The following is a 50,969-nucleotide window of genomic DNA, read 5'->3' as shown; positions in this document are numbered from 1 at the left end:
GGATGAACTGGTGTTCGGCGCCGACATCAAGGAAAGCGATATCCAGGTGCTGCGTAGCGGCAACGACATGGTGTTCCGCCATATCAACGGCCAGGACAGCGTGACGGTGAAGGATTGGTTCGGCGATCAGCTGAACTGGATCGAACAGATCACCTTCGCTTCCGGCGTGAAGTGGACGGCTGAACAGCTGATGAAGCAGGGCGTGCCCTTGTTGGGCACCGAGCTGGGCGATACGCTGCGCGGCGGCGCGCTTGACGATTGGCTGGTCGGCAACGGCGGCCATGACGCGCTGTACGGCGGCGAGGGCAATGATCTGTTGGTCGGCGGCCGCGGCAACGACGTACTCGAGGGCGGCAACGGCAACGACACCTATCTGTTCGAGCGCGGCGATGGCCAGGATGGCATCACCGACACCGGCGGTCAGGACGTGCTGAAGTTCGGCCAGGGCGTCAATGCCGATCAGCTGTGGTTCAAGCGCCAGGGCGCCAGCCTGGAGGTCAGCGTGATAGGCACCGATGACAAGGTGTCGATCAATAACTGGTTCGGCAATGCCGCGAACCAGATCGAGACTCTCCAGTCCGGCGACGGCAAGGCGTTGGCGGCCAGTCAGGTGCAGGCGCTGGTCAACGCGATGGCGGCGTTCAATCCGCCGGCCGCGGGCCAGGTCAACCTGCCGGACAACTACCAGGCGGCCTTGCAGCCGGTGTTGGCGTCCAGCTGGAAGTAAATCGCTGAGTTGATCTCTGTAGACGGCCGGCCCTCAGGGGCCGGCTTTTTTCATGTCTTGAGAATGGGCAGGGGGGCGAAACGGCCGCCCAGCACATTGCGGGCGTCCTTGCCCCACCAGCTCTGGATGGCGGTGGCGTAGACCTGGCGGAAGTCGATGGCGCAGGGTAGATTGCCGTCGTCGACGCCGGCCAGCGGCGGGCTTTGGCCGTACAGGCCGCCGCGCACACGGCCGCCGGCGGCGAAATGGACGTTGGCGGTGCCGTGGTCGGTGCCGCGGTTGCCGTTTTCGCGCGGACGGCGGCCGAATTCGGCGTAGCTGAGCACCAGGGTGTCGTCCCAGCGCCCTTGCGCCTGCAAGCGCGCGCGCAGCAGGGCGATGCCGTCGGCCAGTTCGCCGAGCAGCCTGGCCTGGGTGGGAAGCTGGTTGCCGTGGGTGTCGAAGCCGGTCAGCGTGATGCGGGCCACGGCGATGGACACGCCGCGCGACAGGGTGTCGGCCAGGGTGGAAACGGCCTGGGCGAAAGCTCCGGCCGGCCGCGGCGCGGCCATAGGCGAATCCGCCGCGGCCACGGGCTTGGCCGGCTGGCCCAGCTCGGCGGCGGCCTGGCGGATGTCGCCCTCCACTTTGAGGATGTGGCCCAGCGCGCCGTTGGCGCCGGCGCGGCCCTGGTCCGCCGCCAGCTTGGCCTGGCGCGCGAAATCTTGCGGATTGCTCAGCACCACCGCGCGCGCGCCGCCGTCCAGCGGACCCAGCGCCTGGCTGGACAGCACCACGCCGTCGGCGGCGAAGCCGCGCGGCGTCGGCTGTTCGCGGAACAGCCGGCTCAACCAGCCCTCGCTCAGGTATTGCTGGCTATTGGACGCGGTTTCCCAGATTTCGATGGAACGGAAGTGGGACAGGTTGGGGTCGGGATAGCCAACGCCTTGCAACACCGCCAGTTCCTGTTGCTGCCACAGCGGGAGCAGGCCGGCCATGGCCGGGTGCAGGCCCAGGCGTTCGTCCAGCGGCAGCACTTGCTCGCGGGGAATGGCGATGCCGGGGCGCAGCCGGTAATAGTCGGCGCTGGCGTAGGGGACGATGGTGTTGAGGCCGTCGTTGCCGCCTTTGAGCTCGATCAGCACCAGCAGGCGCTGATAGCCGGCCGGCGCCAGCGCCCAGCTCAGATTGGGCAGCACGGACACCATCAGGCCGCCGGCCATGGCTTTGAGAAATTGGCGTCGCTGGAACATGGCGGGACCTCTCAATGGACTTGGTAAACCGGGTCCAGCAGCAGCGGGGCGATGGCTTGCGCGCCGCTGAGGGAGTCGGGCAGGGGATTGGCCGGCGGCAGCGCCAGCAAGAATTTGGCGGCGTCCTGAGCGCTGCGGATCTGATAGATGGCGCTCCATTCGTCAGGCTGCAGCTTGAGCGAGCGCAGACCGGCGGCCGCCAGCCGGTTGATGCGCGCCTCGCGGCCTTGCATTTCGTTCATGCCGCCGTCCGGCAGCGCAAAGGCGTTGCGCGCTGGCGCGGCGTCGCGGGCGATGCGGTCCAGAAACTGTTTGCGGCTCAGCAAGGTGGCGCTGTTGATCCAGGCTTCGCCGCCCGGCCAGCCTTTGACGTTGGGCGGCGCGAACACGTCCTGGCCCAGTTGGCGGTTGAGCCCGGCCAGCGCGCGCCAGTCCGGCGGGCTGAGGTCGAAGGTGACCAGCGTGCCTAGGGTCAGTTCCAGCGGCGACTTCACCAACTGGCCCTGGCTGTTCCAGAACTGGGGGCTCAGCAACATCGCGCGCAGCAGGGGCTTGATTTCGTAGCGGCTGTTGCGGAAGCCGGCGGCCAGCCGTTTGACGGCGGCAGGGTCCGGCTGGGGCGAAATGAAGGCCTTCCACAGCTTGGCGGTGATGAAGTCGGCGACGGCCGGCTGTTGCAGCAGCAGGTCCAGCACGGCGTCGCCGTCGAAATCGCCGCGCTGGCCGAAGATCAGCTTGTCGCCGTCGTCGTGCAAGCGCGGGCGCTTGACGAAGCGCTCGTCGCGATCCAGCCCCCAGCCGGTGAAGGCGCGGGCGGCTTCACGGATGTCCTGTTCGCTGTAATGGCCTTCGCCCAGGGTGAACAGCTCCATCACTTCGCGCGCGAAGTTCTCATTGGGCTGGCCCTTGCGGTTATTGGCGGTGTCCAGATAGCGCATCATCGCTGGATCGCGGGCGACGGCGTGCAGCATGTCGCCGAAATTGCCCAGCGCGTATTGGCGCAACAAGAGGTTTTGTCGATACATCAGTTGCGGCGAGCGCACCTTGTCCAGCGCGGAGACGAAGTGGTTGTGCCAGAACAAAGTCATTTTTTCGCTGAGCGGCGACGAGGTGTAGCGCATCTCGTTCAGCCACCAGCCGCTCAGTTCCACCGCGTGCTCGGCGCGCAGCTTTTGCAGCGCTTTCTTCTCGTCCTCGCTCAGATTGGGTTGTCCCGGCCGCTCGAAGGCTTCGTCGACCCAGGCCGGCGGCGGCGTGGCGGCGCTGGCGCGGGTATTGGCCAGCAACCGGTCCACCGCGGCTTCGCGGCTCAGCGGCGCGTAGACGGCGATTTGCGCCGGGTTGGCGCCGAAACCGGTCCGGGACAGCAAGTGGCGCGCGCCGGCGACGCCGATGCCGGCCTGGGCCAGCGCCGGCAGGCAGAGCGCGGCCAGCAAGAGGGCGGACGCGGCGCGGCGCCTGGCCTTGGCGATGTCAGGGATGGCGGACGCCGCTGTCATCAGCGATCGGCATAGGGTCGGCATGGGGTTCAAACATGGTCTCCCGGGGCGCCCGGCGTGGGCGCAGGCATGCATTCAGCTTAGAAGGCGCTTGTCGTCGGCGTGTTAAGCCGCCGGCCGACTCTGTTAAAGAGTGTTGGCTGTCAGCGCGCGGCCGCTGCGGTATACTGGCGCGCTGTCACCAGGGGTGTCCGCGGCGCGGGCTGAGAAAATACCCTGCAACCTGATCTGGGTCATGCCAGCGGAGGGAGCGTGATGCGCGGGCGCGGCCCGCATTCCGCTTGCTCCGGCCAATTGTCATTGTGTACGGAGATGTCCATGAAGTGTTTTCCCTCTTTGATCGCAGCCGCGCTGGCGGCCGCCAGCCTGAGCGCGTCGGCGGCGGAGTTGCGCGTGCTGTCGCACAGCTCGTTCACGGTGTCCAAACCCTTGCTGGCCGAGTTTGAAAAACAGAACGGCGCCAAGGTGTCCATCATCAAGGCCGGAGACGCCGGCGAGATGCTGAACAAGCTGATCCTGACCAAGGCCAATCCCATCGCCGATGTGGTGTTCGGCATCGACAACAGCCTGATCGGCAAGGCGCAGCAGGCCGGAGTGCTGGCGCCGGTGCCGGCGGCGCTGGCCCAGGGCGGCAAGGCCGTCCTGCCCGGCGCGGTGAGCATAGATTACGGCTACGTCACGCTCAATTACGACAAGGCCTGGTTCGCACAGCGCCAACTGGCGCTGCCCAAAACGCTGGAGGATTTGACCAAGCCGGCCTACAAGAACCTGCTGGTGGTGCAGAATCCGGCCACTTCCAGCCCGGGCCTCGCCTTCATGCTGTCCACCGTCGCCGCCATGGGCGAGGACAAGGCCTTCGCCTTCTGGGGCCGTTTGCGCGACAACGGGCTCAAGGTCAGCAAGGGTTGGAGCGAGTCCTATTACACCGATTTTTCCAAGAACGGCGGCAGCCGGCCGCTGGTGGTCAGCTACGTCACCAGCCCGGCGGCCGAGGTGTTCTACAGCAAACAGAAGCTGAACGACGCGCCCACCGGCAATCTGCCGCTGAAAGGCGGAGTGTTCCGTCAGGTGGAGGGCGCGGCCCTGGTCAAGGGCGGCAAGGAAGCGGCGCTGGGCGAGAAGTTCATCGCCTTCCTGCGCTCCGAGGCGGTGCAGAAAGACGTGACCACCACCATGTGGATGTATCCGGTGATGGACAAGGTGGCCCTGGATCCGGTCTACCGTTTCGCCGAACAGCCGGCCGCGCACGACACCCCGGACAGCAAGGCGATCGCCGAGCGCTCGCGTCAGTGGGTGGCGCGCTGGACCAGGATCGTTTTGAAAGGCGGCCAATGATCCCCGATATCGAATCGCCGCGGCTGTTGCTGCGGCATCTGGACCCGCGCGTATTGCGCAGTTGCCTGGCCGGCGAGCCGGAGACGGCGGCCGAATGGCTGGGCGCGCCGCTGGCGGCGGCCTGGCTGGACGAGCAGGCGCTGATGGCCTTGCGCCTGGACGATATCGCCCAGGACCCGGCCTATGCGCCGTGGTCGGTGCGGGCGCTGTTGCGACGCGAAGACATGGCGATGGTTGGCCACGCCAATTTCCACTCCTTGCCCGGCCATCCTTATCTGGGCGGCTACGGCGACGTGGAGCTGGGCTATACGATTTATCCGGATTACCGCCGCCAGGGTTACGCCCGCGAGGCGGTGCTGGCGATGGGCGCCTGGGCGGCCCTGGCCGGCGCGACGCGGTTGGTGCTGTCCATCGCGCCGGACAATCTGCCGTCGCAAGCGCTGGCCGCCGGACTAGGCTTCGTCAAGGCGGGGCAGAGCGCGGACGAGGACGGGGTGGAGGATGTGTTGACCGCCCGTTGGCCGCTGAAGGGAACGCAGTCTTGATGTTGAGCCGTCGGAGCCGCCTGTTGCTGGCGGCGCCTCCCTTGCTGTTTTTGCTGGCGATGTCCGCCTCGCCGCTGGCGCGGCTGCTGCAGGAGGGCGGCGGGCTGCCGTCCTTCGGTTTGCTGAGCGATTCCTATCTGCGCTGGCGCATGCTGTGGTCGCTGCTGCAGGGCGGGGCGACCTGCGTGCTGGCCTTGCTGCTAGGCGTGCCGGCGGCGTGGGCGCTGGCGCGCTTCCGCTTCGCCGGGCGCGGCCTGGCGCTGCGCCTGCTGATGCTGCCTTTCGTGATGCCCACCCTGGTCGCCGGCGTCGGCGTGTTGGCGCTGTTCGGCCCGCAGGGCTTGAGCGGGCTGAATCTGCAGGACTCGCCCTGGCTGTTGCTGTACGGCAATCTGTTCTTCAATCTGCCGCTGGTGATTCGTGCCGCCGCCGACGGCTTCGCCCAAGTGCCGGCCAGCCGGCTGGCCGCGGCCCGCAGCCTGGGCGCCGGCCGCTGGCGCGCGTTCTGGCGCGTGGAATGGCCGGCGGCGCTGCCCTGGCTGTTGCCCAATCTTTGCCTGGTCTTCCTGTATTGCTTCTCCGGTTTCGGCCTGGCCTTGCTGCTGGGCGGCCAGCGCTATGCGACGGTGGAAGTCGAAATCTACACGCTGGTGGCGTATGAGCTGAACCTGGCCGACGCCGGCGCGCTGGCGCTGCTGAGCCTGTTGGTGGCCGGCGGCGTCGCCGCGATCTACGCCTGGCTGGAGGCGCGGCTGGGCGTGCCGACGCCTTGCGAGCCGCTGCTCCCGGCGCCCGCGCGGACGTGGACGGAGCGGGCCTGGCTGACGGCGGCCCTCGCCATCTTGCTGGCCTTCGCCGGCTTGCCCTTGCTGGCGGTGCTGTGGAAAGCGCTGTCCGCGCTCGACGGCCTGACCGCGCTATGGGACGAGGAGCTGCGGCTGGCCTTGTTCAATTCGGCGCGCTTCACCTTGCTGACCGTGTTGCTGTCCGGCCTGCTGGGCCTGTGCCACGCGCTGGCCGCCGGGCGCTGGCTGTGGCTGCGGACCCTGGCGTTTCTGCCCTTTGTGGTGTCGCCGGTATGCGTGGCCTTTGGCCTGCTGCTGCTGTATCCGCGCTGGAGCGCAGATCTGAGCATGCTGCTGGCGGCCTATGTCTTGTTGGCCTATCCCTTCGTCGCCAAGGCCGCCGGCGCGGCGCTGGACGGCATGCCGGAACAGCTGGCGCAGGCGGCGCGCTCCTTGGGCGCCAGTCCCTGGCGGGCGTTCCGGCGGGTGATCTGGCCCCTGCTTCAGCCCGCCCTGCGGCGCGGCCTGGCCTTCGCCGCCGCCACCGCGGTGGGGGAGTTCGCGGTCACCTTGTTCCTGTCCCGGCCGGAATGGCTGACCCTGACCACCTTGATTTATCAGAAGCTAGGCCGGCCCGGCCAGGCCAACGCGGACGCGGCGATGTTGTTGTCGGGCCTGCTGATGGTGCTGGCGACGCTGGCCTTCGCCGTGATCGAAAGCGGCGCGGCGCGGCCGGGCGAACCGGAGAAAGGAGATGGGCGTGCTTGAGCTCAGAGCAATTGAAAAGCGTTTCGGCGCGCGGGTGGCGGCGGACGGCGTATCGCTGCAGGTGGCGGCCGGGGAGACCCTGGCCCTGCTGGGGCCGTCCGGCTGCGGCAAAAGCAGCTTGCTGAAAATCATCGCCGGCCTGCTGCCGCTGGACGGCGGCGCCGTTCGTTTCGACGGCGAGGACATCACCGGCCTGCCGCCGGAGCGGCGCGGCTTCGCGCTGATGTTCCAGGATTTCGCCCTGTTTCCGCATCTGGACGTGGCGGGCAATGTGATGTTCGGCCTGATCGAGCGCGGGCAGTCCCGAGCCCAGGCCGCCGGCGCGGCGGCGGCGATGCTGGAGCGGCTGGGGCTGGGCGGCTATCAGCGGCGCAAGGTCTGGACCTTGTCCGGCGGCGAGCAGCAGCGGGTGGCGCTGGCGCGCGCGCTGGTGACCCGGCCGCGGCTCTTGTTGCTGGACGAGCCGTTTTCCAGCCTGGACGCGCATTTGCGCGGCCAGCTGCAAGCGGAGTTCGCGCAGTTGCTGGCGGAGTCGGGGATACCGGCCATCCTGGTCACGCATGACCGGGAGGAGGCGTTCGCGATGGCGCACCGCGCCGCCGTGCTGCACCAGGGGCGCATCGTGCAATGCGCCGCGCCGCGACAATTGCTGGCCAGGCCGGCGAATGCGTGGCTGGCGCGCTTCATCGGCTATGAAAACGTGTTGGAGCACGCCGTGGTGCCGGGGCACGCGTTGCGGCTGGGGCCGCAGCAGCCGCTGGCGCGGATAGAATCGCTGACCTGGCTGGCGGACGGCGCCCGCGTTGAGGTGGCGGCGCAGGCGGGGCGGCTGTGTCTGAGCTTGTCCGCGCGCGAGGCGGCGAGCCTGGGCGCGGAGTTGCGGCTTGGCGGCGAGTTCGGCCTGGGGGTGGACGCCGCGGAACTGATTCCCTTGGCCAGCGAGTCTAGCGCAGGCTCTTGATGCGCTGCTCCAGCTCCTCGAATTCCGGCCGCTCGCTGGAAAACAGCACCTTGCGGCCGAACTCGATGGCGCTGGGCGGCGGATAGCCCTGCATGCCGGCCAGCAGCACGGTCTTGATGCATTGCAATTCCTTGCTGTCCTCGTCCAGCTTCTGTTCCAGCAGCGCGCCCAGCGGCGACACCATGCCGTAGGACAGCAAGATGCCGAGGAAGGTGCCCACCAGCGCCGAGCCTATCATGCCGCCCAGCACCGCCGGCGGCGCGCCGACCGAAGCCATGGTGTTGACCACGCCCAGCACGGCGGCGACGATGCCGAAGGCCGGCAAGGCGTCGCCCAGGCGCTGGATGGCGGCGATGGGCGCCATGCCTTCCTGATGGTGGGTGTCCAGCTCCACGTCCATCAGGTTTTCTATCTCGAAGGCGTTCAGATTGCCGCTGACCATGATGCGCAGGTAGTCGCGGATGAAGCCTAGCGCGTGGTGGTCGCCGGCGATGGCCGGATACTTGTTGAAGATCGGGCTCTGCTGCGGCGCGTCGACATCGGCCTCCAGGGCCATCATGCCTTCCTTGCGCGCCTTGACCTGCAATTCGTACAGCAGGCTGAGCAAATCCAGCGCGCGGGCCTTGTCGTGGCGCGAGCCCTTGAGCGCGGCGGGCAGCGCGCGCGCCACCGCTTTCAGGTTCTTGGTCTGGTTGGCGACGATGAAGGCGCCGAGCGCGCCGCCCAGGATCGCCATCATTTCGGTGGGCATCGCGGAGAGAATGGCGCCGATGGCGCCGCCGTGGAGCAGGAAGGCGCCGAAGATCATGCCGATTACGACGAGGTAGCCGATGATTACATTCATATGTGGTAGTCCCAAGCGAAGTCAGGCCGGCGCGATGCCGGCGCGCGGCCGCGGCGAGCGCGGCGCGTTTGCTAGATAAAGAAGGCGGAACGCTCAGATGCGAGGCGGCCGGCGCGGAGGCGCGTGCGGCAGCCGCAGGGGCAGGGCGTCTGTGTAGTCGGGCCAGTCCGGCTTCGCCGCGTTCGTCGTCATGACCGGGCTTGCGCTGGGCAAGGCCTGGCACTCTCCGCAACCGCTCGGACTGCCGGCGCAGTGCGCGTGGCCGCCGTTTGCCGCTGGCGTCGAGCCGGCGGCATAGGAGGAGCCGGCGCGGCTGAGCGCGCCGTCGGCGTGAGCGACGGCGCCGGCGAGCGGCAAGGCCTGGCAGAGGATGAACAGCAGCAGGGCCAGCCGGGAGATGAATTTGAACGCCGAAAGTCTCAATGCAGGTTTCCCATGAGTCGCAGCGCAATCTAAATCAGGATCGGGGGGCTGGCAAGCCTGGATTCATGGTTTGGCGCCAAGCCGCGGCGTTTTATATTAATTAAATAGCATTTATCATGCGATTATCGTAATTGGAACTATTTATTAGTCAAAAAGCTCTACCTTTGCAGCGTGCGCCGGGAAACGACCGCGGGCACGCCTGACGATAAGGTTGAATGGAAAATGATTAGCAGAAGACACATTTTGGGATGGACCGGGGCCTTGCCCCTGCTGGCACCGTTGGCGGCCAGCGCATTGAGCTCCGCTTGCGCCAGCGCGGCCGGAACGGCCAAAAGCTATCGGGTCGACGCCAGCCTGCTTTCCGAGAATCAGGATTCCAGGGTGCGCAACCTGGTCTTCCACTACACCGCCGTGCCCAATGGTCTGGCTTTGGAAATGCTGACGCAGGGTCAGCACGGCGCCAGCGCGCATTATCTGGTGCCGGACGCCGCGCTGCTGGGCATGTCCAACAAGGTGTACCAATTGGTGCCGGAGGAGCGCAGAGCCTGGCATGCCGGGCGCAGTTACTGGCAGGGGGACCGGTTGATCAACTCCAGCTCCATCGGCATCGAGATCGTCAACCTGGGGTATCCGTCGCCGGCAGAGGACGAACTGCCCTTGATGCAGCGGCAGTGGTTCGACTTCGACAAGGCGCAGGTTTCGGTTGTGGCGCAGTTGGCGGCGGACATCATCGCGCGGCATCAGATTCCGCCGCACAAAGTGGTGGGGCACTCCGACGTGTCGCCGGGGCGCAAGGTGGATCCCGGGCCCAAGTTCCCCTGGGAGCGTTTGTACCGCGACTACAATATCGGCGCCTGGCCGGAGCGCGAGGCGGTAGCGTTCTACCTGCGGCAGGCGCCTTATCGCGGCGACGTAAGGGGTTTGCAGAAACGCTTGCTGGATTACGGCTACGAAGCGCCGCAAACCGGCACGCTGGATAAGGAGAGCCAGGACGTGGTGGCGGCTTTCCAGATGCATTTCCGGCCCGCGCGCTACGACGGCGTGCCGGATGCCGAGACCTCCGCCATCCTGGACGCCTTGCTGGAAAAATACTTCGACCGGCCGCGGCCGGGACGGGCGCCCGGTTCGAAGCCGGCCGCGCCGACGAGAAAAGACAATGGGAAGGGCAGCGATACCTGGCCGCTGATGCCTTGACATCGCTCAGTCATTCGCCCCGGCGCTCGGGGCTGCGAAACCAAGGGACGGCTTGCCGTCCCTTTTTTGTCGCCGTCATTCCCTTGATCTGTTCCGCCCCCCCGCATTGGCCAACTTGAGTCGGCGGCGGACGCGCCCAGTTTGTGCCATAACGATAATCAGACGTCGTCATTTGATGTATTTAACTGTTTCCTGCTTAAACCGCCATTGATTAGTAAGAATGTGTTAATTCTAAAACAAAATAACTTGTAATAAAAACTATCAAATAGCCCTTTCAATTTAAATACCACTTGTACTAGAATGCAATTGAACCGGTTGAGCTTATAAAAAAAGCAGAAACCTAAAACTGATTGCTTACTAATTGCGGGATTTGGAAAGGAAGGTCGAAAATGAAACGTCTGCACGCACTTGGACTGGCAGCCCTGCTTTCCGCTCTTTCCACCGCAGCAATGGCCCAAGGCGGCCAAATCCATTTCTACGGCGCCATCGTTGAAGGCGGCTGCAGCGCCCAAACCCACGAAGTGGCCAGCGCCGACGCGGCCCGCGCGAAGCCGGCCCTTGAACTCAATCAATGCGCCAGCCCGGCCAAACTGACGCTGGACAGCGAAGCCGCCGCCCAGCAAGGCAAGATCGCCAGCCTGAACGTGCGCAAAGGCGAGAACCAGTTCAGCAGCCGCGATTTGCTGCGCAGCGCCACCGCTCGGGCCGGCGCGGTGAATCTGGTGGTCAACTACTTCTGATCGCAGTCCAAAACTGCTCAATAATTCAGCAAAAAACCCACACGGCATGATTCGTGTGGGTTTTCTTCATTTGAAGTGTTGTTTTATTGCAAATATCGCCCAATCCTTAACAAACCCCTGAAATAAAACAAATATTCAAGATTGATTCATCAAATCGTTTAAAGTCGACGAGGCGGGTTTTTGCGTACATTTTAAATAAAAAATTTAATATGAAACAAAAAAACCTACGCAATGAGTCGGCTTGCTACTATGCGTCTGCGTTCCAGTACTGCAGGTCAGCACTGGCGGATGGTCCGCGACGCGGCAAGCGAGGCTGCTGTGCGGTTTGAGAATGATTACCTTAGTCGGAGTCAAGAATGAAAAAATTTGTATTTGCTGGTTCCCTGATGGCTGTTGCCGCTTCCTCCATTTTCGCCGCCGCCGGCACCCTGGACGTTAAGGGCGAAATCGTTACCGCCGCTTGCGGTCTGGATTCCAAGAGCGTGAACCTGGAAGTGGGTCTGGGCAAAGTGCCGACCCACGTGTTCAAGAAAGTGGGCGACCGTTCGGCTCCGACCCCGTTCCAAATGACCCTGACCGACTGCACCACCACCACGCTGAAGACCGTGGCTGTGATGTTCTCCGGCACCGCTGGCACCAACAACGAACTGATGGCTCTGAAGAGCGGCGGCGCCAAGGGCGTGGGCGTTCGTCTGGTGAACACCAACAACGGCGACCAGATCAAGCTGAACCAGTACGGCACTGCTCTGAACCTGGTTGACGGCAACAACACCCTGAACTTCAGCGCCGCATACGAAGCCGACGGCAAAACCGGCGACGCAGTTGCCGTGACCCCGGGTCAAGCCGATGCCTTCGCCGTATTCGATCTGCAGTACAAGTAAGCCGCAGTTCGATTCAAAAACGGAACCACGCAAGGTTCCGGCCCCTGTTTCCTTGTGCCCTGACGGTCTCCTCGCCTAGGTGATGATCGGCCTGGTTTGTCCGCTGTCAGCAATGAGTAGTCTGCAAACCAGGGCATGAGGATAGTCATCTGCAAGCATTCCCCCAAGGCAAGAATATCTGCGCCTGACAAGCGGCGCGGCTTCGTCATTGCCTGACGGGACAGATTCAAGGCCGGCGCGTTTCGACGCGACGGCGTGTTTCAGGCAAGGCCGCCGCGGGCGGCGCGCACTTAATCGGGATATCGGCAGGCATGAACAAGCATCGCATTTACATTGTGGCAGTGGCGCTGACGCTCGGCCCTTGCATTGCGCATGCGGTGGAGTTCAACGACGCCTTTTTGCAGCTGGACCCGAGCAGCAGCGTGAGCCTGGAGCAGTTCGAGCAGGCCGGCTACATCGTGCCGGGCCGCTATATCGCCGACGTGTATTTGAACCAGCGCTTTTTGCAGCAGCTGGAACTGGATTTCCGTCCGGAAGGCGCGGATCAGACCGTGCGTCCTTGTCTGCCGCCGGAGTTGATCCGCCAGCTTGGCCTGCGTTCCGGCATTGTCTGGCCGCAGAACGAGCAATGCGTTGATTTGTCGGCGGTCAGCGCCGCCAAAGTGCGTTACAGCAAGAGCAACGCGCGCCTGGACATCTCGGTGCCGCAGGCGGAACTGGCGTATCGCGATGAAGACTACGCGCCGCCGGAAACCTGGAACGACGGCGTGCCGGCGGCGATGCTGGATTACCGCGTATTTTATCAGCGCACCGACAACGGTCTTGGCGCCAGCAGCAGCAAGACCACCAGCTACGGCGTGGCCGGCGCCAACGCCGGCCCCTGGCGTTTGCGCTCCAATTATCAATACGACGACAGCGCGACTAACCGCAGCCGTCTGAGCTGGAACAATACCCAGGTGTATCGCGATCTGCGCGGCATGCAGGCGCGCCTGACCCTGGGCGAAGTGTTCAAGACTTCCGAGATCTTCGACGCCTTCTCCATGCGCGGCGCCACGCTGAACAGCGACGACCGCATGATTCCGCAAAGCCTGCGCGGCTATGCGCCTCAGGTCAACGGCGTGGCCAAGACCAACGCCAAGGTGACCATCCGCAACCAAGGGCGGGTGCTCTATACCACCAATGTGCCGCCGGGCCCGTTTTCCATCCGCGATCTGAACAGCAGCACGCAAGGGCAGCTGGATGTGACCGTGGAGGAGGCCGACGGCAGCCAGCAAACCTTTACCGTCAACACCGCCTCGGTGCCCTTCCTGACGCGCAACGGCATGTGGCGTTACAAGGCCGCCATCGGCCAGGCGGATCAGAACGGCAGCGCGTCGCACCCGAGCGTGGCCAGCGCCGAGGCGTCTTACGGCCTGACGCAGACCTTGTCGCTGTACAGCGGCTTCATCGCATCCGCGGACTACCGTTCGCTGGCGATGGGCTTCGCCAAGGATCTCGGCAACTGGGGCGCTTTGTCCGCCGACGTGACCCAGGCCAACGCCCAGATGCGCGGCGGCCTGAACATGGCCGGCCGTTCTTACCGTTTCAACTACGCCAAGAAGTTCGAAAGCCTGGACGCGGATATCCGCCTGTTCGGCTACCGCTTCTCGGACCGCAACTTCCGTTCCTTCGGCCAATTCCTCAGCGATCTGGACGGCCAGAACTATATCAGCGACAAGCAGCGGGTGGGCATGACCGCCAGCAAGACTTTCGGCCAGACCAATGTGTTTCTGTCGGCTGAAAAATCCACTTATTGGAACGCCGCCGCCACCCAGCGCGTGGATCTGTCGCTGAGCCGCGACGTCAATATCGGCTCCTTGCGCAACGTCAGCCTCAATCTGTCGGTGCAGAACCTGCGCGACCAGACCGGCAGCAGCAACCGCGTTTACCTGGGCTTGAGCATGCCGCTTGAGAACAACCGCCGCATCGGCTACGACGTTCAGGGCAGCGCCGGCAACACCAATCACACCGTCCGTTACTCGGACAGCAGCAAGCCCAACCACAGCTACAACGTGGCGATGAGCGCGGACACCAACTCCGGCAAGCCCTTGGTGTCCGGCGATTATCATTACACCGGCCGCGTGATGCAGGCCGACGTGTCGGCCAGCAAGCAGCAGGGCGGTTACAGCAGCCTGTCCGCCGGGATGGGCAGCTCGCTGGTGCTGCACGCCGGCGGCCTGACCATGGGCAACAGCTACGGCGGCGAAACCCGCATGCTGGTGGACACCGACGGCGTGGCCGGCGTGCCGGTCTACGGCGTGTCGGCGCAGACCGACCGCAACGGCTACGCCATGCTCAGCAGCGTGGCGCCGTATTACAGCCAGGACGTGCGCCTGGACGACGACAATATGCCGGATTCGGTGGAAGCCAGTTCCGCGGTGCGCCGCGTGGTGTTGACCGAAGGCGCGGTGGGGCGCACCGAGTTCCCGGTCAAAGTGGGGCGCAAGGCCTTGCTGACGGTGCGGCTGCCGGATGGCAAAATGCCGCCTTTGGGCGCCACCGTGAGCGATGTGGCCGGCAAGCGCGACGTCGGCATGGTGGGCGACGGCGGCCTGACCTTCGTCACCGGCTTGAGCCCGGCGCCCAAGCTGGAAATTTCCTGGGGCAAGACGCGTTGCCGCGTGGACCCGCTGCCGGCCGATTACGATCTGAGCCAGGGCGGCCGCGACATGATGTGCACGCCTCTAGCAGAATAAAGAATAAGGAATCGATATGAACACTCTTCATCGCGCACTGGGGCTGGCGGGCGTGCTGGCCGCGCTGACCGCGCCGCTGGCGGCGCAGGCCAACATCCTGCTGGACCGCACCCGGATGATTTATCTGGAGCAGGACAAGAACGTCAGCATGGTGCTGAGCAACAAGAATCCGGAGCAGCCTTATCTGGTTCAATCCTGGCTCAGCGACGGCGAAGGCAAGCGTCTGGCCTCGCCCTTCCTGGTGTTGCCGCCGCTGCAGCGCATCGAGGCCGGCGAGAAGGGCGTGGTGCGCCTGAGCCGCATCCCCGACCCCAGCCTGCCGGCGGACCGGGAGTCGCTGTTTTATCTGAACGTGCAGGAAGTCCCGCCCAAGAGCGACAAGGACAATGTGCTGCAACTGGCGATCAAGTCGCGGATCAAGGTGTTCTACCGTCCCAAGGAAGCGCAATTGCCGCGCGGCGAAAACCCGGCCAACAAGCTGCAGCTGAGCTTCGACGCCGCCGCCGGCAAGCTGGTGTTCAAGAACCCCAGCCCGTACCACCTGACCCTGGTGGGCTTGGAATTGCCCGGCGACAAGAAGCCGCGCGATATGGACGGCCTGATGGTGCCGCCCAAGGGCGAGGCCAGCTTTGCGCTGAAGGCGCTGCCGGCCAGCCTGAAGCTGAGCAATATCAATGATTTCGGCGCTCAGGACACCTTTACCTTCGTTTGCGCGAATGGCAGCTGCCAGTACCGCGAAGACAAGAAATAATTGCGCAGGCGCACTGCGCAGGGAGAGCCCATGTTGAATCGTCGTTTGCCGCGTTTGCTGTTGATGGCCGCGCTGGCCATGCTGCCGGCCTTGAGTCACGCTTTGGCGTGCAAGGAAGGGGGGCGCAATGGCAGCGTGATGATTACCGAGGACATCGGCTCCACGGTGGCGGTGCCCATCACCTTGCCAAGCGGCGAGATCATCTGGCACTCCTCGGTGCGCACGGTCAATGTCTCTTGCTACAAGGACCATAATGGCTTGCGTGAGGCGGAGGAGGTGTTCTTCTATCCTAATCCGCGCAAGGACAGTTCTCCGCAAGGGGTGCAGTTTGGCGTGATGTATAACGGGCGGCCCAATTTCGACCCCAATCTGCGGATTGCGACGGGCCAGGTCATTCCGAAGTGCCCGTCCAATATCGCATTGAATCAGTGCCCGACAACGGATTTCTCCTTGAGCTTCCAGGTGGTGATCGCCACCAAGACGCCGTATCCCGGCAATGGGAGCGTCGGCAAGTCGCAGTTTGAGGTCTTGCAGTTCGACGGGGTCGGCGGGATCAACGACATCAAGGGCAGCAACTTGGTTTACAAGGTCACCGGCTTGGACAAGATCCGCTTTATCCAGTGCGCGGTGAAGGTCAGCCTGAATCCGGCAAGCAACGCTTTGGACTTCGGCAAAATCGCCAAAACCGTCAAGGGGCTCAACCCGGCGGTGCCGCGCAGGGACTTTGCCCTGAAGCTTGAGAAAACCTGCGACGACCCTGTCAAGGTCAACGGCTATTTCCGCGGCATCAACGGCAAGGCGGATACCTATACCGCCACCCTGGTGAAAAAGAAGGACAACTCGGATAGCGGGCTTGGCTTGCAACTGTTTTACGGCGACGGACGTCAGCTGCGGCTGGAGCAGTCGGAGTTCCTGGCGGAGTTTTTCAAGGGCGACCGTCAGAAAACCGTGCCGATGTTCGCCACCATCGTTCCCACCAATATGGGCAAGGTGGAAGAAGGCCCGTTCCAGGGCACGGTCAATATCGATCTGGATTATATCTGAGCGGCTTGAGCCCTCTGGTATGAGGGTGGCGAGACGGCGAACTGAATTGGCGTAAGAGCCTGTTCAAGGTATCGCTGAAGCGCAGCAGACTTTGAACAGGTTCTAAGGAGTGGAGCAATGAAATTCAAGGCTATGGTGCTGGCTTTGTCGCTGGCGGCGCCGTTGGCGCAGGCGGCGGACGGCACCTTGAACGTTTTCGGCGAGCTGGTGTTGAGCGCCTGCGGCCTGGATCCCAACTCGCAGAGCCTGGAAGTGGGCATGGGTCTGGTGTCCTCGCAGATGTTCCGCAAGATCGGCGACCGCTCCCGCCCGGTGGCGTTCGACATCCGGCTGACCGAGTGCTCCATCGACACCATGACCACGGTGGCGGTGCGCTTCAACGGAGAGGCCGACCGCGACAACGGCGAGCTGATGGCGATCAACGGCAGCGCCGCCGGCGTGGGCATCCGCCTGATGGGGCCGGGCGGCGGCGACATCGTGCTGGGCCAGTATTCGCCGCTGGTGGGTTTGACCAACGGCAGCAACACCCTGCGTTTCAACGCGATGTACGAATCTACCCGCGCGCCGGTGCCGCAGGGGCAGGAAGGCGGGATCAAGCCGGGTTCGGCCAACGGCCTGGCCCAGTTCGACTTGCGTTATATGTAAGCGAATGCAATGAAAACGGCCCTTCCGTCAGTTGACGGAAGGGCCGTTTTCGTTTGGAGGCGGCGGACTCAGCCGGCCAGCCAGCTGCCGGGATGCGCCTCCAGCCAGGTCTTGATGCTCTTGGCGTCGTTGACGCGGGCGGCGCTGCCGCCGGCGGCCAGCAGCACGATGATCAGAGGCTGCGAACCCACTGTGGCCTGCAACACCATGCAGCGGCCGGCCTCCTGGATGTAGCCGGTTTTTTGCAGGGAGATCTCCCAGTCGCCTTCGCGCACCAGCGCGTTGCTGTTCTTGTATTGCAGCACGCGGCGGCTGACCGATTGAATCTGATGTTTCTCCGTGGTGGTGAAGGCGCGGATCAGCGGATAGCCGTGCGCGGCGCGGACCATGCGGGCGAGGTCGGCGGCGGTGGAGGTGTTGCGCATGTCCAGGCCGGTGGCGTCGTAGAAGATGGTTTCGCTCATGCCCAGGCTGCGCGCCTTGCGGTTCATTCGCTCCACGAAGGTGGCGCTGCCGCCGGGCAGGGCGGTGCGGGCCAGCGTGGCGGCGGCGCGGTTTTCAGACGACATCAGCGCCAGCAGCAGCATTTCCTTGCGGCTGAGCGTGGTGCCCACCGCCAGGCGCGAGGAGGTGTTTTTCACCCGGTCGATCTCGGCGTCGGACACGGTCACCTCCTGGTCCAGCGAAGCGCCGGAATCCAGCAGCACCATCGCCGTCATCAGTTTGGTGATCGAGGCGATAGGCATGCGTTGGTGGATGTTCTTCTGGTACAAGGGTTCGCCGGAGATGCCGTTGAGCACCAGTACGGAATGCGAATTCAGCCGCGGAACGGACAGGTCGGCCATCTGCGAGGCCACCATCACGCTGGACGGCGAACCTGCCAGCACCGGCATGGCTAACGCCGCGGATACCAGCAGGCTTGCAATTTTCTTGATCATGCTTCACTCCAGGGAGAGCGGATATTGACGAATCTCGGACCGAAAAATAGGCTCGCGGCGTCTGCGCCGCAAGCCGTGTTTTATGCTCGGTCTGACTGTATTTTAAACAATGTTTTGACTGTGTATAGCCTGAATCGCAGCTTTTTTATATGCAGTCGCGTCGGGGGTGTGAACCAAGGGGGAAGCGCGTAGAATCAGGCTATCTCCTCCGATGTCTCGACCCATGCTGCGCACCTATCCCAACAGTCCGTTCAAACTGCATCAACCATTCGAGCCTGCCGGCGATCAGCCGGGCGCCATCGCCCAACTGCTGGAAGGGCTGGACGACGGCCTGTCCTACCAGACCCTGCTGGGGGTCACGGGTTCCGGCAAAACCTACACCATGGCCAACGTCATCGCGCAAAGCGGACGTCCGGCCATCATCATGGCGCACAACAAGACGCTGGCGGCGCAGCTTTACAGCGAGATGCGCGAGTTTTTCCCGGAAAACGCCGTCGAGTATTTCGTGTCTTATTACGATTACTACCAGCCGGAAGCCTATGTGCCCAGTCGCGATCTTTTCATCGAAAAAGACTCCAGCATCAACGAGCACATCGAGCAGATGCGCTTGTCGGCGACCAAATCCATTCTGGAGCGGCCGGACTGCATCATCGTCGCCACCGTCTCCGCCATCTACGGCATCGGCGACCCCTCCGACTACCATCAGATGATTCTGCATCTGAAGGAGGGGGAGACGCTGGCGCAGCGCGACATCATCAGCCGGCTGACCACCATGCAGTACGACCGCAACGACATGGACTTCGGCCGCGGCACCTTCCGCGTGCGCGGCGACGTGATCGACATCTACCCGGCGGAAAGCAGCGACACCGCGCTGCGCGTCAGCATGTTCGACGACGAAGTGGAAACGCTGACCCTGTTCGACCCGCTGACCGGGACGACCAAGCAGCGGGTGGGGCGCTTCACCGTGTTTCCGTCCAGCCACTACGTGACGCCGCGCGACACCGTGCTGCGCGCCTGCGAACATATCAAGGAAGAACTGCGCGAGCGCATCGAGCGCTACCAGAAAGACGGCAAGCTGGTGGAGGCGCAGCGCCTGGAGCAGCGCACCCGCTTCGATCTGGAGATGCTGTACGAGATGGGGTTTTGCAAAGGCATTGAAAACTACTCGCGGCATTTCTCCGGCCGCGGGCCCGGGGATCCGCCGCCTACGCTGATCGACTACCTGCCCAAGAACGCCTTGATGTTCATCGACGAATCCCATGTCACCGTGCCCCAGGTCGGCGCCATGTACAAGGGCGACGCCGCGCGCAAGGCCAATCTGGTGGAGTACGGCTTCCGCCTGCCGTCGGCCGCCGACAACCGGCCGCTGAAATTCCACGAATTCGAATTGCTGATGCCGCAAACCGTGTTCGTGTCCGCCACGCCGGCCAACTACGAGAAAGAACACGCCGGCCAGGTGGTGGAACAGGTGGTGCGCCCCACCGGCCTGGTGGACCCGGTGATGGAAGTGCGGCCGGTGGGCACCCAGGTGGACGACCTGCTGTCCGAGATCCGCCTGCGGATGGAGAAGGGCGAGCGCGTGCTGGTCACCACGCTGACCAAGCGCATGGCCGAGCAACTGGCCGACTACTACACCGAGCACGGCATCAAGGTGCGCTATCTGCACAGCGACATCGACACCGTGGAGCGGGTGGAAATCATCCGCGACCTGCGCCTGGGCGTGTTCGACGTGCTGATCGGCATCAATCTGCTGCGCGAAGGCCTGGACATCCCGGAAGTCAGCCTGGTGGCGATCCTGGACGCGGACAAGGAAGGCTTCCTGCGCTCGGACCGCTCGCTGATCCAGACCATAGGCCGCGCCGCGCGCAACCTCAACGGCAAGGCCTTGCTCTACGCCGACCGCATCACCGACTCGATGAAGCGGGCGATGGACGAGACCGAGCGCCGCCGCGCCAAGCAGATGGCCTTCAACGCCGAGCACGGCATTGTTCCCAAGGGCGTGGAGAAGAAGATCAAGGACATCATCGACGGCGTCTACAGCGTGGAGGACGAACGCAAGAAGCTGGTGGACAACGCCCGCGTGGCGATGATGGACGAAAAATCCCTGGCCAAGGAAATCAAGCGCCTGGAGAAGGAAATGATGGAGGCCGCGCGCAATCTGGAGTTCGAAAAGGCGGCCGGCCTGCGCGACCAGCTCAAGCACCTGAAGGAGCAGGCCTGGATCAACGACCTATAAGCGTCCCGGCCATGTCCGCGCAACGCCCCGCTCGAATCCGAGCGGGGCGTTGTCTTTTTAACGAGACTCCGCCGTCGGTTGCTGCCGGCGGTAGCGCTGCGCCAGCGCCGCGCAGGCCATCAACTGGATCTGGTGGAACAGCATCAGCGGCAACACGATGGAGCCCAGCATCGGCGCGGCGAACAGCACCTTGGCCATCGGCACGCCGCTGGCCAGGCTTTTCTTGGACCCGCAGAACACGATGGTGATCTGATCCGCGCGCGAGAAGCCCAGCTTGCGGCTCAGCAGCATGGTGATGGCCAGCAGCAGGCCGAGCAGCACCAGATTGACCAGCAACAGCGCGGCCAGCGCCTGCGGCGGCGTCTGCCGCCACAGCCCGCTGATCACCGCGGCGCTGAAGGCGGTGTAGACCACCAGCAGGATGGAGCCCTGATCGACGTAGCGCAGCAGGCCCTTGTTGCGGTCCACCCAGCCGCCTATCCAGCGCCGGGCGATCTGGCCGGCGACGAAGGGCAGCAGCAATTGCATCACGATGTCCAGCACCGGCCCCCAGCCCTGGCCGGCGCCGTGGTGTTTGACCACCAGCAGGCTGACCAGCAGCGGCGTGATGAAGATGCCCAGGATGTTGGAGGCGGTGGCGCTGCAGATGGCGGCAGGCACATTGCCCTGCGCCATGGAGGTGAAGGCGATGGACGACTGCACGGTGGAAGGCAGCATGCACAGATAGAGCACGCCCAGGTAGAGCTCAGGCGTCAGCAGCGGCTGCAAGGCCGGTTGCAAGGCCAGGCCGAGCGCCGGAAACAGCAGGAAGGTGCAGCCCAGCACCAGCAGGTGCAGCCGCCAATGCGCGGCGCCGGCCAGCACCGCCTCGCGCGACAGCTTGGCGCCGTGCAGGAAGAACAGCAGCGCGATCGCCAGATTGGTGACGAGGTTGAACGCGGCGGCGACGTCGCCGGAGCAGGGCAGAACGGAAGCCAGCGCGACGGTGGCGAGCAGGGACAGGGTGAAGGCGTCGAGTAGTTTGGGCATGGGGCGATGCGGCGATGGCAGGGAAGCCGCTATTGAACCGCAGCGCAATTGAGAATACAAATGCATTTATCTGATCTATTCATGAGTAATTGATATGAATGTGACTTTGCGCCAATTGCGGGTCTTCCAGGCCGTGATCGAACTGGGCGGCTTCAGCCGCGCCGGCGACGCGCTGGGCTTGACCCAGCCGGCGGTCAGCCGCGCGGTGAGGGAGCTGGAGCAGGCCTTGGACTTGCGCTTGTTCGACCGCACCACGCGCGAGGTGGAGCCCACCGCGGCGGCCCGCCGGTTGCAAGGGAAGCTGATGCGAGTGCTGGAAGCGCTGCAAGAAGCCTTGAGCGAAGCCCGGATGGAGGGCGCGCAGGCCCACGGCGTGGTGCACGTGGCCAGCAGCCCCACCTTGTCGGCCAGCCTGATGCCTTTGTTGATCGCGCGTTGCCGGCGGCTTTACCCGCAACTGCGGCTGGTGCTGCACGACCAGGTGCAGCGGCTGAACATCGACGCGGTCGCGAGCGGGCAGGTGGATTTCGGCCTGGTGGTGGAGCCCGACGCGGCGGCGCCGCTGGAAAGCGAGCCCCTGCTGGAGGACGACTTCTGGCTGGTGTGCCGCAAGGACCACGCCTTGGCCGGCCAGGCGGCGGCGCATTGGGCGCAGCTGGACGGCCAGCCGCTGGTGTTGCTGGATCACAGCTCCGGCAGCCGTCGGTTGATCGACGAACTGCTGGCCCGGCACGGCCTGGCTTGCGAAGTGGCGCAGCAATTGGGGCATTCCCAATCGGTGTTCCGCATGGTGGCGGCCGGCTTGGGCCTCAGCGTCACGCCGGGGCTGGCCATGCCGCCGCCCGCCGGCTGCGGCCTGAGCGTATTGCCGCTGCTGCCGGTGGAAACGCGCCGCATCGTGCTGATCAAACGGCCCAATCGCTCCTTGTCGCCGCTGGCGCGCAAGGTCTGGCAACTGGCGCTGGAAATGCGCGCGGAGTTGGCCGCCGCGGCGCGGCCGGCCGCCTGGGGAGGCTGAGTCCGCCGGGGGATGTCGGGCGCGCCGGCTGGAAAAGACGGAGGCCGCGGGCTATTTAAATACTAATAGGGGCAAAAACGGGACCCGGATCGCCGTGCGGCGTAGAGCTGCGCCGCGCGGGCCGGTCGCGCGGGCCCGCAGCGGGCGCCGGTAGCGACAACAGCCAGCACGGGATGGGACAGACGGGGGAGGCGATGCCGCAAATCTTGGTGGTTGACGACGAAGCCGTGTCCCGGCAATTCCTGATCGCGGTGTTGCGCCAGGTGGGCATGAGCAAGATTTCCGAGGCGGTGGACGGTCTGGACGCGCTGATGCAGCTGGACGCCGGCGACCGGGCTTTCGACCTGATTTTTTGCGACCTGGACATGCCGCGCATGGACGGCGTCGAATTCGTCCGCCACTTGGGCGAGAGGGCTTATCGCGGCAAATTGCTGATCACCAGCGGTTTCGACGAGAGGGTGCTGGACAGCGTGGCGGATCTGGCGCGGATGTACGCCTTGCGCTTGTGCGGCGTCTTGCCCAAGCCGGTGGATCCGGAGCAGCTGCTGGCGATGCTGGCCGCGCCCATCGCGACGGGGGAGGCGGTTTGCCTGCCCATGGAGCGGATCAACAGCGAAGAATTGCGCCTGGGCATAGAGCGCGGCGAAGTGGTGCCGTTTTTCCAGCCGCAGGTGGACGTCGCCAGCGGTCGGGTGCTGAGCGTGGAGGTGCTGGCGCGCTGGCTGCATCCGCAACTGGGCCTGCTCGGCCCGCTGCAGTTCATCGAGCTGGCCGAACAGAGCGGCCTGATCACGCAGATGACCAAGCGTCTGTTCGCGGAGGCGTCGCAGGCGCTGAAGCGTCTGGACGCGCGGCGGCGCCTGGACATGTCGGTCAATCTTTCCATGCAATCCTTGAAGGACTCCAGCCTGGTGGCCTCTTTGGTCTCGATTGCGCGCGAAGCCGGCCTGGAGATGTCCCGGGTGACGTTCGAAGTCACGGAAAGCGGCGTGATGGCGGACCCGGCCTCGGCGCTGGAAATCATGACCCGCTTGCGTTTGAAGGGAGCGGGCCTGGCGATTGACGATTTCGGCACCGGCTTCGCCAGCATGGACCGGCTGGCGCGCATCCCGTTCACGGAGCTGAAGATAGACAAGGGCTTCGTCATCGACGCGGCGGGCAACTCCACCAACCGTTCCATTTTCCTGGCCAGCGTCGAACTGGGACGCCGGCTGGGTTTGAAAGTGGTGGCCGAGGGCGTGGCGTCCGAGGCCGAGTGGGCGCTGTGCCGCGAGTTCGGCGTATCGGCCGCTCAAGGTTCCCTGATCTCCCCGCCGGTAGACGAAGCCTCCTTTGCCGAATGGCTGACGAGTTGCGGCGGAGGCGTGCCGCAGTCGGCGCGGGATTGGGTATTCATAACAGCGCACAGCTAAGCGAGAAAACCATGAGACGACTTGGAATCCTGTTGTTGCTGCTCGGCCTGGCGGCCGCGGCGCCCTTGGCCGCCGCGGCCGACGTTTTGGCCAAGCCCACCGGCAAGGTGGTGCTGGTGATCAGCGGCGGCGTCGGTCAAAGAAACCAGGGCGACGCCGCGGCCTTCGACATGGCGATGCTAGGCAAGCTGCCGCAGCGCAGCTTCAGCACCCATACCCCCTGGTATCCGGGCCTGACCCGCTTCTCGGGGCCCTTGTTGCGCGATGTGCTGGCCGCCGCCGGCGCCCACGGCAAATTGTTGAAGGCGGTGGCGCTGAACGACTACAAGACCGACATCCCCTTTGACGACGCCAGCCGTTTCGACGTGATCCTGGCGACTCAGATGAACGGCAAGCCGATGCCGGTGCGGGAAAAAGGGCCCTTGTTCATCGTCTATCCCTACGACTCGCAAGAAGAGCTGCGTTCGGAGCTGTATTACAACCGTTCCGCCTGGCAACTCAAATCCCTGCTGGTGCATTGAGCGCGATGGATACGCCGCAGCGCAGCCATTCCACCTGGCGTAGCCTGATCTTGATCGGGGCCACGCTGGCCTGCGTGTTCGCCGGAGTGGCCTACATCCAGGTGCGGCAGGCGGACATGCTGAACACCGCGGCGCGCTACGAGGGCGACAACATCGTATGGGCCTACTTCCAGCTCGAAACCGAGGCCATGCGGCTGCAGACCACGATAGAACACGTGCTGAACCACGAGCAGGACCGGGCCGAGCTGCAGGAGCGCTACGACATCTTCGTCAGCCGGGTGGGAGTGGTGGACCATGGCCTGTACTCCAGCCTGCTGGACGGCACCCAGGAATACCAGCAGGCCCGTCCCAAGCTGGACGCCTTCATCCGCAAGGCCGACGCCTATTTCAGCCGCCAGTCCGGCGCGGCGCTGGAACTGGACGGCCTGCGGCGGCTGGACTCCGAACTGGACTTGCTGAGCGGGCCGTTGCACGACCTGTCGCTGGTGGCCAATCAGCGCATGGCGGAACAGGTGGACGCGCGCAACAAAAGCATGCAGCAGCACATCGTGGTCAGCAATTGGCTGATGGCCTTCGAATGGGCGCTGATCCTGGGCTTCGCCACCATCGTGGTGCGGCAGCTGCGGCAGCTGGAGCGGCGCCGCCACGAGCTGGAAGAACTGACCGACGTGCTGGAGCAGGCCCGGGTGCAGGCCGAAGCCGGCAGCATGGCGAAAAGCGTGTTCCTCGCCAATATGAGCCATGAAATCCGCACCCCGCTCAACGGCGTGCTGGGCATGCTGTCCTTGCTGGGAGACTGCACGCCCACGCCGGTGCAGGCGGACTACATCAAGACCGCCGAAGAGTCCGCCCGCCATTTGATGGCCTTGCTCAACGACGTGCTGGACGCCAGCAAGCTGGAGTCCGGCAAGCTCGACCTGCTGCCCACGGTGTGCAATTTGCGGCAACTGCTGCTGCAATGCGAAAGCCTGATGCGCGGCCAGGCGGTGGCCAAGGGGCTGGCCATGCGCATGGCGCTGGATCTGAACGTGCCCGAATGGGTGTTGTGCGACCCGACCCGCCTGCGGCAAATCCTGCTCAACCTGCTCAGCAACGCGATCAAGTTCACCGAGATCGGCGCGGTGACCATCCAGGCGGAAGCCGCGGAATCGGGGGCGGAAAGCGGCGCCGTGTTGCGGATCACGGTCAGGGACACCGGCATAGGCATGGACGACGCCACCCTGGCGCGACTGTTCAAGCGCTTCTCCCAGGGCGACAGCTCCACCGTGCGCCAGTACGGCGGCAGCGGCCTGGGGCTGGAGATTTCGCAGAACCTGGCGCAGCTGATGGGCGGCGGCATCACCGTGCACAGCGCGCTGGGCGCGGGCAGCGTCTTCGTGCTGTCGCTGCCCTTGCAGGCGATGAGCGCGCCGGAAGGCCGGGCCAAGGCGGGCGCGGAGGCGGACGCCGCCGGGCCGTGGCGCCAACTGCGCGTGCTGGTGGTGGACGACAATCCGGTCAACCGCAAATACATGCAGGCGATGCTGCAAAGGCAAGGGCATCTGGTCACCGTGATGCAGGACGGGGCGGAGGCGGTGGAGGCGGCCGCCCGGCAGCCCTTCGACCTGGTGCTGATGGATTTGCACATGCCGGCGATGGACGGCATCGAGGCGACGAAGCGCTTGCGCGAGCGCGCGATGACGCCGGGAATGAAGATCGTCGCCCTGACCGCCGACGTGCTGGCGGAGACGCGGCACAAAGCTCTGGCCGGGGGGCTGGACGACTTTCTGGCCAAGCCGCTGCACGCGGAAGACTTCCAGGCCATGCTGGAGCGTCAGTTCGGCGATGGGCCGGCGCCGGAACACGGCGATGAGCCCATCTTGCTGCCGGCCTTGCTGGACGTGGCGATGATAGAAAAAATGACGGAGATGCTGACCCTGGAAAAATATCGGGAGCTGGTGGCGCAATTCTTCGCCGGCAAGGTCGGCCGGGTCGACGAACTGCTGGCCGCGGCGCTGGCCGGCCAGCGCGACCAGGTGCGGCGCCACTCGCACAATCTGAAAGGCGCCGCGCTGACCCTGGGCTTCAGCGCGTTGGGCGGGTCCTGCGCCGGGCTGGAGCGCTTGGCGCTGGCGGCGGAGGAGGGCTTGGCCGACGAGGCGGAAAGGGTGGGTCTCCTGTTTGACTCCACCCGCAGTGCCTGCATCGCGGCCGGCTATTTGTCCGGCATGGACTTGCCGGCGCTGCGTTAGCCGCGGGAGGGCGGAAATCGCCAAAGGCCGCTGCGCGGGCGCGTGGCCGGCGGCGGAAGTGATAAGATCGAGGCGAGTCAGTGCTTGAATCCCATACTGAATAAAAATAGAGAGCCGAAGCCGTCCATGAGCCAGAACGATTGCTTGTCCATTTTGTTTGTTTGCATGGGAAACATCTGCCGGTCGCCGACCGCGGAAGGGGTGATGCGCGCCAAGCTGAGGGCCGCGGGCCTGGAGGCGCGGATGCGGGTGGAATCCGCGGGCACGCACGACTACCACGTCGGCGAAGCGCCGGACCGGCGCACCTGTCAGGCGGCGCGGCGCCGCGGCTACGACCTGTCCGATTTGCGGGCAAGACAGGTGGAAGCGCTCGATTTCGAGCGTTTCGACTGGATTTTGGCCGCCGACCGGCAAAATTTGGCTTTGTTAAACGCCCAATGTCCGCCATCCTATCGCGGCAAGCTGCATTTGTTGCTGGAGCCGCTGTCCAGCGCCGTCCGCGAGGTGCCCGATCCCTACTACGGCGGCGCCGGCGGTTTCGACGCCGTGCTGGATCTGGTGGAAGCGGCTTGCGACGCCTGGCTGGCCCGCATCGCCGACGCGGAGACGGAGCCGGCGCCATGAAGCCGTTTGACGCGGAAGCGCCGCGCGCGCGGGCTGTTTTTACGATAACCATAGAAAGCCAAGGACGCGTATGGGGCAGATGACGAGGGGAAGCGCCGCCAAGAAGCCGCTGGACGTGGTGCCCAGCCACAATGCGGACATCATCCTTCCCAAGCAGGCCGGCAAAATGCCGCTGGCCAGCCAGGCGGTGATCGTCATCGGCTCCTCCACCGGCGGCACCGAGGCCTTGCGCACCTTGCTGACCGCGCTGCCTGCCTCGATGCCGCCCATCCTGATCACCCAGCACATGCCGGAAATGTTCACCCACTCCTTCGCCACGCGCTTGAACACCTTGTGCAAGCTGACGGTGAAAGAGGCGGAGGACAACGAGCGGCTGCAAAACGGCACCGTCTACATCGCGCCCGGCCATTCCCATCTGCTGATCAAACCCGCGCCCACCATAGGCTACGCCATCGGCCTGCACGCCGGGCCGCCGGTCAACCGGCACCGCCCGTCGGTGGACGTGCTGTTCCGCTCCGCCGCCAATCTGGTGGGCAAGAACTGCATAGGCGTGATCCTGACCGGCATGGGCCGGGACGGCGCCAGCGGCATGCTGGAGCTCAAGCAGGCCGGCGCCTGGAACATCGCCCAGGACGAGGCCAGCTGCGTGGTGTTCGGCATGCCCAAGGAAGCCATCGCCATGGGCGGCGCGCACGAGGTGCTGGCCTTGGAAAGCATCGCCACCCGCCTGTCGGTGCTGGCCTCGCAAAAGCAGCAGCAAGCCGGCGGTTCGGCTTAACTATCTGATAGAACAAGAAAACATGAAGTATCTCCCTATTCTGGTGGTGGAAGACGACGCCGATCTGCGCGAAGCCATCGTCGACACCTTGAGCCTGGCCGGCTATCCCACGCTGGAGGCCGGCGACGGCGCCGCGGCCCTGGCCAAATTGAAGGAAGCGCCGGTGGGGCTGATCGTGTCCGACGCCCAGATGGCGCCTATGGACGGCTACGCGCTGTTCGAAGAGGCGAAAAAGCGTTACCCCGGCGTGCCCTTCATCCTGATGACCGCCTACGGCGTGATCGAAAGGGCGATTGAACTGCTGCGCGCAGGCGCCGCGCATTACCTGCTCAAGCCGTTCGAGCCGGCCAGCCTGATCGCCGAAGTGGAAAATCATCTGCTGCGCATGCCCAGCGAGGCGAGCGGGGAAGTGGTGGCCGAATCCGCCGCGATGCGGCAGCTGTTCGCGCTGGCCGGACGCGTGGCCGGCAGCGACGTCAGCGTGATGATCTCCGGCCCCAGCGGCGTGGGCAAGGAAGTGCTGGCGCGCTACATCCACCGGCACTCCAAGCGCGCCGAAGGGCCTTTCGTCGCGGTCAACTGCGCGGCGATCCCGGAAAACCTGCTGGAATCCACCCTGTTCGGCCATGAGCGCGGCGCCTTCACCGGCGCGGCGCAGGCGCTGCCCGGCAAGTTCGAGCAGGCGCAGGGCGGCACCATTCTGCTGGACGAAGTCACCGAGATGCCGCTGTCGCTGCAGGCCAAGCTGCTGCGGGTCTTGCAGGAGCGGGAAGTGGAGCGCGTCGGCGGCACCCGCACCTTGAAGCTGGACATCCGCGTGCTGGCCACCTCCAACCGCGATCTGCAGGCCGCGGTGGACGCCGGCAACTTCCGCGAGGACCTGTATTTCCGCCTGAACGTGTTCCCGATGCGCATTCCCGCATTGGCCGAGCGCCGCGACGATATTCTGCCGCTGGCACGAATCATGCTTAAAAAGTACGCGGAGGCCGCCGGAAGAGGCAATCTGATCCTGTCCGAGGATGCGGAACGTCATTTGACGGCCTATAGTTGGGAGGGTAACATCCGCGAACTGGAGAATGTGGTGCAGCGGGCGGTGATTCTTGCCGCCGGGGCGGAAATTTTTGCCGCCGACTTGCTGCTGGATCACGACTCCGGCGCGGCTCAGGTTACCCGGACAGCGTCTGAAAAAGACAATTCCGTGTCGGATGAAACCGACATGAAAACGCTAGAGAAACGCCATATTCTGGAAACCTTGACCGCAGTGGGCGGCGTCAAGAAGCTGGCCGCGGAAAAACTGGGCATCAGCGAGCGCACCTTGCGCTATAAATTGCAGCGTTACCGTGATGAAGACGCAGCCGACGGATGTCAGGAGGTTCCAGATGGAAATGGCTTGGAGTAACCATGTCAGTGCCAAATATCGATCAACTGTTGGGCGAGCTGCGCACCGCCTCGGCCCTGGCCGCGGGCAAGCCCGCCGCTACGGCCCCGGAAGCGTCCCAGGTGGACTTTTCCGCTGTGCTGAAGTCCACCTTGGAACAGGTGAACTCGGCGCAGCAGACTTCGCAGGAGATGCAGAAGCAATTTGAATTGGGTGACGAGGGGGTCAACCTGCAGGACGTGATGGTGTCGCTGCAGAAAGCCAGCCTGTCGTTCCAGACCATGGTTCAGGCGCGCAACAAGCTGGTCACCGCCTATCAGGAAATCATGAATACCCAAGTCTAGCGCTGCCGGACCCGACCAGCCGGCGGCGGTGGGCTCGAACCTAAAACCACTGTATGGCTGACCTGGCAGAAGAAAACGCTACGCCCGTTTGGCGAAGCCGCATGAATGAAGCGTCCGATCGCTTCAAAGCGCTTCCCAACAATAAAAAAATCCTGTTCCTCGCGGCGGTGGCCGCCATTTTCGCCGTCGTCGTGGGCGCGGTGGTGCTGAACCGCACGCCCAGCTATAAAGTCCTGTTCTCCAATATCTCAGACCGCGACGGCGGCCAGGTGGCCGCGTCGCTGCAGCAGATGAACGTGCCCTACCAGCTGAGCGAGGGCGGCACCATCTCGGTGCCCTCGGACAAGGTCTACGACGCGCGTCTCAAGCTGGCGGCGCAAGGCCTGCCCAAGGCCGGCGGCGTCGGTTTCGAACTGATGGACAATCAGAAGTTCGGCATCAGCCAGTTCGCCGAGCAGGTCAACTACCAGCGCGCGATCGAGGGCGAGCTGGCGCGCACCATCGAAGCGGTGGGCTCGGTGGAAACCGCCCGCGTCCACATCGCCATTCCCAAGCAGAGCGTGTTCGTGCGCGAGCAGCAGCAGCCCACCGCCTCGGTGATGCTGAGCCTGTTCCGCGGCCGCCTGCTCGACGCCGGACAAATCGCCGGCATTCTGCACCTGGTGTCCAGCTCGGTGCCCAATCTGCCGGTCAAGAACGTCACCATCGTCGATCAGGACGGCAATCTGCTATCCAAACAGAACGGTCCGGACGAGAACTCGGGCCTGGATCAGCGTCAGCTGGGTTACGTTCGTCAGATCGAAGAAGGCTACGTCAAGCGCATCGAGGACATCCTGGAGCCGATCTTCGGCAAGGGCAACTCGCGCGCCCAGGTCACCGCCAGCGTAGACTTCGCCGAGGTGGAGCAGACCTCGGAAACCTTCAAGCCCAATTCCAGCCCCAATCCGTCCGCCACCCGCAGCCAGCAGATCAGCGAGAAGCTGAACAACGGCGCGGCGCTGCCGTCCGGGGTGCCGGGCGCCTTGTCCAATCAGCCGCCGTCGGCCGCCTCCGCGCCAATCAGCTTGCCGCCGGGCGCCGCGCCGGGCACCGCCACGCTGTCCGGGCAGACCATGGGCGCGTCCGGCACGCTGCAACGCGACATCACCACCAATTACGAAGTCGACAAGACCATCCAGCACACCAAGATGCCGCAGGGCGGCGTCAAGCGCCTGTCCGCCGCGGTGGTGGTCAATTACCGGCGGATGCCGGACAAGAACGGCGAGATGAAGCCGACGCCGCTGACGCCGCAAGAGGTTCAGCAGATCAATAATCTGGTCAAGGAGGCGATGGGCTTCAACACCCAGCGCGGCGATACCTTGAACGTGGTCAACGCCGCCTTCGCCGACGCCGAAGTGCCGGCCACGCTGCAGGAAAAAGTCACCGACTACGTGACCAGCAACGGCTCCAGCCTGATCAAGTACGGTTTGCTGACCATCGCGGTGCTCTACTTGTTGTTCGGCGTGGTGCGCCCCATCATGCGCGACCTGGTCAAGCCGCCGGCGCCGGCCAAGGGCAGCGAGGAAGAGGCCGCGGCGCAAGCCGCAGCCGCCGGCGGCCGCCTGCTGGGCGTGGCCGGAGAAGAGGGCGAGGAGGGCGCGGCCGGTCACGCCGGCGGCGCCGCGGGCGGCGGCGATCCGCGCGAAGCGCAGATGCGGCAATACACCACCAATCTGGAAGCGGTGCGTGAAATGGTGAAATCCGATCCGCGCATGGCCGCTCAGATCATCAAGGAATGGATAAGCGCCGATGAGTGAGAACGGAGTGCGCAAAAGCGCGGTGTTGCTGTTCAGCCTGGGGCAGGCGGAAGCCGTCGAGGTGTTCAAATACCTGGGGCCCAAGGAAGTGCAGAAGATTTCGCTGGCGATGGCGGCGATCAACAATCTGAGCTACGAACAGATCGACGAGGTGGTCAGCGAGTTCAAGGGCGAGTGCGCGGCGCGCGCCAGCATCGGCGCGTCCGACGAGTATCTGCGCAATGTGTTGATCGAGGCGCTGGGTCCGGACAAGGCGGCCAACCTGCTGGACAAGATCATGCAGGGCAACGACCACAGCGGCATCGAAAGCCTGAAGTGGATGGACCCGTCCTCCGCCGCCGACCTGATCCGCAACGAACACCCGCAGATCATCGCCACCATCCTGGTGCATCTGGAGCCCGACCTGTCCAGCTCCATCCTGTCCTTTTTTCCGGAACGGATGCGCAACGAGGTGCTGATCCGCACCGCCACGCTGGAAGGCGTGCAGCCGCAGGCGCTGCGCGAATTGAACGATGTGCTGACCCAGCTCTTGTCCGGTTCCGACCGCATCAAGAAGAGCGCGGCCGGCGGCATCGGCCTGACCGCGGAAATCCTCAATTTCATGGGTTCCAACGTCGAGGCCGCCGCGCTCAACTACATCCGCGAGTACGATCCGGAACTGGCGCAGCGCATTCAGGACAAGATGTTCGTGTTCGAGAACATCCTGGAAATCGACGATCGTTCGATTCAGACCATTCTGCGCGAAGTGCAATCCGATTCGCTGGTCATCGCGCTCAAGGGCACCAGCGCCGAGCTCAAGGACAAGATTTTCCGCAATATGTCGCAGCGCGCGGCGGAAATGCTGCGCGACGATCTGGAATCCAAGGGGCCGGTCAAGCTGTCCGAGGTGGAGGCCGAGCAGAAGGAAATCCTCAAGGTGGTGCGCAAGCTCGCCGACGACGGTCAGATCGTGCTAGGCAGCAAGGGCGGTGATGAAGGTCTCGTCGAGTAATCCCATCATTCCCGGCGAAGAGCTGGAGGGCTGGAGCAGCTGGAGCCCCAACGCGCTGGACGGACTGAGCCAGAAACTGACGCCGGTACAGCTGATGGAGCTGGCGCAGCAGCGCCGCCGCCAGAAAGAGCTGGCGCAGGCCGAGACCGCCGCCGAAGCGACTCCGGCCGAGCCGGAAGAGACGGCGGATGCGGCCGAAGGCGAGCGCGTGGTCAGCGGCTATCCCACCGCGGCGGAGCTGGAGGCGATTCATCAGGAAGCCTGGCAGTCCGGTCATGAGGCCGGGGAAGAAGCCGGCCGCGCGGCCGGCTATCAAGAAGGCCTGACCGCCGGGCGCGAGCAGGGCCTGGCCGAGGTGCGCGCCGAGCAGGAGGCCCGCTTCGCCGCGGCCTGGCAGCCGCTGCAAGGGCTGGCGAACGAGCTGGCGCAACAGATCTCCCGTTTTGAAACCGAATTGTCCGCGGACTGGCTGGCCTTGGCGCTGGAGCTCGCCGGCCAGCTGAGCCACGGGCTGGCGCGGCAGAACCCCTTGCTGATCCAGGAACTGCTGCGCGAGGCGCTGGACGATCTGCCGGCCACGCTGGCGCAGGCGCGTTTGCGCCTGAATCCGGCCGACCTGGAAGTGGCGCGGGAATTCCTGGCCCAGGAGACGCCGGAAACCCAGTGGCAGTGGATTGAAGACCCGGAGGTGGAGCGAGGCGGCTGCGTGATAGACACCGCGGCGTTGCGGCTGGACCTGACCATGAGCACCCGCATCGCCGCCATGCGCAAGGCGCTGGGAATGGACGATGAGCCAGCAACTGATTGAGCGCCAGCGCGCCTGGCTGCGCGACTGCGCGGACAGCGCGCGCGCCGCCAAGCTGTGGCAGCCTTGCGGCAAGCTGGTCCGCGTTACCGGCATGGTGATGGAAGCGGTGGGTCTGAAATTGCCGGTGGGCAGCGCCTGTCAGGTGGCCTTGGCGGATAAGCGCCTGGTGGAGGCCGAAGTGGTGGGCTTTTCCGGCGACAAAGTGTTTCTGATGCCCTTGAGTAATGTCCACGGCCTGCTGCCCGGCACGCCGGTGATGCCGCTGACGCCGCGGCACCCGCCGCAGTTCGGCAAGACTCAAGCCCAGGCCGCCGCCGACGGCGCGTCCGGCCGCATGGTGCCGGTGGGGCTCAGCCTGCTGGGCCGAGTGCTGGACTCCTTGGGCCGGCCGCTGGACGGCAAGGGCCCGATTCATCCCGAGGCCTGGTTTCCGCTGCACAGCCAGCCGATGAACCCGCTGGACCGCTCGCCGGTGCGAGATGTGCTGGATGTCGGCGTGCGCGCCATCAACGGCTTGTTGACGGTGGGGCGCGGCCAGCGCCTGGGTCTGTTCGCCGGTTCCGGCGTCGGCAAATCGGTGTTGCTGGGCATGATGGCGCGCTTTACCAAGGCGGACGTGGTGGTGGTGGGCCTGATCGGCGAACGCGGCCGCGAGGTCAAGGACTTCATCGAGAACATTCTCGGCGACGAGGGCATCGCCCGTTCGGTGGTGGTGGCCGCGCCGGCGGACATGCCGCCGCTGATGCGGCTGCACGGGGCCGCCTACGCCACCGCGCTGGCCGAATATTTCCGCGCCCAGGGCCTGGACGTGCTGCTGCTGATGGACTCGGTGACCCGTTACGCGATGGCGCAGCGCGAGATCGCGCTGGCCATCGGCGAGCCGCCGGTGACCAAGGGCTATCCGCCGTCGGTGTTCGCGCGGCTGCCGCAATTGATCGAGCGCGCCGGCAACGCCGCCGAGGGCGGCGGCTCCATCACCGGCTTCTACACCGTATTGTCGGAGGGCGACGATCAGCAGGATCCGATCGCCGACTCCGCGCGCGCCATTCTGGACGGCCACTTCGTGCTGTCGCGCGAATTGGCCGAATCCGGCCACTATCCGGCCATCGACATCGAGCAATCCATCAGCCGGGTGATGGTGGACGTGGTGCCGCAGTCGCAGATGGCGCTGGCCCGGCAATTCAAGCAGCTGTATTCGCGCTATCAGCGCAACCGCGATCTGATCAGCGTCGGCGCCTACGTGCCGGGTTCGGACCCGGTGCTGGACGAGGCGATGCGGCGCCAGCTGCCCATGGTCGGTTTTCTGACCCAGCCGATGCATGAGTCGCAGGATTTTCCTTCCAGCTGCGAGCAATTGCAGGGCGTGCTGTCCTGAGGCTGAGCCGTGGCGGAGAGCAAATACCTGTTGTTGATTCGTTTGGCCGAAGACAAGCAGAAGGCGGCCGCCGAACGCATGCGGCTGGCGCAAGGCCGGCTGGCGGACGCCCGTTCGCGCCAGGAACAGCTGGACGCGTTTCGCGGCGAATACCGGCAACGGCTGACCAGTCGCGGCGCGCAGGGCATCACTGCCTTGCAATACCAGGACTTCCAGCGCTTTCTCGCGCGCTTGGACGAGGCCATGGTGCAGCAGCAGGGCGAGGTGGAGCGCTGCACTCAGCGCTTCTTGCTGGAGCGCCAGGCCTGGCAGCATGAGTACAAGAAGCTCAAGGCCTATGAAAAGCTGCTGCAGCGCGAGCAGGAGCGCGCAGCGGTGCGCGAGGCGCGGCTGCAGCAGAAGGCCAGCGACGAATTCGCCACCCGGCGTTTTTGGGACAGCACCCACGGCGAGGACTGAGGGCCGGCCCACGGGGCGGCGCTTGGCACGCTAGTTGCTTTATCGTCTGCGTCTTACTTGTAGAGAGTCGGCCATGACGACACCTGTGAACGCAGCCGCGGCCAATTCGGTCAGCGGCAAAGCCAATATGCCGGGCGGCAATCTGGCCACTGCCGGCGACACCGGCGCCGGCGATCTGTTCGCCAGCCTGCTGGGTCTGCAGATGAGCGCCCTGGGCAGCTCCTTCTTGCCGGGCGCCAACGCCGATCCGCTGGCGGACGCCGGTCTGGACAAGGACAAGCCGGCCAAGGGCGACGACGGCCAGACGCCGACGGCGCCCTTGCCGGGAATGCCGCTGATGGCCGCCGCGCAGCAGCCTCTTCAGCAGCAGGCTGTGACCGCGCCGCGGGCCAACAACGATTTGCCGGCAGGCGCCAAGCCGGTCGAACTCAAGCCGGACATCGCCTCGGCGCTGCCCGCCGCGATCAGCAAAGCCCGCAATCCGTCGCTGCCGGCGCAGCAAAATTTGCCGGAAGACGGCAAGGTCTTGCCGCAGTTTTTGCCGCTTCAGGGCCATGAGCAGCTGGCGGCCAAGCCGACGACGCCTACGCCGGTGTTCACCGTGCAGCAGCCGGTGACCGATCCCAACTGGGCCAAGGCCATGAGCGAGCAGGTGATGGGCATGGTCAGCCTCAAGGCCGACAAGGCGCAGATTCAGCTGAACCCGCCGCAGCTGGGGCCGATCGAGGTGACGCTGAAGATGAACGGCAACGATCAGGCTCAGGTCTTGTTCGCCGCGGCGGTGCCGGCCACGCGCGAGGCGCTGGAAAACAATATGCACCGTCTGTCTTCGATGCTGGCCGCAGGCGGCATCCAGCTGACCGACGCGCAGGTGTCCAGCGGGCAATCCGGACAGCAACAGCAGGCGTTTCAGCGCGGGCAGTCGCAGCGCCAGAACGAGAGCGCCGAACCCGAGCCGATGGATGCATTGAGCAGCATCAAGGCCGCTCGCGGCATTCTCAGCATTTTCGCCTGATCATTTGTGATAATCTCCCCTGTTCAATTTGCATCTAAAATTAGAAAATATAGTGAAGAAATCGTTTAAGATTTCACTATGAACACCCAGTGAACAGGGCAGGTATATGGCAGAAGACAAAAAAGCGGAAAAAGCAGAGAAAAAAGCAGGGGGCGGCGGCAAATTGATGCTGATCGTCATTGTTTTGCTGGTGCTGGTGCTGGCCGCGGTGGGGGGCTTGGCCGCCTATATGTTCACCAATATGAATAAACCGGCGGCGGCCGGCGAGCATGCCGAGCAGACCAAGGAAAAACCCAAGAAGAAAAAAGAAGGTCCGCCGATCTTCGAGAAGTTGGACACTTTCGTGGTGAATCTGGCCGGCAACGACGGCTCCTTGCTGCAGGTGGACATGCAGGCGGAGCTGGCCGACGAGGAGGCCAAGAAGAAATTCACCGATTACGCGCCCAAGATCCGCAGCGCGCTGATCCTGCTGCTGTCGTCCAAGTCCGCGACGGAGCTGGCCACGCCGGACGGCAAGGTGCGGCTGAAGGCCCAGGTCAAGCAGATCATCAATGAGTCGATGGACGCCGGCGAGGAACAGCCGGTGGAAAGCGTGCTCTTCACTTCCTTCATCATCCAGAAGCAGTAAGCGGCATGGGCGACGATATTCTTTCCCAGGAAGAGGTAGACGCCCTACTCAGGGGCGTCTCCGGGGAGGATGAGGATGACAGCGGCGGCGGGGACGCGCAGGGCGTCCGCGGCTACGATATCGGCCGGCAAGAGCGCATTGTGCGCGGCCGGATGCCGACGCTGGAAATCATCAACGAGCGTTTCGCGCGCAATCTGCGCATCGGCCTGTTCAACTTCATCCGCCGCAACGCGGAAATCTCGGTTGGGCCGGTGCGGGTGCAGAAGTACAGCGAGTTCATCCGCAACCTGGTGGTGCCCACCAACCTGAACCTGGTGCACGTCAAGCCTTTGCGCGGCACCGGCCTGCTGATTTTCGACCCGGATCTGGTGTTCCTGATCGTCGACAATCTGTTCGGCAGCGACGGGCGCTACCATGTGCGGGTGGAAGGCCGCGACTTCACCCCCACCGAGCAGCGCATCATCCGCCGCTTGCTGGACGTGGTGTTCGTCGAATGCCAGAAGGCCTGGGAGCCGGTGCACCCGATCGAGTTCGTCTACCTGCGCTCCGAAATGAACACCCAGTTCGCCAACATCGCCACGCCCACCGAGGTGGTGGTGGCGATGACCTTCCATATCGAACTGGGCGCCGGCGGCGGCGATTTCCATATCTGTCTGCCGTATTCGATGGTGGAGCCCATCCGCGACATGCTGTCCAGCACCATGCAGGCGGACCGCACCGAGGTGGACAATCGCTGGGTCAACCTGATGACGCATCAGGTGCAGGCGGCGGAAGTGGAGTTGGTGGCGACCTTGGGCCAGACCAAGGTGACCTTGGGTCAGATTCTGAATTTGAAGAACGGCGACGTGGTGATGTTGGAGATTCCGGAACGGGTGGAGGCCGATGTGTCGGGCATTCCGGTGTTCGAAGCCAGCTATGGCACCGTGCAGGGGCGCTATGCGCTGAAGGTGGAGCAAGTGTTGGCCGGCGCGAATGATTTTCACGAGCCTCTGGGGGATAAAGAGTAATGAGCGAAGAAGAATTGCAAGCCGCGCAGATGGAGGCCGAAGCGGCCGCCGCCGCGGCAGCCGCTGCCGGCGGGGCCGGCGGCGAGGAAGAGATATCGATGGACGACTGGGCGGCCGCGATGGCCGAGCAGGAAGTGGTGGACGCGGCTCCCGAGGCGGTGCCGGCGCAGAACCTGTTCCAGGAGCTGGGCGCGAGCACGTCCGGCGCCGGCGTGCCGCAGAATCTGGACATGATTCTGGATATCCCGGTGCAATTGACCGTGGAACTGGGACGCACCAAGATCGCCATCCGCAACCTGCTGCAATTGGCGCAGGGCTCGGTGGTGGAGCTGGACGGCATGGCGGGCGAGCCGATGGACGTGCTGGTCAACGGCTGCCTGATCGCCCAGGGCGAGGTGGTGGTGGTCAACGACAAGTTCGGCATCCGGCTGACCGATATCATCACGCCCGCGGAGCGCATTCGCCGCCTGCAAAAATGACGAGGTCAGCCATGTTTGCGATGACGCGCCGTGCAGTGCAGGGCGCTTTTTATTTGGCGGCGTCCGGTCTGGCCGCCGCGGCCACCGTCGCGCCGCCGGCGGCCGCGCCGTCGCCGTTCATGAGTTTGCTGCAGGTCTTGTTTGGCCTGGCGGTGGTGCTGGGCGCCATCGTCGGCATGGCCTGGCTGTTCAAACGGCTTTCCGGCGGCATGCTGGGCGCGTCCAACCGCCTGAAGGTGGTGAGCGGCACCATGGTGGGGCCCAAGGAGCGCGTGGTGATCGTGGAGCTGGAGGGCGAGTGGCTGGTGCTGGGCGTGACGCCGCAGCAAGTCAATTTGCTGAGCAAGCTGCCGCGGCCGGAAGGCGCGGAAACCGAGGCCGCGCCGCCGACGGAACCGTTCGCGCGCTGGCTTAAGGCGGCGATGGACAAGAGCCGCAACGGCAAGGCAGGGCCGCGATGAGGGCTTGTTTCCGCTACGGCGCGCTGGTTCTGCTGGCGACGCCCTTGATCGCGGACGCGGCCGGCGGCCTGCCTCTGATGAGCAGCACGCCGGCGGCCGGCGGCGGGCAGAATTACTCGCTCAGCCTGCAGATGTTGCTGTTCATGACCGGGCTGACCTTCATCCCGGCGATGATGCTGATGATGACGGCCTTCACCCGCATCATCATCGTGATGTCGCTGCTGCGACAGGCGATGGGCACCATGCAGTCGCCGCCCAACCAGGTGATCGTCGGCTTGTCGCTGTTCCTGACCCTGTTCGTGATGGGCCCGACCTTCGACCAGGTCTACGCCAAGGCCTGGGTGCCGTTCTCCGACGACAAGATCACGCTGCAGCAGGCGGTGGACGAGGCCAGCAAGCCGATGAAGGCTTTCATGCTGCGCCAGACCCGGGAGAAGGACCTGGCCTTCTTCATCGAGATTTCCCAATCGGAAAAGCCGCAGACCAAGGCCGACGTGTCGATGAAGACTCTGGTGCCGGCCTATGTGATCAGCGAGCTGAAAACCGCGTTCCAGATCGGCTTCATGGTGTTCATTCCCTTCCTGATCATCGATCTGGTGGTGGCCAGCATTCTGATGGCGATGGGCATGATGATGGTGTCGCCGGTGACGATATCGTTGCCGTTCAAACTGATGCTGTTCGTGCTGGTGGACGGTTGGACCTTGCTGATGGGCTCGCTGGTGCAGAGCTTCTATACTGGCTGAGGGCGAATTTATGTTATTGCAGCCATTATGCGCCGCCGATTTGCCGGCCTGCCACGCGGTGTTTCTCGACAGCGTCTGGGCATTGGCTGGCGCCTTGTATAGCGAGCGGCAATGCGAGGCCTGGGCGCCGCGAGGGCCGTGGACTGCAGAGCTGGCGCAAGGCTGGGGGGCGCGTCTGGCGAGATCGTGGGGTTGCGGTTGGCAGGCGGACGACGGTCGATTGGCGGGCTTCGCCTGGTTATGCCATGACGGCGAATTCGACATGCTGTTTGTCGCGCCCTGGGCGCAACGCCGCGGCGGAGGCGGCCGGATGCTGGCGGAGCTGGAGGCTCAGGCGAGCGCCGCCGGAGTGGTTGCGCTGCATGCGTGGGCCAGCGCTGCGTCCCGTCCGGTATTCGAGCGGGCCGGCTATCGGGTGTTGCGACCCAATCGCGTGCTCCGCCAGGGGGTGACGCTGGATAATTATTTGTTGAGCAAAGGCGGTTGGCAAGAGCCGGCGGCGGTGGGCGATCGGGAGGGGAAATGAGTCCGGAGCTGATCATCAATATCGTGCAGAACGCGCTGTACATCCTGATCATCGTCGCGGCGCCGGTGTTGTTGGTGTCGCTGCTGGTGGGGCTGCTGGTCAGCGTGCTGCAGGCGGCGACCCAGATCAACGAAATGACGCTGACCTTCATTCCCAAGCTGCTGGCGATGTTCCTGGTGCTGGTGCTGGCCGGGCCGTGGATGCTGAACACGCTGATCGAGTACACCACGCGGCTGTTCCAGAGCATTCCGCACGTGATCGGCTGATGCTGAGCATTTCCGACGCGCAGATCAACGCGCTGGTGGCCATGTTCGTCTGGCCGTTCGCGCGCATCGTCGGCCTGCTGCTGGTGGAGCCGGTGTTCGCCTATCGCGGCGTGCCGCGCCGCTTCAAGGCCGGCTTCGCGCTGATCCTCACCGTGATGCTGGCGCCCTTGCTGCCGCCGCTGCCGGTGGTGCCGCTGGTGTCGGCGGAGGGCATCGCCATCCTGCTGCAACAGCTGCTGATCGGCCTGGCGATGGGCTTTGTCATGCGCATCGTGATTTCCGCGGTGGAAGTGGCGGGCTTCATCATGGGCTCGCAAACCGGCCTGGGTTTCGCCATGTTCTTCGACCCGATGCACTCGGCCCAGGTGCCGGTGGTGTCGCAGCTGCTGACCTTGTTCACCTTCCTGCTGTTCCTGGCCTTCGACGGCCACCAAGTGGTGTTGTCCACGCTGGTGGAAAGCTATCGGGTGCTGCCGATAGGCATGAGCATGCCGGACCAGGGCATCAAGGCGCTGGCCTTGTGGGGCGGCCATCTGATCGAGTGGGGCGTCTGGCTGGCGATGCCGGTGATCGCGGCCCTGCTGATCACCAACCTGGCGATCGGGGTGATGACCCGCGCCGCGCCGCAGTTCAACATCTTCACCTTCGGTTTTCCGCTGACCCTGATGATAGGTTTCATCAGCATCTACCTGACCTTGCCGATGATGGTGCCGGTGCTGGAGCAGATGTACCAGGCCGGTTTCGAGATGATGCTGGCCATGCTCAAGGCCAAGTAGGCGGCCGCCATTCCTGTCCAGATTCAAGTTCTGCTAAAATAAGCGCCAATTTTGACTGAAAGGTCCGCAGTGGACCGGACAACAGACAGAGGCAACTATGGCAGGTCACAGTAAATGGGCTAACATCCAGCACCGCAAGGGTCGTCAGGATGCCAAACGTGGCAAGATCTTTACCCGCTTGATCAAGGAAATCACCGTTGCGGCCAAGATGGGCGGCGGGGACACCAATATGAACCCGCGCCTGCGGCTGGCGGTGGACAAGGCCAAGGCCGAGTCCATGCCCAAGGACAATATCGAGAACGCGATCAAGCGCGGCACCGGCCAGCTGGACGGCGTCGATTACGTCGAATGCCGCTACGAGGGCTACGGCATCGGCGGCGCGGCGGTGATGGTGGACTGTCTGACCGACAACAAGACCCGCACCGTGGCCGATGTGCGCCACGCCTTCTCCAAATACGGCGGCAATATGGGCACCGACGGCTGCGTGGCCTTCCAGTTCAGCCATTGCGGCTATCTGGTGTTCGCGCCGGGCGTGGACGAGGACGCCTTGATGGAGGCCGCGCTGGAAAGCGGCGCCGAGGACGTGGTCGCCAACGACGACGGCTCCATCGAAGTGATCACCGGGCCGTATGAATTCTCCGACGTCAAGGACGCGCTGGAAGCCAAGGGCTTCAAGGCGGAGATGGGCGAAGTGACGATGAAGCCGCAGAACGAGACCGAGTTGTCCGGCGACGACGCCGCGCGCATGCAAAAGCTGCTGGACGCGCTGGAAGACCTGGACGACGTGCAGGACGTCTACACCTCCGCGGTGCTGGACGAGTGAGATCGTAAACGACTTCCATGCGCCGCCGCGGCGGCTGGAAAACAAAAGCTCCCCTAGGGGAGCTTTTTTGCGTTTGGGCGACGCGGCGGGTCGTGTAGTTGCTTCGCTACATCGAAGCGCGTCCGGCGTCAAGCGCCGCCGGCGGGTCGGGCGCGGATTGTTGCATTTGCCGACAGATTGAGTTTATCGCTTCCGGCGCGGGGGCGGCTCTGCTATAAAGCGTCAGCTGATTACGTTTTAGCAATTGACGCCGCCGCGCGGGCCGCGGCGTCGCGTGATAACGATGAGGAAATTATGACCCGGGTCCTGGTAGTGGGCAGTGTCAATATGGATCTGGTGGTGGAGGCGGAGCGCTATCCACGGCTGGGTGAAACCTTGTTTGGCAAGCGCTTTGCGTCCTATCCGGGCGGCAAGGGCGCCAACCAGGCGGTGGCCGCCGCGCGGCTGGGCGCGCAAGTGAGCTTGCTGGGCTGCGTGGGCCGCGACATGTTCGGCTCCCAGCTCAAGGACACGCTGCGGGCCGAGGGCGTGGACATCGGCCGCCTGCGCGAGGCGGACGTGGCCACCGGCCTGGCGACGATCACCCTGGCCGAGGGCGACAACGCCATCGTGGTGGTGCCAGGCGCCAATGAGGAGCTGTTGCCGCAGCATCTGGACGAGGACGAGCAGGCCTTCCGCGACGCCGACGTGGTGCTGGCGCAGATGGAGGTGCCGCTGGCCACGGTGGAGCGCGCGGCCGAGCTGGCGCAGCGCCACGGCAAGCCTTTCCTGCTGAATCCGGCGCCGGCCCGCCCCTTGCCGTCCAGCCTGCTGCAACGGACCGCCTTGCTGACGCCGAACGAACATGAACTGGCGCAGGCGCTGGACGAGGGCGGCGGCGACTGGCAGGCGCTGATGCGCAAACTGCCGGGACGAGTGGCGATGACGCGCGGCAAGGACGGCGCTTATTTCTGCCGGCCCGACGGCAGCCTGCATCACCAGGCCGGCTTCGCCGTGTCCGCGGTGGACACCACCGGCGCCGGCGACACCTTCAACGGCGCGCTGGCCGCGTTCTGGCCGCAGGGCGTCGAGGCGGCGATGGCGCTGGCCTGCGCCGCGGCCGCGCTGTCGGTGACCCGAGCGGGCGCGCAAAGCGGCATGCCGACGCTGGCGGCCTTGCAAACCATGTTGAAGGAGCGGGCATGAAGCGGCTGGGGCATCTGAACCGCGACATCGCGCGGGTGTTGGCCGGCATGGGCCACACCGACAGCCTGGTGATCGCCGATTGCGGCTTGCCGATCCCGCCCGGGGTCGAGTGCATAGACCTGAGCCTGCGCCTGGGCGTGCCGGAGTTTCCCAGCGTGCTGGATTCCATCCTGGCGGACTTCAAGGCGGAGCGGGCCTTGTTCGCCGCCGAATGCCTGCAGCACAGTCCGGCGGTGGAAGTGCTGGCCAAGGATATGGCCGCGCACGGCGTGGCGGTGGACTATGTGCCGCACGAGGAGTTCAAGCGCCGCTGCCGCGAGGCCAAGGCGGTGATCCGCACCGGCGAATGCACGCCCTACGCCAATGTGATCCTGTATTCCGGCGTGATCTTTTGAAGGAGCGGGCGATGAAGGTAAGCATGCGCGGCATCAGCAAGGCCTTTGGTCCGGTCAAGGTGCTGGAGACGGTGGATTTCACCACGACGGGCGGCGAAGTGCATGCCCTGATGGGCGAGAACGGCGCGGGCAAATCAACCTTGATGAAGATTCTGTCCGGCGTCCACCAGGCAGACGCCGGGGAAATCCTGCTCGACGACCAGCCGGCGACGATACGCTCCACCCGCGACGCCGAGGCGCACGGCATCGCCATCATTCACCAGGAACTGAACCTGATTCCGCAGCTGTCGGTGATGGAGAACCTGTTTCTGGGGCGCGAGCGCGAGCACAGCCGCTTCGGCGTGATCAAGCGCGCCGGCATGCGGCGCGAAGCGAGCCAGATCTTGCAGCAGCTGGGCGCCGGCCAGATCGACCCCGAGCAGGAGGCAGGCCAGCTGTCCATCGGCCAGCAGCAGATGGTGGAAATCGCCAAGGCGATGTCCTTGAACGCCAAGGTGCTGATCATGGACGAGCCGACCGCTGCCCTGACCGAGCGCGAGATCGAGGCGCTGTTCGTCTTCATGGAGCGGCTCAAGCAGCGCGGCGTGGCGATTGTCTACGTGTCGCACCGGATGGAGGAGATTTTCCGCGTCTGCGACAAGATCAGCGTGCTGCGCGACGGCCGTTTCGTCGGCGAGCGCCAGATCGCCGCCACCGATTTCGACGAGGTGGTGAGGCTGATGGTGGGCCGCGAGATCGGCGACCGTTTTCCCAAGCGCGCGTCCGCGCCCGGCGCGGTGAGATTGGAAGTGGAGCGTCTGGCCGACGACGGCCGCATCCGGGACATCGGCTTCGACGTCCGCGCCGGCGAGGTGCTGGGCGTGGCCGGCTTGATGGGCGCCGGCCGCAGCGAGATTCTCAATGTGTTGTTCGGCGTCCGGCCTCGTCGGCAGGGGCGGGTGCGGCTGGACGGGGCTGAGCTGGACGTCCGCCGGCCCGGCGACGCCATCGCCGCCGGCATCGCCTACGTCACCGAAGACCGCAAGAGCCAGGGCCTGGTGCTGGGCATGTCGGTGCGCGAGAACGCCACCCTGGTGCATCTGCGCCGCCACGCGCGGCTGGGCGTGGTGAATCATCGCTCCGAGAACGAAGAGGCGCGGCGGCTGATCGAGCAATTGCGCATCCGCACCCGCGACGCCGAGCTGGACGTCAAATCCTTGTCCGGCGGCAACCAACAGAAGGTGGTGTTCGCCAAGTGGCTGGCGGAGCCACCCAAGCTGCTGCTGCTGGACGAGCCGACGCGCGGCGTCGACGTGGGCGGCAAGGCCGAGATCTACCACATCATCAATCAACTGGCCGCCGCCGGCGTGGCCATCGTCATGGTGTCGTCGGAGTTGCCGGAAGTGATGGCGATGAGCGACCGCATTCTGGTGATACACGAGGGCCGCCGGGCCGGGCTGTTCGAAGCCGCTTCGGCGACACAGGAAGACATCATGGCCGCGGCGGCCGGCGCCGCCGAGACGGCGGCGCGCTGACAGGCCCCGCCGTGAATCAGGAACCGCCCGCCTGGGCGCAAGCAAGGGAAACGACAAGCAAGATGACCCCGCAACACAAAGCTACGCTGCAAAAACTCGGGCCTTTCATCGCCCTGCTGGCGATCTGCGCCGGCCTGTCGGTGATGAGCGCCGACTTCCTGACCATGGGCAATCTGCTCAATGTGATGCGTCAGGTGTCGATCAACGCCTTGATCGCCTTCGGCATGACCCTGGTCATCCTGCTGGGCGGCATCGACCTGTCGGTGGGCTCCATCCTGGCGCTGTCGTCGGTGCTGACCGCGATGCTGCTGCAGGCCGGCGTCGATCCCATGCTGGCCACGCTGCTGGGCATCCTGTCCGGCGCGCTGATGGGCTGCTGCAACGGTCTGGTGATCAGCAAGGGCAAGGTGGCGCCCTTCATCGCCACGCTGGCGTCGATGACCATTCTGCGCGGCCTGTCGCTGGTGGCGTCCAACGGCAGCCCGATCACCGGTTTCGGCAGCGATGCCTTCTCCATGCTGGGCGGCGGCTATGTGGCCGGCGTGGTGCCGGTGCCGGTGGTGTGGATGCTGCTGATGTTCGCCGGCTTCTGGTTCATGCTGAAGAAGACCGTGTTCGGCCGCCATGTCTACGCCACCGGCGGCAACGAGGAGTCCGCGCGCCTGTCCGGCGTCCGGGTGGATCAGGTCAAGATCTGGGTCTACACCCTGTCCGGCGCGCTGTCGGCGATGGCCGGCGTGGTGCTGACCTCGCGGCTGAATTCGGCGCAGCCCACCGCCGGCGCCGGCTACGAGCTGGACGCCATCGCCGCGGTGGTGCTGGGCGGCACCAGTTTGACCGGCGGCCGCGGCTGGATCGTCGGCACGCTGATCGGCGCCTTGTTGATCGGGGTGTTGAACAACGGCCTTAATCTGCTGGGCGTATCTTCGTTCTATCAGCAGGTGATCAAGGGCGTGGTGATTCTGCTGGCGGTGCTGTTGGACCGCAGCGGCAAGAAGTAAGCAGGTTTTCACGATCTCGCGAAGCAGATCGTGAGCAGGTTCAGAGCGCGGCCCGCCGACGGCGGGACAACAGCGCGAGCGACCACAACACTAGGGGAGTTTCAATATGCAGCGCTTTCATCACACTAGGGGGAGTTCCGGTATGCAACGCTTAATCAAGCCTTTGGTTTTCAGTGTCATCGCGGCCAGTCTGATCGCCTGCACCAAACAGGGTCCGGCCGACGGAGCGTCGGCCGGCGCCAGCGCGCCGGCAGCGGCCGGCCAGCAGCCGGTGGTGGGCCTGGCGGTGTCCACGCTGAACAATCCGTTCTTTGTGTCGCTGCGCAAGGGCGCCGAGGACGAAGCCGCCAAGGCGGGCGTCCGTCTGATTACCGTGGACGCCCAGGACGATTCCGCCAAGCAGCAGGCCAGCGTGGAGGATCTGATCCAGAAAAAGGTGAACGTGATCCTGATCAACCCCACCGATTCCTCGGCCGTGGCCAATGTGGTGAAAGAGGCGGTGGGCAAGGGCATCAAGGTGGTGTCGCTGGACCGCAGCGTCAACGGCGCCGAGGTCAGCGCCCACATCGCCTCCGACAATGTGGCCGGCGGCAAGATGGCGGCCGAGTTCCTGTTGGCCAAGTTGGGCGGCAAGGGCCGACTGGTGGAGCTGGAGGGCATTCCCGGCTCTTCCGCCGCCCGCGAACGCGGCCAGGGTTTCCACGCGGTGACGGACGGCAAGGCCGAGGTCAAGGTGGTGGCCAAGCAGCCGGCCGATTTCGACCGCGCCAAGGGCCTGTCGGTGATGGAGAACATCCTGCAGGGCAATAAGGACGTGCAGGGCGTGTTCGCCCACAACGACGAGATGGCGCTGGGCGCGCTGAAGGCGATACAGGCCGCCGGCCTGAAGAACGTCGCGGTGGTGGGCTTCGACGCCACCGCCGACGCGGTGGCCTCGGTCAAGGCCGGCGGCCTGGCCGCCACCGTGCAGCAGCAGCCGGAGCTGATCGGCCAGTACGGCGTGCAGACCGCCAAGAAGCTGATCGACGGCCAGCAGGTGGAGAAATTCATCCCGGTGCCTTTGAATCTGGTCAAGCAGTAAGCCTGGGAGGCCGCCGTCGCTCTGGCGACGCCGGCCCGCTTGAGGTAAGGTGGCCAGCAATCGGCGGCCCCGTCCCGCGCTTGCGCAGGCCGGGGCTGTTTTGCAATCGAGTTTCGAGCGGCCGGCACGGCGCCGCCGCATGAGGAATAGGCTGTCGATGAGCGGCTACAAGCGTTTGACCATAGACGACATCGCCGAACTGGCCGGCGTGTCGCGCACCACCGCCAGCATGGTGCTCAACGGCCATGCCGAGCGTTACCGCATTTCCCGGGCCACGGTGGAACGCGTGGAGAAGGTGGCGCGAGAACAGCATTTCAACCCGTCGCAGTCGGCGCGCTCCTTGCGCTCGCGGCGCAGCAATTCGGTGGGGCTGGTGATTCCGGACCTGACCAACTCCGCGCACGCGGCGCTGGCCCAGGCGATGGAAGAGCTGTGCCGGCAGCGCGATTACCAGATGCTGCTGGTGACCAGCGACGAGGATCCGCGGCGCGAGGCCGAGGTGATGGCCCATCTGGCGGCGCGGCAGGTGGACGCAATGATCGTGGTGCCGTGCACACACGAGGCCAAGCCCTATCAGAAATGGGTGCGCAGGCTGCCGCTGGTCTTCGTCGACCGCCGGGTGGACGGCAGCGGCATTCCGTCGGTGGTGACCGACGGCTGCGCCAGCGTGGAGCGCTTGGTGGGCGACGCGCTGGAGCAGGGCGTGTCCGAAGTGGTGTTCTTCGGCGGCCAGGCCGAGCTGTCGCCCAGCCGCGATCGCCTGCAAGGCTATCGCCAGGCGCTGGCGCGTCACGGGGTGGAGGAAAAGCCGGGCTGGGTCTGCCATCGCGATTACCTGCGCCGCTCCGGCTTCGAGCTGATGCAGCAATGGCGGCAACAGCATCAACGGCTGCCGCAGGCGCTGTTCACCGCCTCGGTGTCGCTGCTGGAGGGCGCGCTGGCCTTCCTCAATCAGCACTGCGGCCTGGCCAACGCGCCGCTGCGCCTGCTGACCTTCGACGATCACTCCTTGCTGGACTGCCTGCCGCTGCGCGTCGACGCCATCGTGCAGGACAGCCGCGAAATGGCGGCGCGCAGCCTGGATCTGGCGCTGGCCTTGCTGGAAGGGCAGACCCTGGCCGAGCCGGAGTCGCTGGTGCCGGCCAGCCTGCACCGGCGCTGGCCGGATTAGGGCCTGTCAGCCCAGGCTTCCTCCCGGCTGAAAAACAAAGGCCAACAGACCCTGGGGTTTGCTGCCGCTTCGCCAGCCGGCGTACAATAGCCGTTTTACGTTTTCGAGCCTGAGTCACCATGATCCGTACCCGTTTCGCTCCCAGCCCCACCGGTTATCTGCATATCGGCGGCGTGCGCACCGCGCTGTTTTCCTGGGCTTACGCCCGCAAGAACAAGGGCGTGTTCGTGCTTCGCATCGAAGACACCGATCTGGAGCGTTCGACGCCGGAATCGGTGAAGGCGATTCTGGACGGCATGCACTGGGTGGGCCTGGACTACGACGAAGGTCCGTTTTATCAGACTCATCGCTTCGACCGCTACAAGGACGTGATCCAGCAACTGCTGGCCTCCGGCCACGCCTATCTGTGCTATTGCAGCAAGGACGAGCTGGAAACCATGCGCGCCGAGCAGGAAGCGCGCGGCGAGAAGCCGCGCTACGACCGCCGCTGGCGCCCGGAAGCCGGCAAGACCCTGCCGGCGATCCCGGCGGACGTGACCCCGGTGGTGCGTTTCAAGACGCCGCTGGACGGCGTGGTGGCCTGGGACGACGCGGTCAAGGGCCGCATCGAGATCGCCAACCAGGAGCTGGACGATCTGATCATCGCCCGTCCGGACGGCAGCCCGACCTATAACTTCTGCGTGGTGGTGGACGATTGGGACATGCAGATCACCCACGTGATTCGCGGCGACGACCACGTCAACAACACGCCGCGCCAGATCAATATCCTGAAGGCGCTGAACGCGCCGCTGCCGGTGTACGGCCATCTGCCGATGATCCTCAACGAGGACGGCCAGAAGATGTCCAAGCGCCGCGACGCGGTCAGCGTGGTGGACTACGCCGACAAGGGCATTCTGCCGGAGGCGCTGCTCAACTACCTGGCGCGCCTGGGCTGGGGACACGGCGACGACGAGTTCTTCAGCATGGAGCAGTTCGTCGAGTGGTTCAGCCTGGAGGCGGTGAGCGCGTCCGCCAGCCGCTTCAACCATGAAAAATTCATGTGGCTGAACGCCCAGCACATCAAGACCGCCGACAACGGCCGTCTGGCCGAGCTGATCGCGCCGCGTCTGGCCGCCGCCGGCGTCGAGCTGGCCGGCGGGCCGGCCATCGAAGAGGTGATCGCCCTGGTCAAGGAGCGGGTGCAGGACTTGAACGCGCTGGCGCTGGAAGTGGATTATTTCTACCGCAAGCGCGAAGCCGCCGCGGCCGACGTGGACAAGCATCTGTCCGACGACAGCGTGGCGCGCATGGGCCGTTTCGCCGACAAGCTGGCGGCGCTGGACGCCTGGTCCGCGGAAGCCATCCACGAACTGTTCAAGCCTTTCTGCGCGGAAGAGGGCATCAAGATGGGCCAACTGGGCATGCCGCTGCGCGTGCTGGTGTGCGGCACCACCCAGACTCCGTCGGTGGACGCGGTGCTGGCCCTGATCGGCAAGGATGAAGTGCTGCGCCGCCTGCGCGGCTGAGCGCCGCTTCAAGCGCGCGTCCTCGGCCGCAACGCCTTGCCTCGCTTTTGCTGGCGAGGCTTTGGGCCGGCGCTGAGCCGGCCCGAGGACTTAAGGCAAAGCGCCCCGCAAGTTTTGGTTTGCGGGGCGCTTTGTTTTGCGGCGGGCGGCGAGCCCGTTCATTGCTTGTCGCGCAAGGGCTGGGCGCGGCGGCCAGGCTTGCGGGAGGCTTGCGTGTTGCGCGCGCTCCGCTTTTTCCGCCGCAAAGCCCTGTCCCGTCCCGGCTCGTCAGGCCGGGAACCGCCCTCAGGCCAGCGCCGGCTCCGCGCTGACGCGCGCGCAAGCCTCAGGCGTGGGCTGGCTCATATAATGATCCAGCAGCAAGCGCATATAGCGGTGGCTCTGGCAGATCGCGTGACGCAACTCGGCCACTTGCCGCGCGCTTGGGTCTTCGCCCACCAGGGTGACGATGATTTCCAGCGCCTCCCACGGGTGTTCGTCGTCGTAATGCGCGTGCAGCGCCAGCCACTTCATCGCCTTGGCGCGCTTTTCCTTGGGGAATTGCCGGGCGTAGTCCTCCTTGGAGCAGACGGCGGCGCACCATTCTCCGGTGGCGCCTTCGATCGCGTAATTGGTGGCCGCCATCGCCACCTCCAGCGACTCGCGCTCGCAGACCTGATGGCACCAGTGGCTGAGGCTCAGCGTCTCCAGCGCCTGAGGGTTGCGCAGCAGGCTGTCGGCGTCCACGCCGGACGCGGCCGCCCATTGCACCCAGTGGTCGGCGTGGTTCTGCTCCACCCGGATGTTGCGGATCAGGTAGCGGCGCGCCATATCGTGGCCGCGGTGCTGGCCGTAGCGCACTTTCAACAGGTTTTTGGCCATGTATTGCGGAAACTGTTCGATCACCGGCCAGCCGCCGCGCAGAAAAGCCTGATGGATGGCGGCGGGCAGCACGCCGTCGCGCATCTGCCGGAACAACTCGTGCTCCACCACTTGGCGTTTGAAGGCGTCGCAGTGGCGCACCAGTTCCCGTGTCCATTCCGGATAACTGTGGAGGTCCATCAGCGGGCCGCTCCTGACAAAACCGATCTCTTTACTCATCGTGTCCCCTTTCCTTAGAAGCAAAGCCGGGCCAAGCCGGCCAGACGCGGCGGCCTGCCGGCCGCCCTGATCCGGCCTGACGACCAGGCCGGTAGCCTATTGCTGCCGCATTCGGCGGTCGCCGCGCGCATGGCGGAAGCCGAAGGGCTCCGGCCGGCTCAGGTGAAAGCCCTGGGCGTAGTCCACGCCCAGCTTGCGCAGTTCGGCCACGATCTCGGGCGTGTCGACGAATTCGGCGATGGTGCGCTTGCCGGTGACGTGGCCGA

The 50,969-nt window shown here is 64.9% G+C and carries 51 protein-coding genes and 1 riboswitch (1 of these 52 only partly in view); of the genes, 43 read left to right on the top strand and 8 right to left on the bottom strand.

The features are described 5' to 3' along the window. Nucleotides 1–727, top strand: a 727-nt coding sequence (locus VK98_RS24425) for a calcium-binding protein (RefSeq protein ID WP_197083024.1), incomplete at its 5' end; no start/stop codon positions are given. 50 nt (nucleotides 728–777) lie between these two features. Here VK98_RS24425 and VK98_RS10735 read toward each other — a convergent pair. Continuing rightward, nucleotides 778–1,959 (bottom strand): DUF1501 domain-containing protein, encoded by a 1,182-nt coding sequence (locus tag VK98_RS10735; protein WP_048414011.1) that lies wholly within the window; start codon nucleotides 1,957–1,959, stop codon nucleotides 778–780. A gap of 11 nt (nucleotides 1,960–1,970) precedes the next feature. Further along, on the bottom strand, nucleotides 1,971–3,458 hold the full coding sequence (locus VK98_RS10730) for a DUF1800 family protein (RefSeq protein WP_231589251.1): 1,488 nt from the start codon (nucleotides 3,456–3,458) through the stop codon (nucleotides 1,971–1,973). A 173-nt stretch (nucleotides 3,459–3,631) separates the two neighbouring features. After that, nucleotides 3,632–3,726: riboswitch (TPP riboswitch) on the top strand. Between the two features lie 50 nt (nucleotides 3,727–3,776). Here VK98_RS10730 and VK98_RS10725 point away from each other — a divergent pair. From VK98_RS10725 to VK98_RS10710, 4 genes are read left to right on the top strand one after another with little or no spacing between them, the layout of a single operon-like run. Next, complete coding sequence (locus VK98_RS10725; RefSeq protein ID WP_048414010.1) at nucleotides 3,777–4,793, top strand: thiamine ABC transporter substrate binding subunit; 1,017 nt, start codon at nucleotides 3,777–3,779, stop codon at nucleotides 4,791–4,793. Beyond that, nucleotides 4,790–5,338: a GNAT family N-acetyltransferase gene (locus VK98_RS10720; RefSeq protein ID WP_053077333.1), complete on the top strand. Its 549-nt coding sequence runs from the start codon at nucleotides 4,790–4,792 to the stop codon at nucleotides 5,336–5,338. Before VK98_RS10725 ends, VK98_RS10720 begins: the two co-directional genes overlap by 4 nt. Beyond that, nucleotides 5,338–6,891: an iron ABC transporter permease gene (locus VK98_RS10715; protein ID WP_048414009.1), complete on the top strand. Its 1,554-nt coding sequence runs from the start codon at nucleotides 5,338–5,340 to the stop codon at nucleotides 6,889–6,891. The genes VK98_RS10720 and VK98_RS10715 overlap by 1 nt, the downstream gene beginning before the upstream one ends. Next, complete coding sequence (locus VK98_RS10710) at nucleotides 6,884–7,852, top strand: ABC transporter ATP-binding protein (protein ID WP_048414035.1); 969 nt, start codon at nucleotides 6,884–6,886, stop codon at nucleotides 7,850–7,852. The genes VK98_RS10715 and VK98_RS10710 overlap by 8 nt, the downstream gene beginning before the upstream one ends. On the opposite strand, the gene motA is transcribed toward VK98_RS10710, so the two are convergent. Together motA and VK98_RS10700 are read right to left on the bottom strand one after the other, a co-directional pair. Further along, nucleotides 7,836–8,696 carry a flagellar motor stator protein MotA gene (gene motA / locus VK98_RS10705; RefSeq protein ID WP_048414008.1) on the bottom strand — a complete coding sequence of 287 codons (861 nt, stop codon included), beginning with the start codon at nucleotides 8,694–8,696 and terminating at the stop codon, nucleotides 7,836–7,838. The two genes, VK98_RS10710 and motA, sit on opposite strands and share 17 nt — an antisense overlap. Before the next feature lie 93 nt (nucleotides 8,697–8,789). Then, nucleotides 8,790–9,119, bottom strand: coding sequence for a hypothetical protein (locus VK98_RS10700; RefSeq protein ID WP_048414007.1), 330 nt, complete (start codon nucleotides 9,117–9,119; stop codon nucleotides 8,790–8,792). Nucleotides 9,120–9,380: 261 nt separating this feature from the next. Here VK98_RS10700 and VK98_RS10695 point away from each other — a divergent pair, with 261 nt between their 5' ends. The 7 genes from VK98_RS10695 to VK98_RS10665 all read left to right on the top strand — a co-directional run bounded on the left by VK98_RS10695 (nucleotide 9,381) and on the right by VK98_RS10665 (nucleotide 17,109). Continuing rightward, nucleotides 9,381–10,313 carry an N-acetylmuramoyl-L-alanine amidase gene (locus VK98_RS10695; RefSeq protein WP_197083023.1) on the top strand — a complete coding sequence of 311 codons (933 nt, stop codon included), beginning with the start codon at nucleotides 9,381–9,383 and terminating at the stop codon, nucleotides 10,311–10,313. Nucleotides 10,314–10,702: 389 nt separating this feature from the next. Then, nucleotides 10,703–11,053 carry a hypothetical protein gene (locus VK98_RS10690; protein WP_156187821.1) on the top strand — a complete coding sequence of 117 codons (351 nt, stop codon included), beginning with the start codon at nucleotides 10,703–10,705 and terminating at the stop codon, nucleotides 11,051–11,053. A gap of 356 nt (nucleotides 11,054–11,409) precedes the next feature. Further along, on the top strand, nucleotides 11,410–11,934 hold the full coding sequence (locus VK98_RS10685) for a fimbrial protein (RefSeq protein WP_048414004.1): 525 nt from the start codon (nucleotides 11,410–11,412) through the stop codon (nucleotides 11,932–11,934). 311 nt (nucleotides 11,935–12,245) lie between these two features. Next, complete coding sequence (locus tag VK98_RS10680) at nucleotides 12,246–14,669, top strand: fimbria/pilus outer membrane usher protein (RefSeq protein ID WP_048414003.1); 2,424 nt, start codon at nucleotides 12,246–12,248, stop codon at nucleotides 14,667–14,669. Nucleotides 14,670–14,685: 16 nt separating this feature from the next. Then, a complete protein-coding gene (locus VK98_RS10675; protein WP_048414002.1) occupies nucleotides 14,686–15,420 on the top strand; it encodes a molecular chaperone in 735 nt (244 codons plus the stop codon). 30 nt (nucleotides 15,421–15,450) lie between these two features. Further along, nucleotides 15,451–16,464: a fimbrial protein gene (locus VK98_RS10670; protein WP_082158901.1), complete on the top strand. Its 1,014-nt coding sequence runs from the start codon at nucleotides 15,451–15,453 to the stop codon at nucleotides 16,462–16,464. A gap of 117 nt (nucleotides 16,465–16,581) precedes the next feature. Further along, nucleotides 16,582–17,109 carry a fimbrial protein gene (locus tag VK98_RS10665; protein ID WP_048414000.1) on the top strand — a complete coding sequence of 176 codons (528 nt, stop codon included), beginning with the start codon at nucleotides 16,582–16,584 and terminating at the stop codon, nucleotides 17,107–17,109. A 68-nt stretch (nucleotides 17,110–17,177) separates the two neighbouring features. On the opposite strand, the gene VK98_RS10660 is transcribed toward VK98_RS10665, so the two are convergent. Continuing rightward, nucleotides 17,178–18,047: a D-alanyl-D-alanine carboxypeptidase family protein gene (locus VK98_RS10660; RefSeq protein ID WP_048413999.1), complete on the bottom strand. Its 870-nt coding sequence runs from the start codon at nucleotides 18,045–18,047 to the stop codon at nucleotides 17,178–17,180. 223 nt (nucleotides 18,048–18,270) lie between these two features. Between VK98_RS10660 and uvrB the strand changes: the two genes are divergently transcribed. Then, nucleotides 18,271–20,283, top strand: a complete 2,013-nt coding sequence (uvrB, locus tag VK98_RS10655; RefSeq protein ID WP_048413998.1) for an excinuclease ABC subunit UvrB — start codon at nucleotides 18,271–18,273, stop codon at nucleotides 20,281–20,283. A gap of 57 nt (nucleotides 20,284–20,340) precedes the next feature. Here uvrB and VK98_RS10650 read toward each other — a convergent pair whose 3' ends face one another. After that, entirely contained in the window at nucleotides 20,341–21,312 is a 972-nt protein-coding gene (locus tag VK98_RS10650; RefSeq protein ID WP_048413997.1) for a bile acid:sodium symporter family protein, read from the bottom strand. Nucleotides 21,313–21,406: 94 nt separating this feature from the next. Between VK98_RS10650 and VK98_RS10645 the strand changes: the two genes are divergently transcribed. From VK98_RS10645 to gltX, 30 genes are all read left to right on the top strand, one after another. Next, nucleotides 21,407–22,330 (top strand): LysR family transcriptional regulator, encoded by a 924-nt coding sequence (locus tag VK98_RS10645; RefSeq protein ID WP_048413996.1) that lies wholly within the window; start codon nucleotides 21,407–21,409, stop codon nucleotides 22,328–22,330. Nucleotides 22,331–22,524: 194 nt separating this feature from the next. Further along, nucleotides 22,525–23,742, top strand: a complete 1,218-nt coding sequence (locus tag VK98_RS10640; RefSeq protein WP_053077331.1) for an EAL domain-containing protein — start codon at nucleotides 22,525–22,527, stop codon at nucleotides 23,740–23,742. Between the two features lie 11 nt (nucleotides 23,743–23,753). Further along, nucleotides 23,754–24,263, top strand: a complete 510-nt coding sequence (locus tag VK98_RS10635; protein WP_048413995.1) for a molybdopterin-dependent oxidoreductase — start codon at nucleotides 23,754–23,756, stop codon at nucleotides 24,261–24,263. 5 nt (nucleotides 24,264–24,268) lie between these two features. Further along, entirely contained in the window at nucleotides 24,269–26,494 is a 2,226-nt protein-coding gene (locus VK98_RS10630) for an ATP-binding protein (protein WP_048413994.1), read from the top strand. Nucleotides 26,495–26,620: 126 nt separating this feature from the next. Next, on the top strand, nucleotides 26,621–27,118 hold the full coding sequence (locus VK98_RS10625) for a low molecular weight protein-tyrosine-phosphatase (RefSeq protein WP_255360653.1): 498 nt from the start codon (nucleotides 26,621–26,623) through the stop codon (nucleotides 27,116–27,118). A 79-nt stretch (nucleotides 27,119–27,197) separates the two neighbouring features. After that, on the top strand, nucleotides 27,198–27,896 hold the full coding sequence (locus VK98_RS10620; protein ID WP_156187820.1) for a chemotaxis protein CheB: 699 nt from the start codon (nucleotides 27,198–27,200) through the stop codon (nucleotides 27,894–27,896). A gap of 22 nt (nucleotides 27,897–27,918) precedes the next feature. Next, nucleotides 27,919–29,295, top strand: a complete 1,377-nt coding sequence (locus tag VK98_RS10615) for a sigma-54 dependent transcriptional regulator (protein WP_048413992.1) — start codon at nucleotides 27,919–27,921, stop codon at nucleotides 29,293–29,295. A gap of 2 nt (nucleotides 29,296–29,297) precedes the next feature. Continuing rightward, complete coding sequence (gene fliE, locus VK98_RS10610) at nucleotides 29,298–29,618, top strand: flagellar hook-basal body complex protein FliE (protein ID WP_019099998.1); 321 nt, start codon at nucleotides 29,298–29,300, stop codon at nucleotides 29,616–29,618. Between the two features lie 101 nt (nucleotides 29,619–29,719). Continuing rightward, nucleotides 29,720–31,414: a flagellar basal-body MS-ring/collar protein FliF gene (gene fliF / locus VK98_RS10605; protein WP_231589249.1), complete on the top strand. Its 1,695-nt coding sequence runs from the start codon at nucleotides 29,720–29,722 to the stop codon at nucleotides 31,412–31,414. Further along, a complete protein-coding gene (gene fliG, locus VK98_RS10600; protein WP_048413990.1) occupies nucleotides 31,407–32,405 on the top strand; it encodes a flagellar motor switch protein FliG in 999 nt (332 codons plus the stop codon). Before fliF ends, fliG begins: the two co-directional genes overlap by 8 nt. Then, the gene (locus tag VK98_RS10595; protein WP_048413989.1) at nucleotides 32,386–33,213 is read left to right on the top strand and encodes a flagellar assembly protein FliH; all 828 of its coding nucleotides are present in this window, start codon (nucleotides 32,386–32,388) and stop codon (nucleotides 33,211–33,213) included. Before fliG ends, VK98_RS10595 begins: the two co-directional genes overlap by 20 nt. Continuing rightward, nucleotides 33,194–34,588: a flagellar protein export ATPase FliI gene (gene fliI, locus VK98_RS10590; protein ID WP_048413988.1), complete on the top strand. Its 1,395-nt coding sequence runs from the start codon at nucleotides 33,194–33,196 to the stop codon at nucleotides 34,586–34,588. The genes VK98_RS10595 and fliI overlap by 20 nt, the downstream gene beginning before the upstream one ends. Nucleotides 34,589–34,597: 9 nt before the next feature. Beyond that, a complete protein-coding gene (gene fliJ / locus VK98_RS10585; protein ID WP_048413987.1) occupies nucleotides 34,598–35,047 on the top strand; it encodes a flagellar export protein FliJ in 450 nt (149 codons plus the stop codon). 73 nt (nucleotides 35,048–35,120) lie between these two features. Next, nucleotides 35,121–36,062: a flagellar hook-length control protein FliK gene (locus VK98_RS22770; RefSeq protein WP_082158897.1), complete on the top strand. Its 942-nt coding sequence runs from the start codon at nucleotides 35,121–35,123 to the stop codon at nucleotides 36,060–36,062. A 106-nt stretch (nucleotides 36,063–36,168) separates the two neighbouring features. After that, on the top strand, nucleotides 36,169–36,690 hold the full coding sequence (gene fliL / locus VK98_RS10575) for a flagellar basal body-associated protein FliL (protein ID WP_048413986.1): 522 nt from the start codon (nucleotides 36,169–36,171) through the stop codon (nucleotides 36,688–36,690). Between the two features lie 5 nt (nucleotides 36,691–36,695). After that, the gene (fliM, locus tag VK98_RS10570) at nucleotides 36,696–37,697 is read left to right on the top strand and encodes a flagellar motor switch protein FliM (protein WP_048413985.1); all 1,002 of its coding nucleotides are present in this window, start codon (nucleotides 36,696–36,698) and stop codon (nucleotides 37,695–37,697) included. A gap of 29 nt (nucleotides 37,698–37,726) precedes the next feature. Continuing rightward, nucleotides 37,727–38,176 (top strand): flagellar motor switch protein FliN, encoded by a 450-nt coding sequence (gene fliN, locus VK98_RS10565; protein WP_048414031.1) that lies wholly within the window; start codon nucleotides 37,727–37,729, stop codon nucleotides 38,174–38,176. Between the two features lie 11 nt (nucleotides 38,177–38,187). Then, nucleotides 38,188–38,637: a flagellar biosynthetic protein FliO gene (fliO, locus tag VK98_RS10560; protein WP_231589248.1), complete on the top strand. Its 450-nt coding sequence runs from the start codon at nucleotides 38,188–38,190 to the stop codon at nucleotides 38,635–38,637. Continuing rightward, complete coding sequence (fliP, locus tag VK98_RS10555; RefSeq protein ID WP_048413983.1) at nucleotides 38,634–39,380, top strand: flagellar type III secretion system pore protein FliP; 747 nt, start codon at nucleotides 38,634–38,636, stop codon at nucleotides 39,378–39,380. The genes fliO and fliP overlap by 4 nt, the downstream gene beginning before the upstream one ends. A 10-nt stretch (nucleotides 39,381–39,390) precedes the next feature. Continuing rightward, nucleotides 39,391–39,906, top strand: coding sequence for a GNAT family N-acetyltransferase (locus VK98_RS10550; protein WP_048413982.1), 516 nt, complete (start codon nucleotides 39,391–39,393; stop codon nucleotides 39,904–39,906). Beyond that, nucleotides 39,903–40,172, top strand: coding sequence for a flagellar biosynthesis protein FliQ (fliQ, locus tag VK98_RS10545; protein WP_019099986.1), 270 nt, complete (start codon nucleotides 39,903–39,905; stop codon nucleotides 40,170–40,172). Before VK98_RS10550 ends, fliQ begins: the two co-directional genes overlap by 4 nt. Then, the gene (gene fliR / locus VK98_RS10540; RefSeq protein WP_048413981.1) at nucleotides 40,172–40,948 is read left to right on the top strand and encodes a flagellar biosynthetic protein FliR; all 777 of its coding nucleotides are present in this window, start codon (nucleotides 40,172–40,174) and stop codon (nucleotides 40,946–40,948) included. Before fliQ ends, fliR begins: the two co-directional genes overlap by 1 nt. A gap of 97 nt (nucleotides 40,949–41,045) precedes the next feature. Then, nucleotides 41,046–41,771 (top strand): YebC/PmpR family DNA-binding transcriptional regulator, encoded by a 726-nt coding sequence (locus VK98_RS10535; RefSeq protein ID WP_048413980.1) that lies wholly within the window; start codon nucleotides 41,046–41,048, stop codon nucleotides 41,769–41,771. 294 nt (nucleotides 41,772–42,065) lie between these two features. Beyond that, the gene (locus VK98_RS10530; RefSeq protein WP_048413979.1) at nucleotides 42,066–42,956 is read left to right on the top strand and encodes a ribokinase; all 891 of its coding nucleotides are present in this window, start codon (nucleotides 42,066–42,068) and stop codon (nucleotides 42,954–42,956) included. Beyond that, nucleotides 42,953–43,351: a D-ribose pyranase gene (gene rbsD / locus VK98_RS10525; protein WP_048413978.1), complete on the top strand. Its 399-nt coding sequence runs from the start codon at nucleotides 42,953–42,955 to the stop codon at nucleotides 43,349–43,351. The genes VK98_RS10530 and rbsD overlap by 4 nt, the downstream gene beginning before the upstream one ends. An 11-nt stretch (nucleotides 43,352–43,362) precedes the next feature. After that, nucleotides 43,363–44,865 (top strand): sugar ABC transporter ATP-binding protein, encoded by a 1,503-nt coding sequence (locus VK98_RS10520; protein WP_048413977.1) that lies wholly within the window; start codon nucleotides 43,363–43,365, stop codon nucleotides 44,863–44,865. 62 nt (nucleotides 44,866–44,927) lie between these two features. Further along, on the top strand, nucleotides 44,928–45,866 hold the full coding sequence (locus VK98_RS10515) for an ABC transporter permease (RefSeq protein WP_048413976.1): 939 nt from the start codon (nucleotides 44,928–44,930) through the stop codon (nucleotides 45,864–45,866). Nucleotides 45,867–46,008: 142 nt separating this feature from the next. Beyond that, nucleotides 46,009–46,947: a ribose ABC transporter substrate-binding protein RbsB gene (rbsB, locus tag VK98_RS10510; protein WP_048413975.1), complete on the top strand. Its 939-nt coding sequence runs from the start codon at nucleotides 46,009–46,011 to the stop codon at nucleotides 46,945–46,947. A 139-nt stretch (nucleotides 46,948–47,086) separates the two neighbouring features. Continuing rightward, nucleotides 47,087–48,118: a LacI family DNA-binding transcriptional regulator gene (locus VK98_RS10505; protein ID WP_231589247.1), complete on the top strand. Its 1,032-nt coding sequence runs from the start codon at nucleotides 47,087–47,089 to the stop codon at nucleotides 48,116–48,118. A 119-nt stretch (nucleotides 48,119–48,237) separates the two neighbouring features. Next, complete coding sequence (gene gltX, locus VK98_RS10500) at nucleotides 48,238–49,623, top strand: glutamate--tRNA ligase (RefSeq protein WP_048413973.1); 1,386 nt, start codon at nucleotides 48,238–48,240, stop codon at nucleotides 49,621–49,623. A 285-nt stretch (nucleotides 49,624–49,908) separates the two neighbouring features. Here the strand turns inward: gltX and VK98_RS10495 are convergent, their stop codons facing one another. Together VK98_RS10495 and VK98_RS10490 are read right to left on the bottom strand one after the other, a co-directional pair. Continuing rightward, on the bottom strand, nucleotides 49,909–50,703 hold the full coding sequence (locus tag VK98_RS10495; protein ID WP_048413972.1) for a TenA family transcriptional regulator: 795 nt from the start codon (nucleotides 50,701–50,703) through the stop codon (nucleotides 49,909–49,911). Nucleotides 50,704–50,799: 96 nt separating this feature from the next. Further along, nucleotides 50,800–50,969, bottom strand: partial view of a bifunctional diguanylate cyclase/phosphodiesterase gene (locus VK98_RS10490; RefSeq protein WP_048413971.1) — the 3' portion only. 2,254 nt of this gene lie beyond the right edge of the window; 170 of the gene's 2,424 nt are visible here — the last part of the coding sequence; its start codon lies beyond the right edge, outside the window — the gene reads right to left on this strand; the stop codon is at nucleotides 50,800–50,802.

The sequence above is a fragment of the Chromobacterium sp. LK11 genome, from assembly GCF_001043705.1.
Lineage (GTDB): Bacteria > Pseudomonadota > Gammaproteobacteria > Burkholderiales > Chromobacteriaceae > Chromobacterium > Chromobacterium alkanivorans.
This window is presented reverse-complemented; position numbering and strand designations above follow the sequence as displayed.

What these genes read in the sequence shown, in the direction of transcription:
- VK98_RS10735 (WP_048414011.1), bottom strand. Translation starts at nt 1,959, where the DNA reads ATGTTCCAGCGACGCCAATTTCTCAAAGCCATGGCCGGCGGCCTGATG.
- VK98_RS10730 (WP_231589251.1), bottom strand. Translation starts at nt 3,458, where the DNA reads ATGACAGCGGCGTCCGCCATCCCTGACATCGCCAAGGCCAGGCGCCGC.
- VK98_RS10725 (WP_048414010.1), top strand. Translation starts at nt 3,777, where the DNA reads ATGAAGTGTTTTCCCTCTTTGATCGCAGCCGCGCTGGCGGCCGCCAGC.
- VK98_RS10720 (WP_053077333.1), top strand. Translation starts at nt 4,790, where the DNA reads ATGATCCCCGATATCGAATCGCCGCGGCTGTTGCTGCGGCATCTGGAC.
- VK98_RS10715 (WP_048414009.1), top strand. Translation starts at nt 5,338, where the DNA reads ATGTTGAGCCGTCGGAGCCGCCTGTTGCTGGCGGCGCCTCCCTTGCTG.
- motA (WP_048414008.1), bottom strand. Translation starts at nt 8,696, where the DNA reads ATGAATGTAATCATCGGCTACCTCGTCGTAATCGGCATGATCTTCGGC.
- VK98_RS10690 (WP_156187821.1), top strand. Translation starts at nt 10,703, where the DNA reads ATGAAACGTCTGCACGCACTTGGACTGGCAGCCCTGCTTTCCGCTCTT.
- VK98_RS10685 (WP_048414004.1), top strand. Translation starts at nt 11,410, where the DNA reads ATGAAAAAATTTGTATTTGCTGGTTCCCTGATGGCTGTTGCCGCTTCC.
- VK98_RS10680 (WP_048414003.1), top strand. Translation starts at nt 12,246, where the DNA reads ATGAACAAGCATCGCATTTACATTGTGGCAGTGGCGCTGACGCTCGGC.
- VK98_RS10675 (WP_048414002.1), top strand. Translation starts at nt 14,686, where the DNA reads ATGAACACTCTTCATCGCGCACTGGGGCTGGCGGGCGTGCTGGCCGCG.
- VK98_RS10670 (WP_082158901.1), top strand. Translation starts at nt 15,451, where the DNA reads ATGTTGAATCGTCGTTTGCCGCGTTTGCTGTTGATGGCCGCGCTGGCC.
- VK98_RS10665 (WP_048414000.1), top strand. Translation starts at nt 16,582, where the DNA reads ATGAAATTCAAGGCTATGGTGCTGGCTTTGTCGCTGGCGGCGCCGTTG.
- VK98_RS10660 (WP_048413999.1), bottom strand. Translation starts at nt 18,047, where the DNA reads ATGATCAAGAAAATTGCAAGCCTGCTGGTATCCGCGGCGTTAGCCATG.
- uvrB (WP_048413998.1), top strand. Translation starts at nt 18,271, where the DNA reads ATGCTGCGCACCTATCCCAACAGTCCGTTCAAACTGCATCAACCATTC.
- VK98_RS10650 (WP_048413997.1), bottom strand. Translation starts at nt 21,312, where the DNA reads ATGCCCAAACTACTCGACGCCTTCACCCTGTCCCTGCTCGCCACCGTC.
- VK98_RS10645 (WP_048413996.1), top strand. Translation starts at nt 21,407, where the DNA reads ATGAATGTGACTTTGCGCCAATTGCGGGTCTTCCAGGCCGTGATCGAA.
- VK98_RS10640 (WP_053077331.1), top strand. Translation starts at nt 22,525, where the DNA reads ATGCCGCAAATCTTGGTGGTTGACGACGAAGCCGTGTCCCGGCAATTC.
- VK98_RS10635 (WP_048413995.1), top strand. Translation starts at nt 23,754, where the DNA reads ATGAGACGACTTGGAATCCTGTTGTTGCTGCTCGGCCTGGCGGCCGCG.
- VK98_RS10630 (WP_048413994.1), top strand. Translation starts at nt 24,269, where the DNA reads ATGGATACGCCGCAGCGCAGCCATTCCACCTGGCGTAGCCTGATCTTG.
- VK98_RS10625 (WP_255360653.1), top strand. Translation starts at nt 26,621, where the DNA reads ATGAGCCAGAACGATTGCTTGTCCATTTTGTTTGTTTGCATGGGAAAC.
- VK98_RS10620 (WP_156187820.1), top strand. Translation starts at nt 27,198, where the DNA reads ATGACGAGGGGAAGCGCCGCCAAGAAGCCGCTGGACGTGGTGCCCAGC.
- VK98_RS10615 (WP_048413992.1), top strand. Translation starts at nt 27,919, where the DNA reads ATGAAGTATCTCCCTATTCTGGTGGTGGAAGACGACGCCGATCTGCGC.
- fliE (WP_019099998.1), top strand. Translation starts at nt 29,298, where the DNA reads ATGTCAGTGCCAAATATCGATCAACTGTTGGGCGAGCTGCGCACCGCC.
- fliF (WP_231589249.1), top strand. Translation starts at nt 29,720, where the DNA reads ATGAATGAAGCGTCCGATCGCTTCAAAGCGCTTCCCAACAATAAAAAA.
- fliG (WP_048413990.1), top strand. Translation starts at nt 31,407, where the DNA reads ATGAGTGAGAACGGAGTGCGCAAAAGCGCGGTGTTGCTGTTCAGCCTG.
- VK98_RS10595 (WP_048413989.1), top strand. Translation starts at nt 32,386, where the DNA reads ATGAAGGTCTCGTCGAGTAATCCCATCATTCCCGGCGAAGAGCTGGAG.
- fliI (WP_048413988.1), top strand. Translation starts at nt 33,194, where the DNA reads ATGAGCCAGCAACTGATTGAGCGCCAGCGCGCCTGGCTGCGCGACTGC.
- VK98_RS22770 (WP_082158897.1), top strand. Translation starts at nt 35,121, where the DNA reads ATGACGACACCTGTGAACGCAGCCGCGGCCAATTCGGTCAGCGGCAAA.
- fliL (WP_048413986.1), top strand. Translation starts at nt 36,169, where the DNA reads ATGGCAGAAGACAAAAAAGCGGAAAAAGCAGAGAAAAAAGCAGGGGGC.
- fliM (WP_048413985.1), top strand. Translation starts at nt 36,696, where the DNA reads ATGGGCGACGATATTCTTTCCCAGGAAGAGGTAGACGCCCTACTCAGG.
- fliN (WP_048414031.1), top strand. Translation starts at nt 37,727, where the DNA reads ATGGAGGCCGAAGCGGCCGCCGCCGCGGCAGCCGCTGCCGGCGGGGCC.
- fliO (WP_231589248.1), top strand. Translation starts at nt 38,188, where the DNA reads ATGTTTGCGATGACGCGCCGTGCAGTGCAGGGCGCTTTTTATTTGGCG.
- fliP (WP_048413983.1), top strand. Translation starts at nt 38,634, where the DNA reads ATGAGGGCTTGTTTCCGCTACGGCGCGCTGGTTCTGCTGGCGACGCCC.
- VK98_RS10550 (WP_048413982.1), top strand. Translation starts at nt 39,391, where the DNA reads ATGTTATTGCAGCCATTATGCGCCGCCGATTTGCCGGCCTGCCACGCG.
- fliQ (WP_019099986.1), top strand. Translation starts at nt 39,903, where the DNA reads ATGAGTCCGGAGCTGATCATCAATATCGTGCAGAACGCGCTGTACATC.
- fliR (WP_048413981.1), top strand. Translation starts at nt 40,172, where the DNA reads ATGCTGAGCATTTCCGACGCGCAGATCAACGCGCTGGTGGCCATGTTC.
- VK98_RS10535 (WP_048413980.1), top strand. Translation starts at nt 41,046, where the DNA reads ATGGCAGGTCACAGTAAATGGGCTAACATCCAGCACCGCAAGGGTCGT.
- VK98_RS10530 (WP_048413979.1), top strand. Translation starts at nt 42,066, where the DNA reads ATGACCCGGGTCCTGGTAGTGGGCAGTGTCAATATGGATCTGGTGGTG.
- rbsD (WP_048413978.1), top strand. Translation starts at nt 42,953, where the DNA reads ATGAAGCGGCTGGGGCATCTGAACCGCGACATCGCGCGGGTGTTGGCC.
- VK98_RS10520 (WP_048413977.1), top strand. Translation starts at nt 43,363, where the DNA reads ATGAAGGTAAGCATGCGCGGCATCAGCAAGGCCTTTGGTCCGGTCAAG.
- VK98_RS10515 (WP_048413976.1), top strand. Translation starts at nt 44,928, where the DNA reads ATGACCCCGCAACACAAAGCTACGCTGCAAAAACTCGGGCCTTTCATC.
- rbsB (WP_048413975.1), top strand. Translation starts at nt 46,009, where the DNA reads ATGCAACGCTTAATCAAGCCTTTGGTTTTCAGTGTCATCGCGGCCAGT.
- VK98_RS10505 (WP_231589247.1), top strand. Translation starts at nt 47,087, where the DNA reads ATGAGGAATAGGCTGTCGATGAGCGGCTACAAGCGTTTGACCATAGAC.
- gltX (WP_048413973.1), top strand. Translation starts at nt 48,238, where the DNA reads ATGATCCGTACCCGTTTCGCTCCCAGCCCCACCGGTTATCTGCATATC.
- VK98_RS10495 (WP_048413972.1), bottom strand. Translation starts at nt 50,703, where the DNA reads ATGAGTAAAGAGATCGGTTTTGTCAGGAGCGGCCCGCTGATGGACCTC.